Origin of the sequence: Glycomyces buryatensis, from assembly GCF_004912275.1 — a bacterium.
GTDB lineage: Bacteria > Actinomycetota > Actinomycetes > Mycobacteriales > Micromonosporaceae > Glycomyces > Glycomyces buryatensis.
In genome coordinates this window covers 1-56,954 of record NZ_STGY01000060.1, presented here as the reverse complement: position 1 = coordinate 56,954, position 56,954 = coordinate 1, and the positions used below count along the sequence as shown (strand labels likewise).

49 protein-coding genes, 1 tRNA gene and 1 pseudogene are annotated in these 56,954 nt (G+C 67.7%); 22 read left to right on the top strand and 29 right to left on the bottom strand.

Annotated elements, in window-relative coordinates:
* Positions 1–234: 234 nt before the first annotated feature.
* Positions 235–2,673, bottom strand: a complete 2,439-nt coding sequence (locus tag FAB82_RS16490) for a transglycosylase domain-containing protein (protein ID WP_136535632.1) — start codon at positions 2,671–2,673, stop codon at positions 235–237.
* 310 nt (positions 2,674–2,983) lie between these two features.
* Between FAB82_RS16490 and FAB82_RS28635 the strand changes: the two are divergent.
* Positions 2,984–3,283 (top strand): annotated as a pseudogene (locus FAB82_RS28635) (WhiB family transcriptional regulator); the annotation flags it as partial.
* Between the two features lie 169 nt (positions 3,284–3,452).
* Here FAB82_RS28635 and FAB82_RS16480 read toward each other — a convergent pair.
* Genes FAB82_RS16480 through FAB82_RS16470 form a run of 3 tightly spaced genes read right to left on the bottom strand, consistent with a single transcriptional unit; the run spans position 3,453 to position 6,167 of the window.
* Positions 3,453–4,586, bottom strand: a complete 1,134-nt coding sequence (locus FAB82_RS16480; RefSeq protein ID WP_211116640.1) for an ArsA family ATPase — start codon at positions 4,584–4,586, stop codon at positions 3,453–3,455.
* Positions 4,579–5,586 (bottom strand): ArsA-related P-loop ATPase, encoded by a 1,008-nt coding sequence (locus FAB82_RS16475; RefSeq protein WP_136535630.1) that lies wholly within the window; start codon positions 5,584–5,586, stop codon positions 4,579–4,581. The genes FAB82_RS16480 and FAB82_RS16475 overlap by 8 nt, the downstream gene beginning before the upstream one ends.
* Positions 5,587–5,600: 14 nt before the next feature.
* On the bottom strand, positions 5,601–6,167 hold the full coding sequence (locus FAB82_RS16470) for an Rv0361 family membrane protein (RefSeq protein ID WP_136535629.1): 567 nt from the start codon (positions 6,165–6,167) through the stop codon (positions 5,601–5,603).
* A 112-nt stretch (positions 6,168–6,279) separates the two neighbouring features.
* Here FAB82_RS16470 and sp36 point away from each other — a divergent pair, with 112 nt between their 5' ends.
* A complete protein-coding gene (gene sp36, locus FAB82_RS27180) occupies positions 6,280–6,438 on the top strand; it encodes a Sp36 family protein (protein WP_168801637.1) in 159 nt (52 codons plus the stop codon).
* Positions 6,439–6,954, top strand: coding sequence for a RidA family protein (locus FAB82_RS16465; protein ID WP_136535628.1), 516 nt, complete (start codon positions 6,439–6,441; stop codon positions 6,952–6,954).
* A gap of 112 nt (positions 6,955–7,066) precedes the next feature.
* Here the strand turns inward: FAB82_RS16465 and FAB82_RS16460 are convergent, their stop codons facing one another.
* Genes FAB82_RS16460 through FAB82_RS16445 form a run of 4 tightly spaced genes read right to left on the bottom strand, consistent with a single transcriptional unit; the run spans position 7,067 to position 10,090 of the window.
* Complete coding sequence (locus FAB82_RS16460) at positions 7,067–8,161, bottom strand: fumarylacetoacetate hydrolase family protein (RefSeq protein WP_136535627.1); 1,095 nt, start codon at positions 8,159–8,161, stop codon at positions 7,067–7,069.
* A 59-nt stretch (positions 8,162–8,220) separates the two neighbouring features.
* On the bottom strand, positions 8,221–9,060 hold the full coding sequence (locus tag FAB82_RS16455) for a tetratricopeptide repeat protein (protein ID WP_136535626.1): 840 nt from the start codon (positions 9,058–9,060) through the stop codon (positions 8,221–8,223).
* 21 nt (positions 9,061–9,081) lie between these two features.
* A complete protein-coding gene (gene ispF / locus FAB82_RS16450) occupies positions 9,082–9,546 on the bottom strand; it encodes a 2-C-methyl-D-erythritol 2,4-cyclodiphosphate synthase (RefSeq protein ID WP_136535637.1) in 465 nt (154 codons plus the stop codon).
* A gap of 46 nt (positions 9,547–9,592) precedes the next feature.
* Entirely contained in the window at positions 9,593–10,090 is a 498-nt protein-coding gene (locus FAB82_RS16445) for a CarD family transcriptional regulator (RefSeq protein WP_136535625.1), read from the bottom strand.
* Between the two features lie 410 nt (positions 10,091–10,500).
* Between FAB82_RS16445 and FAB82_RS16440 the strand changes: the two genes are divergently transcribed.
* Positions 10,501–11,271, top strand: coding sequence for a copper chaperone PCu(A)C (locus tag FAB82_RS16440; protein ID WP_136535624.1), 771 nt, complete (start codon positions 10,501–10,503; stop codon positions 11,269–11,271).
* Between the two features lie 53 nt (positions 11,272–11,324).
* On the opposite strand, the gene FAB82_RS16435 is transcribed toward FAB82_RS16440, so the two are convergent.
* Positions 11,325–12,020, bottom strand: a complete 696-nt coding sequence (locus tag FAB82_RS16435) for an exonuclease domain-containing protein (protein ID WP_136535623.1) — start codon at positions 12,018–12,020, stop codon at positions 11,325–11,327.
* A gap of 260 nt (positions 12,021–12,280) precedes the next feature.
* Between FAB82_RS16435 and FAB82_RS16430 the strand changes: the two genes are divergently transcribed.
* Both FAB82_RS16430 and recD2 read left to right on the top strand, forming a co-directional pair.
* The gene (locus FAB82_RS16430; protein WP_425461589.1) at positions 12,281–13,858 is read left to right on the top strand and encodes an alanine/glycine:cation symporter family protein; all 1,578 of its coding nucleotides are present in this window, start codon (positions 12,281–12,283) and stop codon (positions 13,856–13,858) included.
* Between the two features lie 34 nt (positions 13,859–13,892).
* A complete protein-coding gene (gene recD2, locus FAB82_RS16425; RefSeq protein WP_136535622.1) occupies positions 13,893–16,100 on the top strand; it encodes an SF1B family DNA helicase RecD2 in 2,208 nt (735 codons plus the stop codon).
* 2 nt (positions 16,101–16,102) lie between these two features.
* Here the strand turns inward: recD2 and FAB82_RS16420 are convergent, their stop codons facing one another.
* The 3 genes from FAB82_RS16420 to FAB82_RS16410 all read right to left on the bottom strand — a co-directional run bounded on the left by FAB82_RS16420 (position 16,103) and on the right by FAB82_RS16410 (position 17,612).
* Positions 16,103–16,486, bottom strand: a complete 384-nt coding sequence (locus tag FAB82_RS16420; RefSeq protein WP_136535621.1) for a ribosomal protein L7/L12 — start codon at positions 16,484–16,486, stop codon at positions 16,103–16,105.
* 6 nt (positions 16,487–16,492) lie between these two features.
* Positions 16,493–16,984, bottom strand: coding sequence for a YajQ family cyclic di-GMP-binding protein (locus FAB82_RS16415; protein ID WP_136535620.1), 492 nt, complete (start codon positions 16,982–16,984; stop codon positions 16,493–16,495).
* A gap of 76 nt (positions 16,985–17,060) precedes the next feature.
* Positions 17,061–17,612 carry an RNA-guided endonuclease TnpB family protein gene (locus FAB82_RS16410; protein ID WP_136535619.1) on the bottom strand — a complete coding sequence of 184 codons (552 nt, stop codon included), beginning with the start codon at positions 17,610–17,612 and terminating at the stop codon, positions 17,061–17,063.
* 352 nt (positions 17,613–17,964) lie between these two features.
* Here FAB82_RS16410 and FAB82_RS16405 point away from each other — a divergent pair.
* Positions 17,965–18,049 (top strand) — tRNA-Tyr (locus FAB82_RS16405).
* A gap of 146 nt (positions 18,050–18,195) precedes the next feature.
* Here the strand turns inward: FAB82_RS16405 and FAB82_RS16400 are convergent.
* Positions 18,196–19,377: a sensor histidine kinase gene (locus FAB82_RS16400; RefSeq protein WP_136535618.1), complete on the bottom strand. Its 1,182-nt coding sequence runs from the start codon at positions 19,375–19,377 to the stop codon at positions 18,196–18,198.
* Positions 19,378–19,471: 94 nt separating this feature from the next.
* Positions 19,472–20,659: a sensor histidine kinase gene (locus FAB82_RS16395; protein ID WP_168801636.1), complete on the bottom strand. Its 1,188-nt coding sequence runs from the start codon at positions 20,657–20,659 to the stop codon at positions 19,472–19,474.
* A gap of 231 nt (positions 20,660–20,890) precedes the next feature.
* On the opposite strand from FAB82_RS16395, the gene FAB82_RS16390 reads away from it, so the two are divergent.
* Positions 20,891–21,625 (top strand): ABC transporter ATP-binding protein, encoded by a 735-nt coding sequence (locus FAB82_RS16390; protein WP_246039676.1) that lies wholly within the window; start codon positions 20,891–20,893, stop codon positions 21,623–21,625.
* Positions 21,622–23,586 carry an FtsX-like permease family protein gene (locus FAB82_RS16385; protein ID WP_136535616.1) on the top strand — a complete coding sequence of 655 codons (1,965 nt, stop codon included), beginning with the start codon at positions 21,622–21,624 and terminating at the stop codon, positions 23,584–23,586. Before FAB82_RS16390 ends, FAB82_RS16385 begins: the two co-directional genes overlap by 4 nt.
* A gap of 61 nt (positions 23,587–23,647) precedes the next feature.
* Here FAB82_RS16385 and FAB82_RS16380 read toward each other — a convergent pair whose 3' ends face one another.
* Entirely contained in the window at positions 23,648–23,911 is a 264-nt protein-coding gene (locus FAB82_RS16380) for a DUF397 domain-containing protein (RefSeq protein WP_211116638.1), read from the bottom strand.
* A 32-nt stretch (positions 23,912–23,943) separates the two neighbouring features.
* Positions 23,944–24,792, bottom strand: a complete 849-nt coding sequence (locus tag FAB82_RS16375; RefSeq protein WP_211116637.1) for a helix-turn-helix domain-containing protein — start codon at positions 24,790–24,792, stop codon at positions 23,944–23,946.
* A 380-nt stretch (positions 24,793–25,172) separates the two neighbouring features.
* On the opposite strand from FAB82_RS16375, the gene FAB82_RS16370 reads away from it, so the two are divergent.
* The 3 genes from FAB82_RS16370 to FAB82_RS16360 all read left to right on the top strand — a co-directional run bounded on the left by FAB82_RS16370 (position 25,173) and on the right by FAB82_RS16360 (position 28,562).
* Positions 25,173–25,574 carry a hypothetical protein gene (locus FAB82_RS16370; protein WP_136535614.1) on the top strand — a complete coding sequence of 134 codons (402 nt, stop codon included), beginning with the start codon at positions 25,173–25,175 and terminating at the stop codon, positions 25,572–25,574.
* Positions 25,571–25,858: a hypothetical protein gene (locus tag FAB82_RS16365; protein WP_136535613.1), complete on the top strand. Its 288-nt coding sequence runs from the start codon at positions 25,571–25,573 to the stop codon at positions 25,856–25,858. The genes FAB82_RS16370 and FAB82_RS16365 overlap by 4 nt, the downstream gene beginning before the upstream one ends.
* 736 nt (positions 25,859–26,594) lie before the next feature.
* A complete protein-coding gene (locus FAB82_RS16360; protein ID WP_168801635.1) occupies positions 26,595–28,562 on the top strand; it encodes a tetratricopeptide repeat protein in 1,968 nt (655 codons plus the stop codon).
* Here FAB82_RS16360 and FAB82_RS16355 read toward each other — a convergent pair.
* The gene (locus tag FAB82_RS16355; protein WP_136535611.1) at positions 28,461–30,101 is read right to left on the bottom strand and encodes a UDP-N-acetyl glucosamine 2-epimerase; all 1,641 of its coding nucleotides are present in this window, start codon (positions 30,099–30,101) and stop codon (positions 28,461–28,463) included. The two genes, FAB82_RS16360 and FAB82_RS16355, sit on opposite strands and share 102 nt — an antisense overlap.
* A 266-nt stretch (positions 30,102–30,367) precedes the next feature.
* Here FAB82_RS16355 and FAB82_RS16350 point away from each other — a divergent pair, with 266 nt between their 5' ends.
* Complete coding sequence (locus tag FAB82_RS16350) at positions 30,368–32,506, top strand: tetratricopeptide repeat protein (RefSeq protein ID WP_168801634.1); 2,139 nt, start codon at positions 30,368–30,370, stop codon at positions 32,504–32,506.
* Here FAB82_RS16350 and FAB82_RS16345 read toward each other — a convergent pair.
* Complete coding sequence (locus FAB82_RS16345; protein ID WP_136535609.1) at positions 32,420–34,108, bottom strand: hypothetical protein; 1,689 nt, start codon at positions 34,106–34,108, stop codon at positions 32,420–32,422. The genes FAB82_RS16350 and FAB82_RS16345 overlap by 87 nt on opposite strands.
* Positions 34,109–34,228: 120 nt before the next feature.
* Between FAB82_RS16345 and FAB82_RS16340 the strand changes: the two genes are divergently transcribed.
* Positions 34,229–35,383 carry a low temperature requirement protein A gene (locus FAB82_RS16340; protein ID WP_136535608.1) on the top strand — a complete coding sequence of 385 codons (1,155 nt, stop codon included), beginning with the start codon at positions 34,229–34,231 and terminating at the stop codon, positions 35,381–35,383.
* Positions 35,380–35,691 (top strand): hypothetical protein, encoded by a 312-nt coding sequence (locus FAB82_RS16335; RefSeq protein ID WP_136535607.1) that lies wholly within the window; start codon positions 35,380–35,382, stop codon positions 35,689–35,691. The genes FAB82_RS16340 and FAB82_RS16335 overlap by 4 nt, the downstream gene beginning before the upstream one ends.
* Here the strand turns inward: FAB82_RS16335 and FAB82_RS16330 are convergent.
* Positions 35,648–36,118, bottom strand: coding sequence for a GNAT family N-acetyltransferase (locus FAB82_RS16330; protein WP_136535606.1), 471 nt, complete (start codon positions 36,116–36,118; stop codon positions 35,648–35,650). The genes FAB82_RS16335 and FAB82_RS16330 overlap by 44 nt on opposite strands.
* Before the next feature lie 163 nt (positions 36,119–36,281).
* Here FAB82_RS16330 and FAB82_RS16325 point away from each other — a divergent pair, with 163 nt between their 5' ends.
* The 3 genes from FAB82_RS16325 (at position 36,282) to FAB82_RS16315 (ending at position 40,429) form a co-directional block, all read left to right on the top strand.
* Positions 36,282–38,018, top strand: a complete 1,737-nt coding sequence (locus FAB82_RS16325) for a metallophosphoesterase (protein WP_136535605.1) — start codon at positions 36,282–36,284, stop codon at positions 38,016–38,018.
* A 246-nt stretch (positions 38,019–38,264) separates the two neighbouring features.
* The gene (locus FAB82_RS16320; protein ID WP_136535604.1) at positions 38,265–39,377 is read left to right on the top strand and encodes a pectinesterase family protein; all 1,113 of its coding nucleotides are present in this window, start codon (positions 38,265–38,267) and stop codon (positions 39,375–39,377) included.
* Between the two features lie 206 nt (positions 39,378–39,583).
* Entirely contained in the window at positions 39,584–40,429 is an 846-nt protein-coding gene (locus FAB82_RS16315; RefSeq protein ID WP_136535603.1) for a siderophore-interacting protein, read from the top strand.
* Between the two features lie 69 nt (positions 40,430–40,498).
* On the opposite strand, the gene FAB82_RS16310 is transcribed toward FAB82_RS16315, so the two are convergent.
* The 6 genes from FAB82_RS16310 to FAB82_RS16285 form a co-directional block, all read right to left on the bottom strand.
* Complete coding sequence (locus FAB82_RS16310) at positions 40,499–40,810, bottom strand: hypothetical protein (RefSeq protein WP_136535602.1); 312 nt, start codon at positions 40,808–40,810, stop codon at positions 40,499–40,501.
* Positions 40,807–41,028, bottom strand: a complete 222-nt coding sequence (locus tag FAB82_RS16305) for a hypothetical protein (protein WP_136535601.1) — start codon at positions 41,026–41,028, stop codon at positions 40,807–40,809. The genes FAB82_RS16310 and FAB82_RS16305 overlap by 4 nt, the downstream gene beginning before the upstream one ends.
* A 46-nt stretch (positions 41,029–41,074) precedes the next feature.
* A complete protein-coding gene (locus tag FAB82_RS16300; RefSeq protein WP_136535600.1) occupies positions 41,075–42,124 on the bottom strand; it encodes an LCP family protein in 1,050 nt (349 codons plus the stop codon).
* 105 nt (positions 42,125–42,229) lie between these two features.
* Complete coding sequence (locus FAB82_RS16295) at positions 42,230–43,381, bottom strand: LCP family protein (protein ID WP_136535599.1); 1,152 nt, start codon at positions 43,379–43,381, stop codon at positions 42,230–42,232.
* Positions 43,382–43,512: 131 nt separating this feature from the next.
* Positions 43,513–44,580 carry a TFIIB-type zinc ribbon-containing protein gene (locus FAB82_RS16290; protein ID WP_136535598.1) on the bottom strand — a complete coding sequence of 356 codons (1,068 nt, stop codon included), beginning with the start codon at positions 44,578–44,580 and terminating at the stop codon, positions 43,513–43,515.
* Between the two features lie 22 nt (positions 44,581–44,602).
* A complete protein-coding gene (locus FAB82_RS16285; RefSeq protein ID WP_136535597.1) occupies positions 44,603–45,718 on the bottom strand; it encodes an SPFH domain-containing protein in 1,116 nt (371 codons plus the stop codon).
* A gap of 116 nt (positions 45,719–45,834) precedes the next feature.
* On the opposite strand from FAB82_RS16285, the gene FAB82_RS16280 reads away from it, so the two are divergent.
* On the top strand, positions 45,835–47,385 hold the full coding sequence (locus tag FAB82_RS16280) for a GGDEF domain-containing protein (protein ID WP_168801633.1): 1,551 nt from the start codon (positions 45,835–45,837) through the stop codon (positions 47,383–47,385).
* 45 nt (positions 47,386–47,430) lie between these two features.
* Here the strand turns inward: FAB82_RS16280 and putP are convergent, their stop codons facing one another.
* Together putP and FAB82_RS28035 are read right to left on the bottom strand one after the other, a co-directional pair.
* Complete coding sequence (gene putP / locus FAB82_RS16275) at positions 47,431–48,936, bottom strand: sodium/proline symporter PutP (protein ID WP_136535595.1); 1,506 nt, start codon at positions 48,934–48,936, stop codon at positions 47,431–47,433.
* Between the two features lie 191 nt (positions 48,937–49,127).
* Entirely contained in the window at positions 49,128–50,882 is a 1,755-nt protein-coding gene (locus FAB82_RS28035) for a P1 family peptidase (protein WP_246039675.1), read from the bottom strand.
* Positions 50,883–51,214: 332 nt separating this feature from the next.
* Between FAB82_RS28035 and FAB82_RS16260 the strand changes: the two genes are divergently transcribed.
* On the top strand, positions 51,215–51,430 hold the full coding sequence (locus tag FAB82_RS16260) for a hypothetical protein (RefSeq protein ID WP_136535594.1): 216 nt from the start codon (positions 51,215–51,217) through the stop codon (positions 51,428–51,430).
* Positions 51,431–51,604: 174 nt separating this feature from the next.
* On the opposite strand, the gene FAB82_RS16255 is transcribed toward FAB82_RS16260, so the two are convergent.
* On the bottom strand, positions 51,605–52,879 hold the full coding sequence (locus FAB82_RS16255; protein WP_136535593.1) for a serine hydroxymethyltransferase: 1,275 nt from the start codon (positions 52,877–52,879) through the stop codon (positions 51,605–51,607).
* Positions 52,880–53,098: 219 nt separating this feature from the next.
* On the opposite strand from FAB82_RS16255, the gene FAB82_RS16250 reads away from it, so the two are divergent.
* On the top strand, positions 53,099–54,442 hold the full coding sequence (locus tag FAB82_RS16250) for a hypothetical protein (RefSeq protein WP_136535592.1): 1,344 nt from the start codon (positions 53,099–53,101) through the stop codon (positions 54,440–54,442).
* Positions 54,443–54,470: 28 nt separating this feature from the next.
* Here FAB82_RS16250 and FAB82_RS16245 read toward each other — a convergent pair whose 3' ends face one another.
* Positions 54,471–55,967: a glutamate-cysteine ligase family protein gene (locus tag FAB82_RS16245; protein WP_136535591.1), complete on the bottom strand. Its 1,497-nt coding sequence runs from the start codon at positions 55,965–55,967 to the stop codon at positions 54,471–54,473.
* A gap of 138 nt (positions 55,968–56,105) precedes the next feature.
* Between FAB82_RS16245 and FAB82_RS16240 the strand changes: the two genes are divergently transcribed.
* Positions 56,106–56,954, top strand: an 849-nt coding sequence (locus FAB82_RS16240; RefSeq protein ID WP_136535590.1) for an RNA-guided endonuclease InsQ/TnpB family protein, incomplete at its 3' end; no start/stop codon positions are given.

The following is a 56,954-nucleotide window of genomic DNA, read 5'->3' as shown; positions in this document are numbered from 1 at the left end:
ACTCACAACACCTGCCCTATCTGCCACTTTCATTGACAGCCCGGCCTGGCTAAATCAAACGGCGCCGCCCATGCGAATCGACGCAGCGGTACCCGGTCGCCCGAATCGAATCGAATCGAATCGGTCCGGGCTGCCGCAGCCGCAGCTGCGGCCGCGGGCGGGACGGTCCGGTCGGATCACCGGACCAGCCCCGCGCCATTGGGGCAGTGGCACTTGGCCAGTCGCCCTTGCGGCTCAGTCGCGGCCTGGTGAATTTCCGTCATCCGGTGGGTCGGTGCCCTCTTCTCCGTCTTCGTCTTTGTCGTCTTTGTAGTCCGAGCCGTTCGAAACCAGGATGTAGACCGGGGCGCCCTTCGGGGCCTGGCCGGTGATCGAGGTTGAGAAGGCCTCGCCTTCCTTGCATTCCGAGTCGAACGTGCCCGGGGCGATCGAGGCGTCGAAGCCGGCGCTGGACACCCTGGATCGGGCATCACCCGCGTCCATGCAGTCGATCGATGGGATCGACACCAGGTTCTCGCCGCTGGTCATCTTCGAGTTGGGCTTCGACCAGCCCTTCTCGTCGAGATCCTTCACCGCCGCGGTGAGGACGGCGACGCCGGTTTCCTTAACCTCGACCTTGAGGCTTTCAGTGGCGACGTTCGATCGGAATGTCGCGTCGGTGTCGCCGACGAATGTGGCGGTGGTGGCGTTCGGGGTCGAGCCGACGAACCAGTAGGAGCGGTCCGAGTCGGCCGTTCCGGTCTTGCCGAACATCGGCCGGTCGAAACCGCCGGTGTAGGCGGCGGCGGTGCCGTTGCCGTTGCACTGGGTGCCGCCGGCGTTCTGGTTGACGGTGCATCGCCCTGCGCTGACGGCCGCGTTCGCGACCTCTTCGGAGAAGGCCTGGTCGCAGGTGGGTTGGGCGGCCTCTTCCCATTCGGCGCCGTCGGCGTCGATGACCTTCATGACCGGCAGCGGGTCGCAGTGCTTCCCCTTGGCCGCCACGGTCGCGTACGCCTCGGCCATGTCCATCGGGGTGGTCGGATCCATGCCGAGGGTGAACGAGCCGTAGCTGTCCAAGCTGTCGTTCTCCGCCGCAAGGACAACGCCGCTCTTGGAGTAGAACTCCACGCCCGCCCGCTTGGCGGCGTCATAGGCCTTCGAGGTGCCGACCATTTCCTGGAGCGCCACGAAACCGGTGTTGGAGGAGCGGCCGAACATGCTCCACATGTTCAGCGGCGCAGACGAAGAGATGCCGTTGTTCGGGCACCAGACCTTCTTCCCGCCCGAGTCGCAGGTGACATCCGAATCGGAGCCATCGCCCGCCGGATAGTTCGAGATGTACTTCGCCGGGTTGGGAATGGTGGTCTTGAGCGGCCACCCCTCCTCAAGGGCGGCGAGCATCGTGAACATCTTGAACGTCGAACCCGCCGGATACCCCGCGACCTCGCTGTTGCCGCTGAGCAGTGGGATGGTCGTGTTCGGGTAGTTCGACGGCCCGTCCTTGTCGTCGGTGCGCGGCCCGTTCTCGGACTGGTCGAGGCTGTAGATCCGGTTGACGGCCATCGCTCGGACGTACCCGGTGCCGGGGGTGAGGATCACCGACCCGAGCGCCGCCGGATTGTCGACGTCCACATTGTCCTGGATGATCTCGGTCGCCTTGTCCTGCAACGCGGGGTCGAGCGACGTGACGATCTTGTACCCGCCGCGCTTGAGCAGGCTGATGCGCTCGCGCTCGGACTCGCCGAAGAGCTCCTGGTCGGCCCACCAGGCCCTGAAGTAGTCGCAGAAGAAGCCCCAGCTCGCGGTCGAGACGTCGGTGCATTCGCTGCGCTCCGGCCGCGGGTCCAGACCCAGCGGCTCCTCCTTGGCCGCGTCGGCCTCGGCCTGGGTGATACTGCCGAACGAGGCCATGCGGTCCAGGACCCAGTTGCGCCGGTCCAGGATCTGCGAGTCGTCGCCCTCGCCGTCGAGCAGGCCGTCGGCGTAGGAAGGGAATTTCGGGAGCGACGCGAGCGTCGCCGCTTCCTGCGGTTCCAGCTCGTTCGGCGGCTTGTTGAAGTACGTGTAGGAGCCCGCGTGGACGCCGTAGGCCTGGTTGCCCAGGTAGATCACGTTCAGGTAGCCCTCAAGGATTTCCTCTTTGGACAGTTCGTCCTCGATCGCCATGGCGTATCGAGCTTCGCGGAGTTTGCGGTCGTACGTATCTTCACTCGCATCGATGACCTCATCGATGGTTGAAGCGGAGTAGATCAGGGTATTGCGAACGAATTGCATGGTGAGCGTCGAAGCGCCTTGTTCGCCGCCGCCTTGGTTGGCGACGGCGGCGCGGGCGATACCGGCCCAGTCGACTCCATTGTGTTCGTAGAACTTGGAGTCCTCGGCGGCCAGGAGGGCGTCGATCATGAGGGGATCGACTTCATCGAGCGCGACCTCGCGTCGGTTCTCCTCGTAGAAGGAGGTGATGAGGGTTTCGCCATCTGCGGCGTAGACGTAACTGGTCTGCGGCAACGTCGGCTCGGTGAGTTCGGTCGGTAGTGCATTGAACGAATCAATGCCGTCCTCGGCCAGAAGGCCGGCGGCTCCCATAAGGGGGAAGGCCGCCGCCGCGGCCAGGACCCCAGCGAGGACACCGCTCACAAGCAGGGCAAGGGCGTCGCCCAGGGGACTTCGGTCGCGCTTCAACGTCTCCACCGCCTCAGATTAGATCGGGCACCTTAAGAGCGCAGGGTCGCTTTGTCGTCGGGTGCCCGGGTTTGATACGCCGGACCCTCTGAGGCGAGTTGCCTTCGTATCACAATCGTTATTATTGCGAACCGTCATCGCGATACGAACCGTAGGGGTGAGGCCATCCCGAAGAGTCCGATTTTCGTCTCGGAGAGTAGTCAAACCCTTACAAGAGGTGTAGGGTCCGTTCTTGACAGCGACGTTGAGTTATCGAGAGGTTACTCATACGGAGTTGTCGGGGGGTATGAAGGGGAAATCTCACGGGGAGGTCACGCCGATGGGACTGCTGATCGACTGGACAACCAAGGCACTCTGCCAGGAGGGCGACCCTGACGCACTATTCGTGCAAGGGGCCGAACAGAACAACGCGAAGAAAGTTTGCCGAGGCTGTCCTGTCCGGCTCGAATGTCTCGCCGACGCGCTCGACAATCGCATCGAGTTCGGCGTCTGGGGCGGCATGACCGAACGCGAGAGGCGTGCGCTGCTGCGAAAGCACGCGGACGTCCGCTCGTGGAGGGCAGTCTTCGAGGTAGCGCTCGAAGAAGAACAACGCAACGCCCGCAAGAGCAGCCGGAAACGGATCCCGGTGAATCTGAACTTCTTAGTCACCGGCGGCCGCGCAAGCGGCCGATACGAGACCGCGCCCGCGACGGCAAAACCGTCCGGGCGCGTTGTCATTTCCCCCGCAGGCCGCCGAACGCCAGTCGATCAGGCGCCGCACTCCGCCGAGGCGGCGGCCGGCCCGTTCAGGCCACCGGCGCCTTCGCCGCTCCGCCCGCCGCGGCCCCGAAAGCGCGCAGCCCCTCCAGATCGACCACCTCGGTCCCCAACGTCGGCAGCCACAACTGCGGAATCTCCGGGCACGCCGCCGCATACCGCGACGCCACCCGCTCCTCCGCGGCGCGCCGCCGAGCCAGGTCGGAATGAGTGCGCAGCACCGCCGCCACCGGATCGTCCGCGTCCGCCTCCTCCAACGCCGCCGCCGCGCCCAGGCTCCGCTCCGCCGACAAATCGACCTCCACCGGCGTCAACCGGTTCAAGATCATCCCGTCCAGCGGCATCCGCTCCTCGGTCAGCCGTCGTGAGAAGTACACCGCTTCGGTGATCGCCGCCGGCTCCGGCGCCGCCACCACCAGAAACGACGTCTGGTCGTCCTGCAGCGCACGGAAGGTCGCCTCCGCCCGCTGCCGGAATCCGCCGAACGTGTCCTCCAGACTCGCGGTGAACTCGGCGACATCGGTCAGCAGGTGCCCGCCCAAGACCTTGTTGAACACGCGCGTGAACACCGCCGCGCTGGCTCCCATCAGCGACAGCATCGACCGCCGCGCGCCCGGCGTCGACGCCGCCAGCATTCGGATCACCCGCCCGTCCAGGAACCGGGCCAGCCGCGCCGGCGCGTCCAGAAAGTCCAGCGCCGAACGAGACGGCGGAGTGTCCAGGACGATCAGGTCCCACTTGCCGCTGTCGCGCAGCTGCGAGAGCTTCTCCATCGCCATGTACTCCTGCGTCCCCGAGAACGTCGAGGAAACCGCCTGGTAAAACGGGTTCGCGAAGATCTCCGCGGCCCGCTCCTTCGTGGTGTGGGAGGCGACGACCTCGTCGAAGGTCCGCTTCATGTCGAGCATCATGGCGTCCAGCGGGACGCCCTCGGCGGCCGCGACCGGGCGCGGCGTATTGTCCAGCGCCTCCATCCCCAGCGACTGCGCCAGCCGCCGGGCCGGGTCGATGGTGAGCACGACGGTGCGCCGCCCGTGCTCCTCGGCCGCCCGCAGCGCCAGCGCCGCCGCGGTCGTGGTCTTGCCGACCCCGCCCGAGCCGCAGCAGGCGATGACGTGTTTGTCCTCATTGGCCAGGAGCGCGTCGACGTCGAGGTCAGTCACGGCCTCCCCCTTCAGGGTTGGACGGTGCGTCGGCGATCGAGCGCCGGGCCGGGCCGAGCCCCTTCCGGAGGACCCCGGCGAGTTGGTACAGCCCGGACAGGTCCACGCCCTCGGGCAGCAGCGCCAGTTCGTCGATGGGTCGGCGCAGCCGCTCCAGCCGGTCGCGGTAGGCGCCCGCGGCCTCGATCTCGGCCCGGTTGGCCTCGTATTCGGTCAGCAGGCCCGCGACCTGCGCTGCCGTGGACGGCAGGTTCGACCGTTCGAGACCTTCGCGCAGTTGGTCGGCGGTGATGTCGGCGGTCTTGGTGCCGGCCACCTTGTTGAGGACGACCCGGCCGACGGGGAGGTCGGCTTTGCGCAGTTCGGCGGCGGCGTCGACGGTCTCCTGCACCGGCATGGCGGCGGGGGTCGTCACCAGGTGCACGGCCGTGAGGGAGGAGTGGAGCAGTCGGGCGACCGATCGGGAGTGCTTGCCGATCGGCCCGGTCTTGGCGAGGCGGCCCGATTCGACGGTCACGTTGAGGAACTTGACGACCCGTCCGGTCGGCGGCGCGTCGAGCACCACCGCGTCGTAGGTCATCCGGTCGGATTCGGTGCGCGAGACCGCCTCTTTGAGCTTGCCGGTGAGCAGGATGTCCCGCAGTCCCGGTGCGATCGTCGTGGCGAAGTCGATCGCCCCGAACTTGCGCAGCACGCGTCCGGCCGAGCCGAGCCGGTAGAACATGGTCAGGTAGTCCAGGAGTGCTTCGTCGGCGTCGACGGCCTGCCCGAAGATCTCGCCGCCGTCCAGCCCGGCGGTCAGATGCCGTTCCTGGTAAGGCAGTGGCGGCGCGTCGAACAGCGGGGCGATGCCCTGCCGTCCTTCGACTTCGACCAGCAGCACGCGTCGTCCGTTTCCGGCCAGCGCGAGTGCGAGCGCGGCGGCCACGGTGGTCTTGCCGGTGCCGCCCTTCCCGGTGACGATATGCAGCCTGGGCACGGGAGGAGCGGTGGCACTCATTCATCGGAGTGTAGTCATGCGGGGTCGATATCGCACACCAGCCACTGCGGTTCGCCCTGCTCGGCCACCAGGCCGAACGTCCAGGTGGCGCGGTGGCCGCCGGAGTCGAGTTCGGCGGTGACGTTGGCCTGCCCGACGTCGCGACCCGTTTCGTTCACCTCGGACCAGGCGATGGTCTGTTCGGAGTCGGCCGCGCTGAGGGCTTCGATGACGCCGGTGAGGTCGCGGTCGGCTTTGTCGGAGCAGAGCCATTCGGCGGCGGCCGCGGGGTCGCGGTCGTCCAGGAGTGCGGTGAGGAACGCTTCGACGGTGCGTTCGGGTGTGTCTTCGACGGCGTCGGGGCCGGTCATGAGCTTGGTGGCGACGAAGGTGAGTGCGCCGACGAAGATCATGACGGCGGCGACGGTAATGTAGGTCCACATGCGACTTTGCCGCCGCGGTGTGTCGCGGTGGTGGCGCAGGTGGTCGGTGTCGGGCCGTCCGGGTGGGGCCGGGACCTGCGGCTGGGTTCGGCGCTGGGTCTCGGCACGGTGGTGGGCTGGGCCGCTTTCGGGCCGCTTCGCGGCGGTGTCCGGTGACACGGGTTCTCCCTGGGTTGTCTGATGCACCGTTGGAGGGTGCACTGGGGGGAGGCGACGCACTCTGAGCGTAGCGGTGCGGGGCGGGTCGATCAAGACGCCGTACTGTGGGCACATGGAGAAATGGGAGTACTTGACCGCGCCGCTGCTGATCCACAACACGAAGATGATCCTCGACAACTTCGGTGATGAGGGTTGGGAACTGGTGACGGTGCTGCCCGGCCAGAACCCGGAGCAGCTCGTGGCCTACTTCAAGCGGAAGAAGGAGCAGTAGGTGGCCGACGTCAGCGCTGCGCTCGAACGCCTGGGGTTGACGTTGCCGCAGGTGGTGCCGCCGGTGGCGGCCTATCAGCCGGCGGTGCGCACCGGCGATTACGTGTACGTGTCGGGTCAGCTGCCGATGGTGGCCGGCGCCTTGGCGGCGACCGGGAAGGTCGGCGCCGAGATCGATGTGGAGACCGCCTACGGCCTGGCGCGGATCTGCGCGCTCAACGCCCTGGCGGCGATCGCCTCGATTGCGGACCTCGACGAGGTGGTCAAGATCGTGAAGGTCGGCGGTTTCGTGGCCTCGGCGCCGGGCTTCACCGATCAGCCGAAGGTCGTCAATGGCGCCTCGGACCTGTTCGGTGAGGTGTTCGCAGAAGTCCGCGATGCGAACGGGAAACGCAGCGGCGAGGTAGGGAAGCATGCCCGTGCCGCCGTCGGCGTTTCCGAGCTGCCCTTGGGGGCGCCGGTGGAGGTCGAGCTCATCGCGCAGCTTGCTCCCTCTGTCAAGACGGTCCCGGTTTAGAGCGTCGGTTTCCGGCCTGCCCCACTGCTCACAGAGCGGCGGGGCAGGCCGCAGTCGTCCGCCCGACGGGTCCCGGTCAGGCCGCACTCGCCGCACCGGAGTCCTTGCGCCGCTAGCCGATCGAGGGGATGACGCGGCTTTCGACCTCGCCGAGGGCGATGGTGGTGCCGCGCGGTCCGGGCGCGGTCGCGGTCACCTTGACGACGTCGCCGTTCTGCAGCTGCCACTGCGGGGAGGCGGATTCGCCGGCGCCGAACAGGAGTCCCGAGCGCAGGAGCGCGCCGCCGGCGGTGAGCTGCGCGAGCTGCTGCGCCGGGGTCCAGTAGGACTCGCCGAAGTTGGCGGTGGACACGGCCACGCCGTTGACCTCGATGTTGAGCCTCAGGTCGAAGCCGTAGCGGTCGGATTCCTTCAGGTACGAGGCCATGTCGGGGTCGGGTTGGGGCGCGGCGGTGCGGGCGGCGTTCAGCGCTTCGAGCGGGGTCACCCACGCGCTCATGGAGGTCGCGAACGACTTCGAGTTGAACGGGCCGAGCGCGGCCGGTTCGAGCTCGGCGAAGTCGCGGGCGGTCCAGTCGTTGAGCAGGACCGCGCCGAACACGTGGTCCTCGAACGCGTCGGGCGCGACGGGGCGGCCGAATTCGGATTCGCCGCCGACGATGAAGCCGACCTCGGCTTCGATGTCGAGCGCGTTCGTGGGCGCGAAAACGGCTCCGTGGGCGCCTTCGCGGCGGTGCCCGGAGGGCCGCACCAGGTCCATCCCCGAGGGGATGATGGTGGAGGCGCGGCCGTTGGAGGCGCGCGGGTGCCACCTGAGCGCGTCGGGGGCGTTGGTGGTGAAGTCGACGAAGTCGGTCACCAGCAGCGGGGAGTGCATCTGGGCTTCGGTGACCGGCGTCAGCCACCGGGACGCGATGTCTTCGAGGCTCGGTTCGGTCAGAGCCTCCTGGACCTGGGACCGGACCTGCTTCCATGACTCCCTGCCGAGGGTCAGGAGGCGGTTGAGGGCCGGGTCGCGCAGGGCGACGCAGTTGGCGCAGGTCTGGCAGTCACCCGAGAGGACGGCCTTGTGCATGTCCAGGATCTGGTCGGCGATGCGCACCCCGATGCGGGGGAGCGGCTCGTCCGAGGTCGAAAAGATCCCGTAGGGAAGGTTGTGGATGTTGTAGAGGCTCTCTTCGGCCCCGGGTACCCAGCAGGTCGTCACGTCTCATCCTCCGTCGGTAAAAGGTTGCGGAGGGTCTAACGAGGCTTTGGGGCCTTTGGTCACTCGGAGCCGCGATGCCGGCGCAGAACCGTGACCCAGCACACGCAGGCGGCGATGGCGATGACGGCCATGAGCATCCGCGCGCCGAACTGGATATCGGTGCCGAGCAGGGCCGGGACGGCGAAGATGACCGCGATGCCGAGCAGGATCGACCGGCCGAGCGCGCCGCGGAAGAACCCGGGGCCGTAGATCTTCTCGCGCCACTTCGGGTCCTCGGGATCGGCGTCGACGTGGCGGACCGGGGCGCGGCGGGCCTCGGGCGGGAGCGTCTGCGTCGCGTTCGGCCCCGCGGTGATGCCGTCGCCTAGGTCGTCGAGGTCGGCGGCGGCCTGCCTGGATCGTTTGGCCAGGTCCTTCATGGCGAGACTCTCGGCCACCGCCGCAAGTGCCAGGTGGGTGCGGGGCTGGTCGGGAGCAAGCCGGACGGCGTTCCAGGCGGCGTCGAGCGCGGGCTGCGCGGCCCCGGCGCGGCGCGTGATGAGCGCGTAGTGGACGTGGTGGATCCACGAACCGTGGTCGACCTCGAGGAGGCTCGCGGCGGCCTGCATGGCCTCTTCACGCCGCTCGGCATCGGCCAGGGCGTAGCCGCGCACGATCAAGGCCCTGCGATGGACGGAATCGTGGGCGAGGGCGGCGCCGGCGAACACCAGCGCCTCGTCGGGATCGCTTTCGGCCAGGGCGATCGCGCCGGCCATCGCGTTGACATCGGGATCGAGGGGGTCGAGCCGCAAGGCGGCTTCGACCTCGGCGCGAGCGTCGGGCAGGGCATCGAGGTCGTACATGAGCTCGGCACGCTGCAGGTGGTCGGCGACGGTGCGCGGCGCGGGGTCAGAGTCCATCAAACTTCTCCCGAACGGGAATCAGGGCTGGTACAGCAACGCTACCGCGCTCGCGGCCAATCCTTCGCCTCGTCCGGTGAAGCCCAGGCCGTCAGTGGTGGTCGCGGACAGCCTGACCTGCGCTTCTATCGCTTTCGAGAGGGCGGTCTCGGCCTCGGCGCGACGCGGCCCGATCTTGGGCCGGTTGCCGATGACCTGGACGGAGACATTGCCGATGGCGTAGCCGGCCTCGCGCACGAGCCGGGCGGTCTCCGCAAGCAATGCCTGCCCGGAGGCGCCGGCCCATTCGGGGCGGGAGGTACCGAAGTTGGAGCCCAGGTCGCCGAGCCCGGCTGCCGAAAGCAGCGCGTCGCAGACCGCGTGAGCGGCCACGTCGCCGTCCGAGTGCCCGGCCAGGCCCGGGGTTCCGGGCCAGTCCAGGCACGCCAGACGACAAGGCTGTTCGGGATCGAAGCGATGGACATCGCTACCGTGCCCGACGACCATGGGCGGAAATTCAGAACTCACTTGTTGTGGTGATCCGCGCCAGAAGCTACTGGACCGGAGCCTCCGACAGCAGGACCTTGTCGAGGATGTTGTCAGCCTCGGTCTTCACGCAGTCCTCGGCGAGGGCGATCTCGCCGGTGAGGATTTCGCGGGCCTTGGAGAGCATTCGCTTTTCGCCTGCGGACAGTCCGCGTTCCCGGTCCCGACGCCACAGGTCACGAACGACCTCAGCTATTTTCAACGGGGACCCGGAGGCGAGTTTCTCGACATTGGCCTTGTAACGCCGCGACCAGTTGGTGGGTTCCTCGGTGTGCGGAGCGCGCAGCACGTCGAAGACCTCGCTGAGTCCTTCGGCGCCGACGACCTCGCGGACGCCGACCAGTTCGACGTTCTTGGCCGGAACCTTGACCGTGAGGTCACCCTGCTCGACTCGCAGTACGAGGTATTCCTGTTCGACACCGCCGATAACGCGAGTTTCCACAGCTTCAACAAGTGCGGCCCCGTGGTGGGGGTAGACAACGGTCTCGCCGACACTAAAACTCATAGGATCGAAACCCCTTTCGCTGTGTCTAGCCTAACACGTCGCCGGGGTAATCCCCGACAGCGGATCGACATGAATTCCCTGGTCAATTGGTGTGTGACTGACTACTCTACGGCACCTTGGGCATCCGGAGCGGATGGAGAGGCGACAAATGAGGTCTGCGTCGCTCCAGTTCGGTGGGCAGAAAACCCCCAATTGAGGTCTGCTCGCAGTGCCGGTGTCCTCAATTCCCAAGCCGGGTCCCCGAAAACCGCGCTGCCTCATGAGACTGCGTTGGTTGATGAGCCTGTTGGTTGATGAGCCTGTTGGTTGATGAGACTGAGGACTCGGCGGCGCGCGGGCCGCGGAACGGGCGAACATGAGTCGTCTAGGCTGTCGTCAGCATTCCTGTCGGAACTCAGGGAGGACCAGCAGTGGCCAGGGGAATCAGCACGGCGACTTTCGTACGCCGCGCCAGCGTGTTCGCGATCGCGGGTGCCGCAGCGACTGCGCTGTCGGCCTGCGGCGCGGGCCAGGTGAGCCAGACTGACACCAAGCAGTCGGCGATCGCCGGGGTGAACGTCGACGCCGGCGACCTCGCGCTGCGCGACCTCCAGGTCGAGTTCGAGTCCGTCGAGGGCTACGAGGCCGGCGCCGACGCGCCGCTTCGGGTCTGGATCGACAATGAGGGCGACGCCGAGGTGAGCCTGGTCGGTGTCACGACCGACGCCGCCGAGGCGGTCACGCTCGTCAGCGCCGACGCCCCCGAGGCCGAGCCGACCGAGGAGACCTCCGAGGAGACCTCCGAGGAGGCCGAGGACGAGCCCCCGGCTGAGGACGAGACCCCCGCCGAAGACGAGGAGGCGACCTCCGAGGAGCCCACGGACGGCACCGAGGAAGACGCGGACGGCCCTGAGGGGACGACCGAGGAAGCCGCCGAGGAGCCCGCCGAGGACGCCCCACTCGGAGAGACCTCCTTCAACATTCCGATCGCCCCGGCGCAGTTCGTCGCGTTCGACGTGAACGCCGAAGGCGACTACCTTCTGCTCGAAGGCCTCACCGAGCCGCTCGCCTCCGGCGACACCATCGAGATCGAATTCCACTTCGAAGGCGCCGAGTCGGTCACCGCGATCATCCCGGTAGGCCAGGCCGAAGACGCCGCCGACCGCGAGTACATCGAGAACCCCGGCGCCGGCGGACACTAGCGCCAGCAGCCTCCCGAGGCCCTTTCCCTTGCGGGAGAGGGCCTCGGCTCGTTCTACCGGGCCAGCGGCCAGCGCCGATCGACGGTCTCGTTGCGGCCCTTGCGCCGGAAGTACTCCTCCAGGCTCGCCGCGTCCTCGGCGAACCAGCCCACCTGCGCGGCGTGCAGCTCGGCCAAAGGCACGGCGCCGACCTCGGGGTAGGCGGCCCCGATCGCCCTCGCCAGCGCGACCGTGGCGATCGCGTCGCCGGCCGCGGAGTGCGCGTCGTCAAGGTCCACTCCGTAGTGCGCGCAGGTGACGCCGAGGGTGCGTTTGCCGCGGCGGTAGCGGTCGACGCGCTTGTCCAGGACCGACGGGTCGATGAGGGCGATGCGGTCCCAGTCGGGCTGGGCGACGCCGTGGCGGTCGAGTTCGTACGCCAGCATCGTGCAGTCGAAGCCGGCCCGGAAGGCCACCACCGGGATGCCTGCGTCGATCGCCTCGCGCAGCGCGTCGGCGAGTTCGCCGAGCGCCTTCGCCGGTGCCTCGCCGTCGGACTGCACCTGCGCGTCGGTGATGCCGTGGACGCGGGTGGCGCCGGCGGGGATCGGCACCCCGGGGTCGATCAGCCAGGTCCGGGCGGCCACGGGGCCGGTGCCGGTGGGGGCGTTCACCAGGGCCGCCTGGATTATCCGGTCCTGTTCGCACACCACGCCGGTCGTCTCCGTGTCGAATCCGAGTAGCGGTCCCGCATACCATTTGTCGCTCATGCCGCCACCGTACCGGTGCCCTGTGACACCTCACCTATATGCTCTTGTCGGCGTTAGGGGGTGTCGGGTGGCGCCGGCCGGCGCCACCCGACACCCCCAAAGATGCGCCACCCCTTTTCTGCCCATATGCGACTCTGCCGCTGTGATTCCCCGATCACCGCGAAATCAGCTCTGGAGGAGCGTTGCTCGATTTTCTAGATCCCGTCATTGACGCCATCGATTCCTGGGGTAAGAACCTTGACAGCGAGTACGGCACCGAGATCGGGTCGACCGTCGACGCCGTCTGGGGCATCCCGCTGATCGTGGCGCTGTTCACCGTCGGTCTCATGTTCACGATCCAGTTGGGCGGCATCCAGTTCCGCCACTTGTTCTACGCGCTGTGGCTCGGCCTGTTCAAACGCAAGGAGAACGGCCAGTCCGAAGGCGATGTCAGCCACTACCAGGCGCTGTCGATCGCGCTGGCCGCGACGGTCGGCGTCGGCAATATCGGCGGCGTCGGCGCGGCGATCGCCATCGGCGGTCCCGGTGCGCTGTTCTGGATGTGGGTGACCGGCCTGCTCGGCATGGCCACCAAGTACTCCGAGGCACTGCTCGGTGTCAAGTACCGCAAGACCAACAAGAAGGGCCAGCAGTCCGGCGGCCCGCAGCGCTACCTCTCGGACGGAATCGGCGGCCCCATCGGCAAGGTGCTGGCGTTCCTGTTCGCGTTCTTCGGCGTCGTCGCCAGCTTCGGCATCGGCAACGCCGTCCAGGCCGGCAATGTGAGCTCCGGTCTGCAGGGCCAGCTGGGCGAGGACTCCTGGTGGCAGCCCGAATACACCGGCCTGATCATCTTCGTCGCCCTGGGCATCACGATCCTCGGCGGCATCAAGTGGATCGGCAACGTCGCGGCGGCACTGGTCCCGCTCATGATCGTGCTGTACGTCAGCGGCGCGCTGGCGGTCCTGGCGATCAACTGGAACGTCCTCGGCACCGCTTTCGAGATGATCTTCACCGATGCGTTCACCGGCAGTGCGGCCGTGGGCGGCTTCGTCGGTTCCTCGATCCTGATCGCGATCCAGATCGGTTTCGCCCGCGGCATCTTCTCGAACGAGTCGGGCCTGGGCACCGGCGGGATCGCGGCCGCGGCGGCGAAGACCGACCAGCCGGTCCGGCAGGGCCTGGTCTCCATGACGCAGACCTTCATCGACACCATCGTGGTGGTGACCCTGACCGGCCTGGTCATCGTCGTCACCGGGGTGCTCGGTACGACCTTCGTCAACGATGACGGCAACGATGAATTGGTCTCGAACGCGGACCTGACACGCCTGGCCTTCGAGACCGGTCTGGGCGGGGCGGGGACGCTCGGCGGCACCATCGGCGGCTGGATCGTCGCGATCGGCCTGGCCACGTTCGCGTTCTCCACGATGATCGGCTGGTCCTACTACGGTGAGAAGTGCCTGGAGCGCTTCACCGGCCGCGTCTTCATCTTCCCGTACCGGATCGTGTTCGTCTTCGTCGCCTACCTCGGCTCGGTCACCAGCCTCAGCGTGATCTGGGGCCTCTCCGACATCGCGAACGCGCTCATGGCCGTGCCGAACCTCATTGGCCTGATCATGCTCACCCCGGTGGTGTACGCGGAGACGAAGAAGTTCTTCGCCCAGCCCGACTGGCGGCTGCTGCCGTCGGACGCGGTCGACGGGGCCGGGGAAGGCAAGTCGGAGCCGGCGGACGAGCCGGCCCTGGCCGACGCGACGGCCGTGCAGTCGTCCGAGGGCAAGTCCGCTTCGGGCGATGCGGGCTCCGCGCCCGCCTCGGATGCGAAGCCCGCCACCGATTCCGAGAAGAAGTCGGATTAACGCACTGTCACAGCCCGCCGATAGCATGTAGGACATGCCACAGACCCGACCTGGCGCGACGAATCTGGAGATCGTCCTCGAACGCGTCACGTACGCGAACGAGGAGACCGGGTACACCATTGCCCGCGCTTCCAGCGCCAGGTCGGGCGGCGAGCTGATCACGATCGTCGGTCCACTGCTCGGCGCGCAGATCGGGGAGAGCCTCGAGGCCGTCGGGCGGTGGACCAGCCACCCCAAGTACGGCCGCCAGTTCGAGGTCTGGTCGTACCGGACGGTCCTGCCGGCCACGATCCAGGGCATCGAGCGCTACCTCGGCTCGGGGCTCATCAAGGGGATCGGGCCGAAGACCGCCGAGAAGATCGTGGCCCACTTCGGCACCGACACCCTCGACGTCATCGACTCGGAGCCCGAGCGGCTCATCGAGGTCCCCAGCCTGGGTCCCAAGCGCACCAAGGCCATCGCCGCCGCCTGGGAGGAGCAGCGGGCGATCAAAGAGGTCATGGTGTTCCTCCAATCGGTCGACGTCTCCACCTCACTGGCCGTGCGGATCTTCAAGAAGTACGGCGACGCCTCGATCGGCGTGGTCAAGAACGAGCCGTACCGGTTGGCGAACGAGGTGTGGGGCATCGGGTTCAAGACCGCCGACTCGGTCGCCCGGGCCGTCGGCATCCCGCACGATTCGCCCGAGCGGATCAAAGCCGCCCTTCAGTACACGCTCTCGCAGGCCTCCGATGCCGGGCACTGCTTCCTGCCCGCCCCGAACCTGGTCGCCGACACCGTCGAACTGCTGGAGTTGGAGGCGGCCTTGGTGTCGGCCGCGCTCGGCGAGCTCGTCGCCGAGGGCGAACACGTCATGGCCGAGGACGTGCCCGTAGACGACGGGACGGTCCCGGCCCGGTATCTGGCGCCGTTCTTCCATGCTGAACGCGGCCTGGCCTCAGGGCTGGCGGGTCTGCTCCGCACTGGGGAGGACCGGCTGCCGGCGTTTCGAAAGGTCGACTGGGACAAGGCCTTCGCGTGGCTGCGGCGCCGCCGGGACGCCGAGCTCGCGCCCGAGCAGGCCGACGCGGTCCGCCTCGCCCTCAGCGAGAAGGTCGCGGTCCTGACCGGCGGACCCGGCTGCGGCAAGAGCTTCACCGTCTCATCCGTGGTCGACCTCGCCAGGGCCAAGGGCGCCAAGGTCATGCTCGCGGCTCCGACCGGCCGGGCCGCCAAGCGGCTGGCCGAACTGACCGGCTTCGAGGCGACCACCCTCCACCGCCTGCTCGAGCTGCGGCCCGGCGGCGACGCCGCGTACGACAGGGACAACCCGCTCGACGTGGACCTGCTCGTCGTCGACGAATCCTCCATGCTGGACACGATCCTGGCGAACAAGCTCGTCAAGGCGATTCCGCCGGGCGCGCACCTGCTGCTCGTCGGCGACGTCGACCAGCTGCCGAGCGTCGGCGCCGGGGAGGTCCTGCGCGACCTCCTCGCGGCCGAGCAGATCCCGAGGGTGCGTCTGACGCGGATCTTCCGGCAGGCCGCCGAGTCGGGCGTGGTCGCCAACGCCCACCGGGTCAACTCCGGCGACTTCCCCGCCCTGGAGGGCTACGACGATTTCTTCTACTTCGCCTGCGACGACAATGAACTCGTGGCCGATCACGTGGTCGACATCGTGGCGCGCCGCATCCCGTCCAAATTCGGGCTCCACCCGGTCCGCGACGTCCAGGTGCTCTCGCCGATGCACCGCGGCGGCCCCGGCGCGGGGAACCTGAACCTGAAACTTCAGGAGGCGCTGACGCCCCCGCGCGAAGGCCTGCCCGAGCGGCGATCCGGCGGGAGGGTGTACCGGGTGGGGGACAAGGTCATCCAGATCCGCAACAACTACGCCAAGGGCGTCGCCGGGGTCTTCAACGGCACCGTCGGGGTGGTGGAGGCGATCGACGAGGTCGGCCAGACGCTGACGGTGCGGACCGACGAGGACGAGGAGGTCGATTACGAGTTCTCGGAGCTCGACGAACTCGTCCACGCCTACGCCATCACCGTCCACCGCTCGCAGGGCAGCGAGTACCCCGCGGTCGTCGTACCGGTGACGACGAGCGCCTGGACCATGTTGCAGCGCAACCTGATCTACACGGCGATCACCCGCGCGAAGCGCCTGGTGGTCCTGGTCGGATCCAAGAAGGCGATCGCGGTCGCGGTCAGGACCGCCGGCACCGGCAAACGCCACACGGGACTGACCCACCGCCTCGCCTCGTAGCTTTAGGCCTGGGCCTCCGCCATTCGGGCCCCCGCGCCGGCGCGCGCGAGCTTCGATTGCGCGGCGGTCGCCGCGGAATGATCGACGCCCGCCAGGACGGTCGAGGGCAGTTCGTCGATCAGACTCCCGGCCGCCGCCGGGCCGAGGCCAGTGATCTCGCGGATCTGTTCGATGACGAGGACCGGCCGGGCACCGGGCTCGTAGAGGATGACCTCCCAGCCGCCGGGGCTGGACTCGCCGCCCTCGGCGCCCGGATAGACCACCCAATGCGGGGACTTCTCGTCCTGCTTGTAGGAGCGCTGCGTGACGGTCACCATCACCGCGACGACCCCGCACCCGACCACGAACAGGCCGAGCACGAGGGCGTTGATGAAGGCGGCGTCCACCGGTGGTTAGCGGTAGTTGGTGAACTGGAGCGCGACGTCGAGGTCCTTGCCCTTGAGGAGCGCGATGACGGCCTGGAGGTCGTCGCGCTTCTTGCCGGTGACGCGGAGCTTCTCGCCCTGGATCTGCGGCTTGACGCCCTTGGGGCCCTCGTCGCGGATGATCTTGCCGATCTTCTTCGCGTCCTCGGTGCCGATGCCCTGCTTGAAGGTGACGTCGATCTTCGACTCCTTGCCCGAGACGCGCGGGTCGCCGGCGTCGAGGGACTTCAGGGAGATGCCGCGCTTGATCAGCTTCTCCTTCAGCACGTCCAGGGCGGCCGTGACGCGGTCCTCGGTCTCGGCGGAGATCACCGCGGCCTCGTCGCCGCTGCGCTCGACATCGGCGCCGGTGCCGCGGAAGTCGAACCGGGTCGCAAGCTCGCGCTTGGCCTGGTTGATCGCATTGTCGAGCTCGGCGAGGTCGATCTCAGAGACGATGTCGAACGAGGCGTCAGCCATGGTCAGCCAATCCTTCCGGTTACGGGTGCGCGATCGTCAAGCTTAGTCCGGCCCCGCCGCCGCTTCCGCCTGGCTGTCAACTACCGCCGGTTGAGGCCGGTGGCTTGTCGCTCGTGCCCGCCGCTGGCCGCGGCGTATCGGCGACATTGGGCGTATTGACAAAAGCCCAAGTCGTGCGTGCGTGGTCACGAACGTTGACCGCGGCTACCTGGTCGGCGGCTCCAGCGAGTCCGCAGCCGACACAGGCGAAATCATCTCTGGCGGGCCGGTTGGCCTTGGCGGTGTGCCCGCACAGCGGGCACCGCCGCGAAGTGTGTCGAGCGTCGATGACGACCACCGGGACCCCGGCCCTCTTGGCCTTGTAGGTGATGAAGGCCTGGAGCTGGTGGAAAGACCACGAGTTGAGCTCGCCTCGCTGGGCGGCTGTGAGCCGTACCCGGTCGCGAATACCGGCAAGGTCTTCCATGCCGATACCGCGGCCGGTGCGTTCAGCCGACGTTACGAGCTGCTTTGCGGTCCGATGGTTCTGGTCTTTGACCGCCCGCGCCTCCCGGCGCGAGCGGGCCTTGAGTTTCCGCTTCGCCGACTTGGTCGCTTTGGCCTGCAGCTCGGCCCGGACCTTCGCCATCCGGCGACGGCAGCAGCTTCACCTGCACGACCTGGATACCCACGAGCTCAACGGTAACGACCGGATTCGATGCGAACACCCGTTCCCCACCCGAACGGGTGATATGAACGCCGTCACTCGCTGCTCGCAGTCCCGCGGCGCGGGACTGCGAGCAGGCAGTCGCCCCGAACTCCTCCAGGCGCTGAAGCACCTGGGTTCCTTCGGGAAACTAGCTGAACACCAGCAGGTGGGGCGGTCTCGCGCGTCTACCGCCTACGGTTTTACGGGCCGGAGTGAACACAGTCTCAAACAGGAGTAACCCGCTTGCGCACTACCGGGGCGGGGAAGTTATTCTTGCTCCGCTGTACAACACGGCAGGTTGCCCGAGCGGCCAAAGGGAGCTGACTGTAAATCAGCCGGCATTGCCTACGTAGGTTCGAATCCTACACCTGCCACCAGCGAGAGAAAGGCCCGTGACCAGGGGAAACCCGAGGTCACGGGTCTTTTTCTATCGCCCGATCGAAACTCGTGGGCCGATACCTGTCGGTCGATCGAAACGACCAAGTCGTTTCCGGTCGGTCGATAGAAATCTGCGGACGGGTTTCTATCGAGCGACCGGAATCGGTTCGTTCGGCAGCCAGGCGACCGTCTCCCAGCCGCCCATATCTCGCGGACCGGCCCGGAACTGCCCGCCGACCGTCTCCACCCGTTCGGTCAACCCCAGCAGACCGAGGCCGCCGCCGGATTCGGCGAGGCGGCCCCGTCCGGGACGGCCGTCGTCGCGCACCGATACCTCCAGGCCGGCGGTTCCGGCCGCCGCGACCACCACCCGGACATGCCCCGCACCCCTGGCGTGCTTGCGGGTGTTCGTCAGTGCCTCGCGAACGACCCGGTGGGCGGTCGCGGCGATCTCGGGGGCGACCCTCCCGGCCAGTTCAGGTGAGATGAAGCTGGTGGCGTCGGTGCCTTCGCTGCTGAAGCGCTGGACCAGGTCCTCGATTTGGGCGAGGTCGCCGAGCGGGTTCGTTCCGGCCCCCGAGTCGGGTTCGCGCAGCATCGTCACCATCCGCCGCATCGACGTCAGCGCCGCCAGCCCGGCCTCCTCGATGTCGGCGAAGGACTTCTGCGGGTTCGTGTCGGCCACCTGGGCGGCTTGAGCGAGGACGACGATGCCGGTGACGTGGTGGGCGACGAAGTCGTGCATCTCGCGGGCCAGTTCGAGGCGCTCCGAGCGCCGAACCTCGTCCTGTGTCTCGCGCCGGAGTTTGTCCATGCTGTACAGGTAGGCGCCGAAGCCGACAACCGATGTGGTCCCCAAGAAGATTCCCAGCTCCGCGGCGAACAACGTCGCGTTGTTCGTGGAGAACCAGCGAAACCCGTAGAACATGATCGCCGCGATCTGGGCGATCGCCACCCACCGACCGGGTGGGGCGTCCCAATGCCGCACCGCGAACAGCAGCAGGATCCACATTCCGAACAGCTCGCCGATCCCGGAGTCCAGCCGATCGTCGAAGGCCACGATCAATGTCGTCGCGATCGAGACGATTGCGGCGTAGGCGATCCAGCGCTTCCGGCCGGGCCGGTAGAACCAGAACACCCCGATGACGAACAGGCCCACCGCGGTCTCGAACCAGCCGAGCGGATGGTAGATCGGAGGCTTCTGGCCCTCGGGGTGGGAGACGGCCTCGAGGAACAGCGTCAGTCCGATCATCGATACGATGCCGATTTTGAGCGTGCGCGCCCCGATCCGGTTCAGGCGGGCACTCCAGGGCTGTCGGGAGGTCATGCCCCGAACGTAACCGGGAATTCGCGGCCCTCGGCCGAAAGGCCTACCCGGCCGCCCGATACCTATCGGCCGATCGAAACCCGTGGGCGGGTTCCTATCGCTCGATGGAAACCGGTTCGGTCGGCAGCCAGGCCACCGTCTCCCAGCCGCCCTGAGTTCTCGGTTGGGCCCGCAACTGTCCGCCGACGGCCTCGACGCGTTCGGTCAGGCCGACCAGTCCGACGCCCGCGCCGGTCCCCGACAGCCGACCGGGGGCGCGGCCGTCGTCGCGGACGGCCACCTCCAGGCCCTGACCGCCGGTGGCTGCGACGACCACTCGCACACGGTGCGCGCCCCGGGCGTGCTTGCGGACGTTCGTCAATGCCTCGCGCACGACCCGGTGGGCGGTCGCGGCGATCTCGGGGGCGACCCTCCCGGCCAGTTCGGGGGAGATGAAACACGTCGCGTCGGTGCCCTCGCGGCTGAAGCGCTCGACCAGGTCCTCGATCTGGGCGAGGTCGCCGAGCGGGTTCGTCCCGCCTCCGGAGTCGGGCTCGCGCAGCATCGTCACCATGCGACGCATTGAAGCGAGCGCCGCCAATCCGGCCTCTTCGATGTCCGCGAAGGACTTCTGCGGATTGGTGTCCGCCACCTGCGCCGCCTGGGCGAGGACGACGATGCCGGTGACGTGGTGGGCGACGAAGTCGTGCATCTCGCGCGCCAGCTCCAGCCGCTCGGCCTGCCGCACCTCCTCCTGCGTCTCGCGCCGCAGCCTGTCCAGACTCCGCAGGTAGGCGCCGAAACCGATGACGGTCGTCATCGCCATGGTGATCATGAGAATTCCGGCGACGATCGACCCCGGATAGGTGAAGTAGCGGAACCCGATCATCACGATCGCCAACCCGAGCACGACCGCCACCCAGCGGCCCGGCGACGCGTCCCACTGCCGGACCGCGTACAGCATCAGCAGCAGCATCGCGAAGCTCTCGGCGACCCCGATGCTGCGCGTCTGGGGATCGGTGTTCGTGATCATCGCCAGCACCGTCAGGGCGATCGAGGCGAAGGCGACGACGGCGATCCACCACTTGCGGCCGGGCCGGTACAGCGTGAACACGGCGATGGCGAGCAATGCGACCGGGAACTGCACCCACCCGATCGGCTCGCCCATCGGCATCGGACTGTCGTCGCTGCCCGAGAACGCCTCGGCGAGCAGCGTCAATACCAGCCCGCCGACCGTCGCGATCTTCAGCAGGCGCATGGCGACGCGGTTCATCCGGGCGCTTGGGGAAGGCTTGGCGCTCATGCCCTGAAACCTAACCGGGTAATCGCCGGCCTCGGCCGAAAGGCCTATCCCGCCGCCCCGAAACCGGTCATCGAGCCGAAGCGGGCCCGGCCCTCGCCGGGCGAGGCTTGGCGGCATGAACGGATTGATGATTCTGGCGACCGGACTCTGCACGGTCCTATGCGTGGCGTACCTGCTCGTCGGGACGTTCCTGCCCCTGTACCTCTCCACCGACCGCAAGGAAACCGACCGATGATGCCGTCCACGACCGCACCGGGGGCCCCGCCCATGCTCACCGCCCGCGCCCTCCACAAGCACTACGGTGCCGCCGTGGCCCTCGGCGGCGTCGACTTCGCCGTCGGCTCCGGCGAGTCGATCGCCGTGACCGGGCCCTCGGGCTCCGGCAAGTCGACGCTGCTGCACTGCCTGGCCGGGATCATCCGGCCCGACGCCGGCGAGGTCCGCCTCTATGACGAACGCATCGACGTCCTCTCCGAACGCGAACGCAGCCACCTGCGGCGCACCAGGTTCTCGTTCCTGTTCCAGTTCGGGCAGCTGCTGCCCGAACTGCCCGCCGACGAGAACGTCGCCCTGCCGCTCATGCTCGGCGGCATGCCGCGGCGCAACGCCCTCGGTCCGGCCCGCGAACGGCTCGCCCAGCTCGGCTTGGCGGGCAAGGAGGACCGGCGTCCCGGCGAGCTGTCCGGCGGCGAGGCCCAGCGCGTCGCGCTGGCACGGGCCCTGGTGGTCCGGCCCGCCGTCGTCTTCGCCGACGAACCCACCGGCGCGCTCGACCGCGCCACCGGCGACCAGGTCATGAGCGTGCTGCTGCAGACCGTCGCCGAGCTCGGCGCGGCCCTCGTCGTGGTCACGCACGACCCGGTCATCGCCGCCCGCTGCACTCGGACCATCGAACTCGTTGACGGGCGCATTCGGCGCGACGACGGCAGCCTGGCCGGTTCGGTCCGCGCGGGGGCGACCCGATGACCGCGCTGGCCTGGCGCCTGACCCGCCTCGGCGGACGCTCCGCCCTGTTCAGCACCGGCCTGACTGCGCTGGCCGTGGCGGTGGCGACCCTGCTGCTTCAGTTCGCCGTCGCCGGGAACTTCGCGTTCGCTGAACGCGCCGACCGCACCGATTGGCGCAATCCCGTTCCCGCCGAAGACGGTTCGGTGATCATCGCCACCGCCGTCGACTACTACGGCCCCAACTCCATCACCCGCATTGACCTCGCTCAGACCGCTTCCGACGGCCTGGCCCCGCCCGGCCTCGCAGACTTTCCCGAGCCGGGCGAGGTCTGGGTGTCCCCGGCGCTGGCCGACCTGCTCGAAGACGTCCCCGCCGAAGACTTTCTCGACCGCTACGAAGGCGCAGTGGCCGGGGAACTCGGCGACGACGCGCTCGCCCACGCGGACGAACTTGTCGCCGTGGTCGGCCGCGACTTGGGCAGCGCCGCCATGACCGGCGAGCGCGAAGGCGCCGACGTCGTGTCGCCGACCGCCGTCGCCGGTTTCGACAGCGGCACGCCCGATATCGCCTACGGCTTCTACCAGATTCTGATGGTGGTCGCAACGATCCTGATGGCCGTCCCGGTGGCCATCTTTGGTGCCGCTGCGGCCCGTCTCACCGTCGCCCGGCGCGACGAACGCCTCGCGACGCTCCGCCTGATCGGTGCCACCCCGGGCCAGATCGTCAGTCTGACTTTGATCGAGACCACGCTCGCGGCGATCTCGGGAGCCTTGGTCGGCACGGTCGCGTGGATGGCGGTCACGCCGCTGATCTCCCGCATCCCTATCGATGGCGGGCCTTGGTTCGTCGCCGACCTGTGGGCCGGTGCGCCGTGGATGATCGCGGTGGCCCTCGCCGTCCCGATCCTGGCGGCGATCTCGGCCCTGATCGGCCTGCGAAGCGTGGTCATCAGCCCGCTGGGGGTGGCCAGAAAGGTGAAAGCCAAGGGGCTGCGGGCGATCCGCGTGGTGGTCTTCGCGGTCTGCGTGATTGCCTTCCTGATCGGCTCCCAGATGGTCGGCGGCAGCGAAGTGCTCTTCGCGACGATCATGCTGGGCCTGCTCGCCGCATGCATCGCGGCGATGAACCTGATGGGGCCGTGGGTAGTTCAGATGATCGGCAGGATCTTCGCGCGCACCGCCCGGCACCCGGCTCGGATGCTGGCGGGCCGCCGCCTCGCCGAGGACCCGAAGGCCGCCTGGCGGGCGGTCGCCGGAGTCTCCCTGGCCGGGTTCATCGCCGGTTCGATCGCACTGGTGCCGATGGTGCAAACAGACACCACTCCAAAGGAAACCGAGACTGTGGCGGCCCTGGTCGACGCGGAGGACGCCGAGGACCTCGCGGCCCTGGCCAGCGCCGAACTCGACGGACTGGCCGACGTGGACCTGACCGACGGCGTCGGGGACGTTGCGGCCGGGGACGGCCAGCAGGTCCTGGTCGCGACGACCCCGGGCGAGGAGGTCGAGCACGTCAGGACCATCCTCACCACGGTCCTTCCCGGCGACCCGCCCGTGCGGGAGATCGATGCGACGATGCTGTCGAACCGGCTCGTCGGCAGCATTCGCGTCGGCGTCACCGTCGTCCTCGCGGTGGTGTTCGCGACCGCGGCGGTATCGGCAGCGATCAGCGCGATCGGCTCGGTCCTCGACCGCCGCCAGGCCTATCGGCTGCTCCACCTGGCCGGAACCCCGCAACGGGTCCTCGACCAGGCTAGGCGCCAAGAGACCTTGCTGCCCTTGGCGGTCCTGGGCGGCACCGCGACCCTGACCGGCCTGGTCATGACCGCCCCGATCATCGGAGGCATGGGCTTCGACGCCAGCGGGGTCCTGATTCTGGGAGCGACCGTCGCCATCGGAACCGCAGCGGTGGTGGCCGCAGGCTCGCTGTCCCGCCCCCTCCTGGCCTCGGTCATGCGAGACGTCAGCCCGCAGCCGGATTAGAACGCGAAGGCGCGCTTCCCCTTGCAGTGGGAAGCGCGCCGGGTCTTGCGGGCCGGGCGGGTTAGGCGATGTCGCCGGACTTGATCCCGGCGAGCAGGCCACCGAGGTCGGCGGTGCTCACGCGCAGGTGCGGGAAGTCGCCCTCGGTGGGCAGCTTCGAGTCTCGAATTGCGAACGAGGCCGCGACCGGGGCTACCTCGACACATTCACCACTGCCCACGCTGCGGCTGGACTTCCTCCACGAGGCGTCGTGGACGCAGGCCACCTCAACACAGTTGCCGTTCCCACCACTGCGGCTGGATTTGCGCCAATGAAGCGATTCCACGTCAAACACCTTCAAAGCAGTTCGGATGATCTTCACCCGATGCTACCTGTTAGTTTTCGGATCTTCTTCAGCGACTCCTCTGGGTTCAACGCTATGACCTGCAATTTCATATGGGCCTTCTGGTACTCGGTGAAGTGTTCGGGTTCCTCCAGAACCTGCCCTCGGGTGAAGTTGTCGAGATAGACGACCGGCTCATCCACTGCATCCGGAAACCCGAGCAGCACATACGGTCCTGTCATCGCTGGGTGGCCTCCTGCGGCGAACGGGAGGATTTGGATCTCGATGTTCGGAAGCTCGGCGAGCTCACCGAGATGTTCGAGTTGGGCTCGAAACTGCGGTGCGGAGCCGACCTGCCGCAGCAGGACTGCCTCGTTAAGGACGGCCGAGATTTCGACCGGGTCGTCCCGCCGCAGGATGTCCTGGCGGTGAAGCCGAGCCGCGACCTTCTGGTCGACATTCTCGTCGCCAGCGGTCAAGCGGAAAATGGCTCGCGCGTAGTCATCGGTTTGGAACAGTCCCGGCATGATCTCGGGTTCATATGTACTGAGCATGACCGCTTCTTCTTCCAGCCCCACATAGAAGCTGAACCAGTCGGGCATGATTTCGCTGTAGTTCTGCCACCAGCCGCGCTCGGTTGCGCCGCGTGCGAGTTCGATCAGCACCTCGGCGTCTTCGCCGGTCACTCCATAGAGGGCGAGGGCGGCGCGAACCACCACCGGGCGCGCAGTGATCTCGCGATTCTCAAGACGGCCCAGGTTTCCTGGGGTCATATCGAGCGCTTTGGCCGCCTGCGCTCGTGTCATGCCCGTCTTCTCTCGCAACCGGCGCAATTCCTGCGCGATGCGCCGACGCTTTACGGTTGGACTCCTCATCGCTGCCATGCGAAAATTATTACACGCCAAGGCGATCACATGTCATCACCCGATCGAGTGAATCGCATCCACGCAACTTGCGTGAGAGCGCAGTGGTATGTATGGTGACTATCACGGCCTTCGGGCTGAAAGCTTGGTTCCGGGTTCGGTTGAGCGACTTGCAGGGCGGGGTTCTGCGGTGGGGCGAAATTCCCGTCGGCTCTCCGGACCGGCCCGCCCGGCCCGACTTCAGTCACGCCATACACACGAGGTCGGGTCGGGCGGGCGTCTACAACCGCATCCATCAACTACATACGGCCGCACACAGACTGCGGCCCGCGCCGGGGCTCATTCTTTGGACGGACTGGACCCGGCGCGGGCCGCGCAACCTAGAGAAAGCGAGGCTTCTCATGGGTCTTCTCAGCGTACCCGTCGATCGCGTACCCGCCTGTTCCAAGATCGACCTCGAACTCCACCGGCCCTACCGCACCTGGCTCGGCTTCGGCCGCCAGCGCTGCGCCTGGTGCGGCGAGAAATGGGGCCGCCACGGCTGCCGCGCCCGCGAGTCAGCGGCCCGCCTGTTCGTCTACACCGCCACCGTGGCCCAGAAAGAGGCCGCTCTTGTCTCCGGCGACCTCACCTCTGCCGACCTCGAATTGCGCCGCCCACTCCACTTCCACCGTTCCACCGCCACCGGGTTCCACAACACCGAGGCTCCGGGCCGTCACCGCCGCAGACCACGACCCGACCCAAATGCGACTGTGTCGCTTCACCTCTCGAACCTTTCGAATCCCCCGGTGGTCGCCGCATGAGCGACACCGCGATCTCGGAAACCGGCGAGTGGACGCCGCTGGGCACCTTCACCCGCGACATCGGCATGGGCGACGCCATCCGCCTCGCCGTCGAACGATCCGCCACTAACCCCGCCCACCACCGCATCACCTGCGACGAAGGCAAGGGACCCCGCGCCATCTGCACCTTCCGGCAGCCCGGCACCGACAGCACCGGCTGGACCCGCGCCTGGCACGGCGACCCGCTCAGTCCCGGCATCCTCTCCCAGGCCCGTGAGATAGCCCGCCGCGCGAATGAAGGGTGAATGTCCGGGCGAACGAAGAACCGTTGGACGCCTTGGTATGTGAGCATGGCTCACAGTCGACTGTCGGGAGTCCCCGGTGGCATACTTGGGTCACGCGCTATGAGCGCGTCCACAAGGAACAAGTGAATATCATCGGCGGGCCGCCACAAAGTTTGGACGCTAGGAGGCGGCCCGCCACCGATGCCAGAGAGGTGAACCTCCCGTGGCCAGACTCAGCCTACGCCAAATCCAACCGGGCGCAACCGACCAAACCACTGCTCTCCTCACCTTGCACTCCAGGTTCGGCAACCATGGTTCGCCCACCGTGACTCTGACCGGTTCGCCGCCGGATCCACCTCGACCGACCTGCTTCCAGCCGGTCTGGTTCCGCCGTGCCGCGGGCCGGTCTGAAGGAACCAGTTCGATCGGAGTGGTGCGCACGAGGCCGGTGGGATTCGAATCGGTCATCGGTGTGCTCCTTAAATTGCACTTTCCAAGGGGGACAACGTTTTCAGTCCCTCCGCCGCCACAAGCAACAGTGACGAAGCTCATAGACACTGCGAGTCATGCGCATGTAATTTGTGTGGAGCGATCACATCCACCACTCGAACTCCCCACGATCAGTGTTGTGGACTACCGATTTCAACCTAGGCGGCAACCTGGGGTCGTCAACGATGACGAACCCCGTTTCGCTGTGCAATCCTGAAATCACGGAATGTGCTGTTCAGCCGCTGTCGCAGGAAGGAGACGAGACGCGTTGCCCGACGAGTCCTTCTTCAACAACACCTTCCACGGCGAGATAGGCAACCTCATCCAGGCCCACTTGGTTCAGATGGCGGTGCCCAAGCCCGCCAGGCCGATGGAGGTCCCGCGGCCTCCGCGGCCCTGGATCAACCGCGATGAACTGCTGGACGAGACCCGCCGCCACATCGACACGGAACCGGGTTCGCCGCTGGTGATCACCGGCCCCTCCGGGATCGGCAAGTCGGCGCTCGCCGCAATGGCCGCCGAAGAGCTGCGAGACCGATTCTCCGACGGCCAGCTCTATATCGACCTGGAGAACGAGGACATGTACTCGGCCGCGAGGGCGGTCCTGCTGCGGTTGGGTGAACCCAAGGACCAACTCGCCGACACCTTCGGAGGCCTGCTCTCCCACTACCGATCCGCAACCAGGGACAGATCTGTGCTGGTGATCGTGGACGGAGCAGAGAGCGCGACCGAGGGGCTGCACTTCGAGCCCTCGTCCGGCACTTCCCGATTGGTCGTGTTCGCGCTCGGCGCCCCTCCCGACCTGGCCGTCCGCAGACTCCGGATGAGCGAATTGAGTGCCCCTGCCGCAGTCGAGATGTTGCTCGCCGCGACCACTGGCGTCGAGGATTCGACCGCGTTGGCACTGGTGACCCACTACGACTCCTACCCGGGGACCATCCGCCGCATTGCCGGCCTGATCCGAGCGCGAAGCCACGGCGCCGACCAGGACGGCGACTCCGCGACCTCGCTCCTGGACTACCCCGCGACTGATCTCCTCGACGCCACCTACCACATCCTGAGCCCTTCCGCCGCATGGCTGTACCGGCTGCTCAGCGTGCTGCCGGGAGCGGAATTCGAGAAGTCCATCCTGAAGGTCTTCGAATCGCCGAGCGGCGCGAGTTCGGGCGCCTACGAGGAACTCGTCAACGCCCAGTTGGTGACCGAGACCCGAGACGGCTGGTGCCTGGTCGAACCGTCCGTAAGCCGCGATGCGTCCCGTCGGGCCGAGCTGGAGTCACTGCCGATCGAGCTGCTGGCGGCCATGCGAGCGAGCTTGCGCTGGTACGTCAAGCGCGCGCAGTTGGCAGACCGCGCGATCATGGGCGATCGTCTTCGCCGCGCGGCTGTCCCCGCCGACGTCGACTGCCCGCCGTTCCGCGATGGCCCCGAGGCCCTGGCCTGGTTTCAGGCCAACCACACCGCCCTGTACACCGCGATCCAGATGGCGGTGCTCCACGACTGGAACGAGGAGGCGTGGGCGCTGGCGGAAGCCATGTGGGCGTTCTTCAACAATGTCTCGTACCCGGAGGAGGCCGAGCGCTGCTATCAGATAGCAGTAGAGGCGACCACCCAGCCGGTGGACCGGGCGCGGATGCTGCTGTTCCTGGGGCGGGTCCGACTCGAGCTCGCCAAGTACCGGGACGCCGAGGCCGTCCTGCGTGAATCGCACTCACTCGCGGTGGAGGCCGATGATCTGGAACTGATCGAATCGTCGCTCGCGCTGCTGGGGCGAACCAACCAGTACCAGGGGCGATATCACGAGGCGATCGAGTTCTACACGGAGGCGCTTCGCAATGCCCAACAGGGCGAGCACAACAGAGCCGCCGCCCTCCAGTTGCTGTCCCTGGGCAGGACCCATCGCGACCTGGGCGACTTGGGAACGGCAGAACGCTACTTCGAGCGGGCGCTGGCGGCATTCACGAGGATCAAAGACGGGCGGCACGTGCTGCTCGTCGAGACCGACCTCGCGGTGTTGAAAGCGGAGCTCGGCGTGCCAGGCGCGGTCGAAAAGGCCGATCAGGTGATCGGATGGCTTCGCCAGGCGGGCTTGGCGAAGCAGGAGGCGGCCGCTCTGGAGCGGCTCGCGGCCGCACTAGAGGGAGAAGAACGTCGGAGGCGTCTCGAATTGGCGTTGGAAGTCTTCGAGCGAGTCGGCAGCGTCGAGGCCCGCAGGATCCGGCGCATGCTCCGTTAGCCACACATGCAGGTCGGCCGCGACGTCATCGATCAGCTCCAGGGCACAGCGGACACCGATGACCTGGCCTCGGCGGTTGCCCACGAGCAGGTGGCCACCGGTGGTCAGCACGCTCACCGTTCCGGCGTGCTCCCAGTCCTCCAAGTGGAAGTCGATCTCTTCTCGCGCGTCGGCGGGGCTGAGACGTTCATGGTGGTGCAGCAGCACATCGGCTCGCGCCTTGAGCGGACGATCGTCGCAGTCGGCGCGCACCACGACGGTGCCGGAAGCCTCCTCGACCGTTGAGACGGGCAGGCGCACCCGTTCGGCGTATCCGGTTCCGAAGCGGACCAGGAGTCTCCATGCCCGGGTCGGCCCGTGCTCATCGACCGTCTCCGGCGGGGGGAGCTGCGGAGGCTCCGGCGGCTTCCGAGGCGACAGGTCCAACATCTCGTAGACCTCTGCCGCGATGAGCTTCCCGGCGTTGTGGCGCCAGGACAGAACGCGGTCGAAATCGAATCGTCGTGCCCGCTCGATCGCGTCGAGGAGCTGCGGCGCGAACGGCTTGTCGTAGTTGATGAAGGGCGCCTCCCGACCGAGCTCGGTCAGCGGGTCCTCCGGGAACATCTGGTCGAACCCGAAGGCTCCCAGGAGCACCGGTTTGCCGATCGCGGTCGCGTACTGGGTCACCGATCCACTGTCGCCGATGACCAGGTCCGCGGCGATCACCATCGCGCGCCAGCCCTCGTGCAGCGGCGGCATGATGAGCCCGTTCCTCAGTTGAGGGAAGAGCTTGCCGCGCAGCGTGCCCCCGTCGCCGTTCTCGATATTGGGGTGAGGAGCGGCCCCGACGACGAACTCGTCCATCGGCAGCGAAGCGAGCAGACGCTCCGGCAAGTCGGCGTGGCCCTGTCCGACCAGCGACTGGTCGCCCCAGGTGGAACTGACCAGAATGAACTTCTGGTCGCGTGCGATGCCGAGTGCGCTGCGATACCGCCGCCATTCGGAGAGGCTGGAGAGCATCCGCTCAAGGCACAGGTCGCCGACGACCGTCGCGACTGAGAGCGCTTCGGGGCAGTCGCGCGCGAGCGCCTCGATGGACGCCTCACCCGCCAGCGGCAGCCACGTCGGCATCCGGCGCTTCAGCCACGGCAACAGTCTGCGCGGGCCGAGAAGCTGCTGCGGGGCGACCCCGTACACCTTGCCGCCGAAGTCGGCCCGGCGCCGGTGGTTCCCGGCACCGTGAGCCAGGACGATGAACGGGGCGCGGGTCCGGTGCAGTTTTCTGCTCGGGCTGGCGGAGATGATCAGGTCCGGTTTGAGAGCCCGCACCTCCTTCCAGGGGATCACCCTGAGGTCAAGGTTCCGGAGGAAGCGATGCGCAGCGTGCTCGAACCTGGATCCGGGTATCACGGTGAACCTGATGTGCAGACGATGGTCCGTAATGAACAGCGGGACGAGATCATAGAGGAGACGGGCGATTGCCTGCTGGTTCGCCGCAGCCAGTACCACGGTGCGGCGTTGCTCGGGAAAAGTCGGGTCGGCCGGGTCGATGCTCATGGATTGTCAGCACCACAGCTTCGTTAGATGGTGGAGTTCCTTGCCTGATAACAGGATACGTGGCGCACCGCCGCTAAGTCGTCAGGAACTCTCGCGTCTTCGTGTCGCGGTTCAAGAAGACGGGTCGCCAGGCCGTGCATTCCGACCGGCGAATGCACACCGCGCCGGGACCGAGGTGACTTGAAGGGCAGGTCCGCGTACCCCGCCGAGCCCGGCGAATCGCTAGCATCGGTGCGGACTCCCCTCAATGAAGGATGGACCGGTATATGGAAGAGCTCCTGATCGCCATCGCCACCGCGGCGACGGGCAAGGCCACCGAATTCGCGATGAAAGCGGGCGGCCGAAGACTCGGCAGGGCGGTCAGGGTGGTGAAGCAGCGCTTCAAACGCGGCAGCGACTTCAAGGAGACCAAACGCGGAGACATGCCGGTGGAGGAGTTCGCGGCCCGGATCTACCAGGAATGCGTTGATGACGACGCATTTCGCTCGGCACTGAGCGCCGCCGTCGACCGGGATATCGACGTCTCCCGACCCCAGTTCGATTTCCACGGCGACGTCAGGGGAAACGTCGTCCAAGCCGGTTCCATCGGCACTCTCATCGTCCAGGGGCCGAAGGTGCCCAAGCTTCAGGAGGTCGAGCGGGCGACCCCGGATTTCGTCAACCACGCGCAGGACGTGGAAACACTCGGTGCCGAGATCGAGGCGGGCGGCTGGGACGAGATCGCACTCGTCGGGCCCCCAGGAGTGGGGAAGACCTCGATGGCGGGACTGCTCGCCCACCGGTTCGACCAGCAATTCCACGACGGCCACATTTACGTCGACCTCGACGGCAGTGACGTCCGAACGGAGTTGCGCTCAGCGCTGCAACGCATGGGGATCGACAAGAGCGTCATCGTCGACGACCTCAAGGGGCTCCGCAGGCAGTTCGTCTCCATCACGAAGGACATGGCCGTGCTGGTCGTCGTAGATGGGGCGCCCACTAGGGAACACGCGCTGATGTTCAAGCCGGATTCTCCTGCGGCGCAACTACTCGTGCTCAGCCTCCAGTGGCCCGAAGGCCGCCGCTGCCTGGTGCATCCGATTCGCGACCTCGCCGCCGAGTACGCCGCCGAGTACCTGCGCAAGGAGTTCCCAGAGCTCGACGACGAGGAGATTCGGCAGCATGTCCGCGGTCGGGCCTGGCGTCCCTCCCATCTCGAACGTCTCGCCGGGCTGATCGCGAACCAACAGAGAACCGAGGGCCGACCTGTCTCCGCCGAGAGCGAGGCCGACCAGATGCTGGAGGCCGCCTATCTCAACCTGAGCGAGTCCGCCGCCGGTCGCTACCGACTCCTCCGCGCGTTGCCGGGAGCCGAGGCCGAACCGGACCTGCTGCGCTCGATCGGCGACCTCGAAACCGAGGAATTCCAGGAACTGGTCGACGCGAGGCTGGTGAGCAAGAAGGGGAACCGCTACCGCGTGCGGGTCCGAGACTCGGACGACGGCGCAGTCGGGGCAGACGTGCGCGCGGCCTTGAAGCCGGTGGTGCACTACTACTTGATGGGCGCCCAGTTGGCGGATCCGTTGATCCAAGGCGTGGACCGGTTGCGGATCGCTGAGCCACTGCGCTACGTCCAAGGTCCGGAGTTCCTCTCCCCCAGCGAAGCCCTCCAGTGGATGGACGGGCACCGGGACGACCTGCTTGAAGCGGTGCGCATCGCCCAGCAGTGTGGGTGGCGGCAGGAGCAGATGGCGCTGGCCGAGGCGATGTGGCCGCTGTTCAGCAACTGCCCTCTTCCGGAGACGGCCAAGCGGGTCTACGCGACCGCACTCGACGGCCTGACCGACCCGGAACACAAGGCGCGCATGCTCATTTGCCTCGGACGCACCCAGGTCGATCTGCTTGAGCATCGCGAATCGGAGTCGAACCTCAAGGAGGCGGTGCGGCTTGCGGGTGACAACGTCGACCTGGCCGCCGCTGCCATGGAGCAGCTCGGCTGGCTGTACTACCGGCAAGGTCGCCTGTCCGAGGCTGAGGAGACCTATCGCAGAGGCTTCAAAATCGCCGAGCGGAAACGCACGAAGGCACTGATGTTGAAGCTCCTCGGCATCGTCTACCGTGATCAGGAGCGGGACGAGGAGGCCCGCGATTGCTTCTCCAGAGCAGCGAAGCGATTCGGGAAGCTCGCAGACAAGCGCAATGTCGCGATCATGTGGCTTGAGATCGCCGCCCTCGACTTGAAGGCCGACCCAGAGCGGCACCTCGACGAGGTCGACGAGGCGGTCCTGAATCTGAACGAAGGCGGTTGGACCAAGCCGCTCATCGACGCGCTGAAGCGGCTAGGGGCGATCCTCGGCGGCGAGGAGGGCCAGGCCCGGATCGAAGCGGCGAAGGAGATCGAGCGCATGTACGGCATCGAGTCGTAGCGGACTCGAACCGTCAGGTGCGGTCGCCGCATAGAGCGCCGACGGCAGGAGGTCCATCCGGCGCGGGTCCGTCCTTACCCGCAGCGACATGCCATCGCGGATGACGACCGAAGCCTCGTCCGCGGCGGTGCGCGCGCTGGCGACGCGGCACACCGGCTGCTTGTCGAGAATGGAGCGCAGCGTTTCCACCGCCGCAGATGCCGGGACTGGATCACGGTGCAGCAGAAGCACGCTGGCCGAGTCGCGCAGCCGGGGGTCGCGGCAGGCGAGATCGGCGACCAGGTGCCCGGGCCCGGATGACGGAACCGACGCCGGATGTCGGCTCCATGTCGCGGCCTCGGGGTCGATCCGGCAGTGCCAGGCGCTGGTGGGCAGGCAGCGCGGGAGCAGATCCGGTGTGGGCAGGTGCTCTGGTCCGGTCGGCGCGGCGGGTTCGATACCCAGCAGTTCGCACGCCCGCTGCGTGATTCGAGCGGACGGCGGTGTGTCCGGCTCGGCTAGCGCGTCGGCGTAGTCGAAGTCGACCGGGCCGGATTCGATCGCGCGCCGGATCTGCGGCGCGGCTGGAGTGGAGCGGTCGAACCTGGGGGCGATCCTGCCGAATCGGGCGAGGGGGGATTCCCGGGGCATGTTCGCGAACCCGAAGGCCGCCAGCAGGACCGGCAGCCCGATGGTGGCACCCATGTACGTCACAGACCCGTGATCCCCAATCAGACAGTCGGCTGCCACAAGAGTTGCGCGCCAGCCCTCCTCGGGCGGGATCATGACCAGACCGTTCTCCAGGTACGGCCTGAGGAAACCGGTCGGACGGGGCGTATCGGCCACCTCGTCGTTGGGGTGCGGGATGAAGGCGAGTCGGTATTCGTCCATGGGGAGTTCCGCGAGCAGGCGTTCTGGCAGGGTGCGGTTGCTGCGGGTGAGCGCGTTCTGATCCCAAGTCGAGGAGAGGACGACGAGTCGCTGGTGCGGTTCGACGCCGAGGGCGCGGCGAAAGTCGTCGCGGCGAACGGCACTGGTGCGCAGACGCTCGAGGCACACGTCGCCGGTCACCGCCGCGTTGGAAACGGCTGTGGGGCAGTCGATGGCGAGGCGGCGCGCGGCGGCCGGGCCGGGCAGGGCCATGAAGTCGGGGACTTCGCCGTTCGGCCCTTGGATCTGTTCCGGTGATAGACCCGAGACGCCGCTGAGCTCGGGGCGCAGTCGGTTGTGGCCGGCACCGTGGGGGAGCGAAAGGACGGGTGCGTCGACTTCGTAGAGGCACGGGTCGGGGCTGGAGGTGATGACGAGCGCGGGTCGGAGCCGCCTGGAGGCGGTCCAGGGGAGCAAGTCGATGCCCGCACCCTCGGCGAACTCGTATGAGCCGGACTCGAATCGGGACCCCGGAATGAGTGCCCAAGCGACGCTGAGGCGGGGGTCGGCGGCGAGGAGCGGGGCGATGTCGAAGTAGAGGCGTGCTAGCGCCTGGGAGGTGCGCCCGGCGAACAGAATGAGCCGCGACCTAAGACCTGCTGGCTGCTGGCTGTTGGCTGTTGGCTGTTGGCTGTTGGCTGCTGGCTGCAGGCTGCAGGCTGCTGGCTGCTGGCTGCTGGCTGCTGCACTCATTCTACTGTGGATCGATCCTTCTTTGATGGAATGTGACAGTGTGTCGCGTTGGCGAGTCCAGGCTATTGTTCCAGAGCCCGAAACCTGTTGCGACCTCCTCCGCCGGGTTAGCATCGGGCCGTGAATGTCCTCCGTGCCGAGGGCCGATCCTCTGTCGGCCCCGTCGAATTGTTCTTCGACCTCGTCTATGTATTCGCGATCACCCAACTCTCGCACTTTCTTCTCAAGGACCTCGACCTCTCCGGGGCATTGCAGTTCGCGGTGCTGTTCGCGGCGGTGTGGTGGGGGTGGAATTACTCCGCCTGGGCCCTGAACTGGCTCGACCCGGGCAATCGGACCGTGCGGTTGTTCGCCGCCGTGTGGATGTTCGCGTCGCTTGGGATGGCCATCGCCATTCCGGACGCGTACCACGAGCGGGCCGGGCTGTTCGTGGCCTCCTACCTGGTGCTGCAGCTCTCGCGCAGCGCGTTCATGGTGTGGGCCTTCAGGGGACAGCGCATGAGCCGCAACTACGCCCAGCTCCTGGCCTGGTCCGGGATCGCCGGGGTGGTGTGGGTCGTCGGCGTCTTCGTGCCCGAGGAGGTGCGTGTCTGGGTCTGGCTGGCCGCCGTCGCCGTCGACTACCTGGCGCCGGTGGTGGGGTTCCGGCTTCCCGGCGTGGCGGCCACTCCGATCTCCACCTGGCCGGTAAGCGAAGACCATCTGGCCGAACGCAACCGGCTCGTCTTCATCGTCGCTCTCGGCGAGTCCATCGTGATCCTCGGGGCGACGCTCACCGAGCTGGAGATGACGCCCGCGATCGTTACGGCCGGGGTGATCGGCTTCGCCTCGATCGTCTCGTTGTGGTGGCTGTACTTCGACGCCGGGCGCGGCAATGACGAACACGAGCGCATCGAGGTCGAGCGCGCCGCCCACGCCTCGCGGGGCGGCTACGCCTACGCGCACGCGCTCATGGTGGCCGGGGCCGTCCTCAGTGCGGTCGGGGTCGAATTGGTGCTGGCCCATCCTGAGGAGACCGCGCATCTGGACGTCACCGCCACCGTCCTCGGTGGACCGGTCGTCTACCTGGTCGGCAATCTGATGTACAACCGGTTCGTCACCGGGAACATGCCCGTCTCCCGGTTCGTGGCGCTCGGTGCCCTGGTCGTCATCGCGCTCATCTCGACGTTCCTGCCGGTCCTGCTGCTGGCCGGGCTGGTGCTGGCGGTGCTGCTAGTGCTCGCCTTCGCCGAATCGGGCTGGTTCAGGCTGCCGCGACTGAGCGTGCAGGAGTGAACCGGTTGGGGCGCTGGTGGGGACGGATCGTGGCGCTGTTCGCCGCCGCGATGGTGGGGTGGGCGCTCCTGGCTCCCGCCTGGCTGTCCGGACCCGCTCCGTCCGACGCCGCCGACTCGCCCGCACCGGGACCGGCGAACCCCGTCCTGTCCGAGGCCGAGGCCGCCGCGCACTGGGCGTGGTGGGGGAGCGCGGCGGCGCCGATGCTGTTGGCGGCCTTGGGGTTCGGGGCGTTCTGGTGGATGCGGCGCCGGCTGCGGTCCGCTACCAGGTGTGCCGCCGCATCGCGGGCTCCTCGGAGACCGTGAATCCGAGCTGCCCGTAGAGTCCGGCGCCGGACTCGGTGGCCAGCAGCTCGATGGCCAGGACGCCGCGTTCGTCGTACCACCTCAGCAGGGCGTCCATGCAGGCCCGGCTGTAGCCGCGGCGGCGCCAGGCCGGGTCGGTGGAGACATTGAAGATCCAGCCGAAGCGGCCGGTGCGATTGCGCGGGGAGGGCAGGCGCTCCTCGATGATCCCGGTGGCGCAGGCCGCGAGGGAACCGGGGGATTCGGGGGCGTCGACGACCGTGGAGACCATGGACGGCTCGGCTTCCCCCAAGCGTCGCTTCAGGACGGCGGCGCTGTCGGCCATCCAGCCGTTGTCGGTGGTGTCGACCCAGGCCGACAGCATGATCGCGCGCAGTCGAGTGATCTCATCGGCGTCATCGGGACTGGCGAAACGAGCGAGAACCATGCCGGAATCCTAACCAGAGGGGAGCTTGCTTCGCATCCTGAAATGTCGTACCCCGCCGGTAGCCTTAAGTCAGGGGTCCCTCTTGAGGGCAGCGCTTTCGTGTGCCCTCCAAAGGGGGCTCTCGTGGGTTCCATTGGCGCGTAAAAGATGACAGTATGTACCCATGTCCCACCGTCCGAGTGATCTGAGCCCCGAAGAGCTTCGCTTCATACCCCAGCGCCCCGTGCGCTGGATGTCCCCCCGCACGCTTGCCGAGACCGCGGCCCGTCTCGGGCTCGCCCGCCTCCTCGGCGGCTACCTCGACAAGCGCGAGATCTTCGGCAGCCGTCCGCAGGAGGTGTTCGAGCACGACACCGCCGACGAGCTGTGGCTTGACTACGTCGCCGACATCGGCGACGGTTTCAACGCCACCTATTCGGTCGCCTACATGATGGCGCAGCACGAGGTCGAGGCCGCGGGCCTGAAGCTGCCGCGCGGGTCCGTCCTGGTCATGGGCGGCGACGAGGTCTACCCCGCCGGCGACTGGCGCGAGTACGAGCACCGCATGAAGGGCCCCTACGAGGCCGCCAACCCCGGGCCTCCCGAGGACCCCGAGAATCTCGCGAATGCCGTGTCGCTCTACGCGATCCCCGGCAACCACGACTGGTTCGACGGGCTCACAGCGTTCGGCCGCCAGTTTTTGGAGCGGCGCCGCATCGGCGGCTACCGCACCGCCCAGCAGCGCTCCTACTTCGCGCTCCGGCTGCCCCGCAACTGGTGGCTGTTCGCCGTCGACGCCCAGTTCGACGCCCACCTCGACCAGTCCCAGGTCGAGTACTTCAAGCAGGCCGCCCAGCAGATGCAGCCCGGCGACCAGGTCATTCTCTGCGTCCCCCAGCCGTCCTGGGTATGGACCGAGGACAACCCGCGCTCCTACGATCGCATCGACCACTTCATCCGCGACATCGTCGCCGACCGCCAGGCCGAGGTCCCGCTCATCCTCACCGGGGACCGCCACCATTACGCGCACTACACCGAGGTCGACGGCGCCCGCCACCTCGTCACCGCCGGCGGCGGCGGCGCCTACCTCTCCCCGACTCACAACCTCCCCGAGACCCTCACCGCGCCGAGGAAGTCGGTCTCGGAGCCCGACGCCGAGCAGCGCGAATTCCAGCTCACCAAGACATACCCGACCAAGCCCCGCTCCCTGGGCTACGCGCTGGGGATCTTCGGGCGGCTGCCACTGCTCAACCGCAGCTTCGTATTGCTCACCGCCGTCATCATGCTCATCACCACAGTCTCCATATTGGAGGGTTCGGGCACGTTCGCGGCCGTGGCGACCGTGATCATCGCGGGCGGCGTGGGCTTCGCTCACCCCGGCCAGGGGCGCCGGCGGGTGAAGCACTACCTGCTCGGCATCGTGCACGGCATAGCGCAACTGTCCCTGGCCTGGGCCGGGGCCCAGGCGCTCCGCGCACTGCCCTCGGTCGAGTTCTGGACGTACGTCGCCTACCTGCCCGTCGCCGGACTCGTGTCGACGTGGCTGGTCGGCCTCTACCTGGTGGTCGCGAACCGCTTCGGCGTCAACGCGAACGAGCTGTTCGCCGGCATGTCGATCCAGGACCAGAAGTGCTTCCTGCGCATTCACATCGGCCCCGAGGGCGCGACGGTGTACCCGATCGGCCTCGACCGCGTCGGCCGCGACTGGGAGGCCGATCCCGAAGGAGCGCCGGGAACCTCGTGGGTCAAGCCGTCCGAGCCGCTGCGGGCCAGGCTCATCGAGCCGGGCTTCAAGGTCCCTCACCCGATTCCCGACCGGGAGCAGGCGCCGATCCCGAAGCAGAGCCCGATGCGCCGCCTGATGGCGCAGGCCGGGGAGTGGTTCGACCGCGACGACGCGAACAGCCGGCCCCCGCAGTAGATATGGAAAATGAACTAACAAAACGGGGCGAACCCCTTGATCTCGCCTCGGTGTTCCCTTACGCTGCATGAGAAACAATCGATGCACCTCGATATTCGGCTGGCGGACGCAGGCCCCTGGCGGGCCGCACCCGGCATCGCTCCGCCGCCGGATCGTCCCCTCGCGCCCGCGCCGGGGAGGCGCTACCTGGACCGATCCGCAGGACGGGCCCAGGCGCCAGGCCGCGTCCCGACAAGTGGAGCAATAATGCGATCTGAGAAATCGGGCGCCCCGGCGCTCTCCCGGCGAGGGCGGGCGGCCGCAGTCGCCGCCGTCCTGGGAGCGGCCCTGGCCGCGGCGACGGCCTTCGCGGCCAACACGACCGCGAACGCCCAGGACGCGAACACCGCCGACACCGAAGTCGACATCTCCCAGGAGGCCGACCTCATCGTCGCCGCCGACGGCTCCGGCACCCACACCTCGGTCCAAGAAGCCGTCGACGCCGCCTCCCCAGGATTCACCATCCTGGTGCGGCCCGGCACCTACCAGGGCAATGTCACCGTCCCCTCCGACAAGACCGGCCTCACCCTCGTCGGCGAGAGCGGCAACGCCGAGGACGTCGTCATCACCGACAACCGCTGCGCCGCTTGCGACAACGGGGACGGCGGCACCTGGGGAACCACCGGCAGCGCCTCGGTCACGTTGAACGGCGGTGACTTCACCGCCCTCGACCTGACGTTCGAGAACGCCTACGACGAGGCCGCGAACGGCAACAGCCAGGCCGTGGCCGTCAAGGTCAACGGCGACAAGATGGTCTTCGAGAACGTCCGCTTCCTGGGCAACCAGGACACCCTCTACGCCAACTCCCCGAGCGAGACCGAGGCCGGGCGGCAGTACTACAAGGACTGCTACGTCGAGGGCGACGTCGACTTCATCTTCGGACGCGGCACCGCCGTGTTCGACGACTGCACCATTCACTCCCTCGACCGCGGCTCGGACTCCAACAACGGCTACATCACCGCAGCCAGCACCGACCTGAGCCAGGAGTACGGGTACCTGTTCACCGGCTGCACGCTCACCAGCGACGCCGCCGACGGCTCGGTCTACCTCGGCCGCCCCTGGCCGGCCGGCGGATCCGAGAGCGCCCGCGGGCAGGTCCTGTACCGCGACTGTGACCTCGGCGCCCACATCCGGGACGACCCGTGGACCGACATGTCGGGCCTGAGCTGGCGCGACGCGCGCCTGAGCGAGTACCAGAACACCGGTGAGGGCGCCGGCGTCAACGACGACCGTCCTCAGATGAGCGACGACCAGGCGGCGGGCTACCAGCCCGAGAACTACCTGTCCGGCGACGACGGATGGAACCCCATCACCGAGTAGGCACTTCCCGGGCCCGGTCCGTTGCGGCGCAACGGACCGGGCCTTCGCCTTGCCTCGCCGATGCGGCCACCCCGCTCCCGGCGGCCGGGCCGGGCCGCCGCTCCCCTCGGCCTGTGACGTTTCCCGCCCTCCGACCGTGTCCGGCGCGATCCGGGATGTGAGAGGGTGATAGTTAGGTAGACCTAACTCCTAGCTGGGGAGCTGACATGGCTGAGCGCCAGGGACGCAGAAACCGTCCGCCGACGACCGCCGAGGTGCTGCGGACCGAGCAGATCACCCCGCACATGATCCGCGTCGTGCTCGGCGGGACCGGCCTGGAGGGTTTCCCCGCCGGCGAATTCACCGACCACTACATCAAACTGCTCTTCGGCAAGGACGGCGTCGACTACGGCGAGCCCTTCGACCTTGACCGCATCCGCGAACAGTTCCCCCGCGAGGACTGGCCCGTCACCCGCACCTACACCGTGCGCCGCTGGGACCCGGCCGCCCGCGAACTGTGGGTGGACTTCGTCTACCACGGCGACGAGGGCCTGGCCGGACCCTGGGCGAAGAACGCCAAGCCCGGCGACGTGGTGCGCTTCGGCGGCCCCGGCGGCGGCTACGCCCCCGACCCCGGCGCCGACTGGCACCTGCTCGCGGGCGACGAGAGCGCCCTTCCCGCGATCGGCGCCGCCATCGAACGGCTGCCCGCCGGCGCGCGGGCCCACGCCTTCATCGAGGTCTCCGGGCCGGATGAGGAGCAGCAGTTCAAGTCCGCCGGCGACCTCACCGTCACCTGGCTCTACCGCGGCACCGCCGGTGTGGGGGAGCGGCTGGTCCGGGCCGTCACCGACTTCGACTTCCCCGCGGGCCGGGTCCACGCCTTCGTGCACGGCGAGGCCGGCCTGGTGAAGCAGCTGCGGCGCCTGCTGCGACTGGACCGCGAGGTCCCCAAGGAGCAGCTGTCGATCTCCGGCTACTGGCGCCTGGGACACAACGAGGACGGCTGGCAGGCCTCCAAGCGCGAATGGAACGCCGAAGTCGAAGCCGAGGAAGCTGCGAAGGCCCACTAGCTCGGAAGTACGGACGGGGACGCGAGCCGCTTGGCCCGCGCCCCGTTGCGGCTCGTCCGCCGCGCTGACTCAGCGATCCTGGAAGCGGGCTTCCATTCCGACTCGGGCAGCGTGTATGGGCCCGGCTTCGACGGCTCCGACGGGGCCGGTCAGAGCGCCGACCGGCACCGTCCAGTGCATGGTCCAGTTCACGTACCCCGGGCTCGGGGTCAGGCTGTGCACTATGGCCGACTCGGGCAGGTTCCCGACCTGATCGGTGAGGCTGTACAGACATACGGTCGCCCAGCCGGTGGTGCGGTTGCTCGCGGCATTGGAGAGGACGACAACGAGTGATTCGGGTCGTTCGATCCGGCGGTAGACCTGACCCGGTTCCGCTGTCACCGGTGCCCGCCTTCAGCCTGGTCGATGACCGCAGCGACATCGGCCATCCAGTCCTCGACCTCTTGTGGTGAGAGCGCGGCCGCGACTGCGGCGCCCGCCCGCTCGGCCTGCTGGACGTAGCTGTCCTTGACCGCTTGATCGATGAAGGCGGAGGCGTTCCCAGAGGCGGACGCGATTTCCCATGCCTGATCCGAGATATTGATATTGCGTCTGGTCATATACACGATCGTACACCTAATCGTGTGCGTATCGGTGATCGCCGGATCAGCCGGTCTCCTTGATCCACTCCTGATTCTCGGCGATCCACTCGTCCATGGTGTCGTCCTCCATCGCCTGCCACAAGGCGTCGGCGTCGGCCTGCTCCTCGCCCTCGCCGATCACCTCGACGGCGCCCACCTCGTTCTCCTCCGAGTGGGCGGGGGTCCGGATCGAGGTGATGGCCTCCGGGTCGAGGTCCTTCAGGCTCGCCACCAGGTCGATGACCTCCATGCCGGGGGGCAGCTGCAGCGTCACCTTGTCGCCGAAGCCCTCCAGTAGATCGGTGATCTTGCGCGGGTCCTTCAGGAATCCCTGCGCCCTCGCCTCCGTCAGCAGCGACTTGATCGCCTGCTGCTGAAAGGCCTGGCGCGCGTAGTCGCCGTACAGGCCCTTGTCGTAGTCGATCTGGTCGTAGAACTGGTAGCGCTGACGGACGAGGTCGAGCGCCGCCTCCTGGTCGTAGTAGTGGCAGCCCTCCTCGAAGACCCGCTCGGTGTGGTGGGACTGGAACGTCTTCCACGAACAGATCTCGATCTCGCCGACCAGCTCGACCATGTCGACGAAGCCGTTGAAGTCCGCGGTCGCACCGATGTGGAAGTCGAGGTCGGTCAGGTCGTGGATCGTCTCGACGACGTTGGCGCGCGTGACCTCCCAGTCGTCGCTGATCGAGGCCGCGTGGTTCAGCTTGGTGGTGCACGGGTTATTGCTGTAACCCGGCCCGCAGTCGGGGATGTCGACATACAGGTCCCGCGGCAGCGACACCATCGCCGCCTCGGACAGGTCCTTGTTGATGTGCACCAGGATCATGGTGTCGGACCTGGTCGCCCCGCCCTGCTTGTCGACCCCGAGCACCAGGATGTTCAGCGGGCCCTCGATGTTCTCGACGTCCATTTCGGCCTGGAAGTCGCCGAGGATCTCTTCCTGCTCGAGGGTGTTGTTGGTGGTGTACACGCCGTACTGGGCGACCGCGGCCGTGCCGCCCGCGGCGACCATCGTCAATCCACCGGCGTACAGCATGACGTGCGCCCACCAGGGGGCACCTCCGGGCTTCGCCATCACGACTCCAAGGGTTCAGGTCAGCGTCATCCGCTAGGTATAACGCCGCGAACGACCCCGGAGGTTGCAAACCGAATGCAGCGGGGTGCATTGGCCGGTCAGGTCCTATTCCGTGGTGGACTCGCCGCCGTCTTCGGCCTCGGCGTCCTCGCTCGCGCCGTCGCCCGTCCCGTCGCCGGTGTCGACGCCCGAGCAGTCGGGCTCCTCGTCGCCGCTCGTCCACTCGGGATACTGGCAGGCCCACTCGATCAGGGTGTCGTCGTTGATCGCCTGGTACAGGGAGTCGGCCGCCTCTTGCTCCTCGCCCTCGTGCGTGACCACATAGGACGTTCCATTGATGTCCTCCGCGGAAGAGGGCACCCCGATCGAGATGATCTCGCTCGGTTCGACGTTCGCCATCTGCGTGATCATCTCGGTGAGGCTGTAGCCGCCCAGGTCGATCGTGAGGGCCTCGCCGAAGCTGTTGAGCAGCTCCACGGCCTTGATCGGATTCTTGTGGTAGTCCTGCGCCTTGGCCTCTTCGAGGACCTTCATGATCGACTGCTGCTGCATCTTCTGGCGCCCGAAGTCGCCCCAGGTGCCGTTCGCGTAGTCCTCGTCCCAGTCCCACACATAGCGCTGGCGCACGATGTCGAGCGCCTCGTCCTTGTCGTAGTCCGCGCAGCCCTCGGGATAGGTGACATCGGTGTGGATCGAGGTGATCTCGTGCCACGGGCACAGCTCGATCGTGCCCAGCTCGTCGACCAGGTCCAGGAAGCCCTCGAAGTTCGCGATCGCGCCGCCGTTGAACGACACGTCCGTCAATGCCGTGATGGTCTCGGCGGTGTTCCCGAAGGAGTCGCCCCAGTCCTCGGAGAACGCGAACGCCTCGGTCAGCTTCGTCTGGTCCGCCGGGATGCCTGAGGGAATGTCCACCAGCAGGTCGCGCGGCAGCGAAACCATGGTGATCTGCGTGAGGTCCTCATTGATGTGGACGATGATGTCCGCGTCGGTGCGGGCCAGACCGCCCGCGCCCACCCGCTCGTCGGTGCCCAGCACCAGGAAGTTCAGCGGGCCCTCGATCTCCTCGCCGGCCTCGACTCGCTGGTCGCCGAGCAGGTCGTCGGAGTTCAGCGAGCTGTTGAGCATGTTCGTGCCGACCTGGGCCGCGATCGCGCCACCGCCGGCGATGACCATGACCATCGATCCCGTGATGACCATCGTCTTCGCCCACCAGGGCGCCGAGGCCCGGGCAGCATGCTTGGTCGGCTCGCTCACTACTAACTCCCAGGGGTGGCTCGTTCTTGTTGGGGTACACGCGCAGGTCGCCGATGGGGTTGCGTTCCAAGCACCTTAAAGCATGTCCGCACAGTAGCGGCCAACTCCCCCGATCGTGCTAGGTCATATGCCTATGAATCGGATATAAGGAGGTAATACCCTAGGGCGCCGATCACAATCACCGCGGCGAGGACCGCGAACGTGATCTTCCAGGCGCTCCACGGCCGCTCCCCGGTCACCCGGCCCGACTGGCCGCTGACCAGCACCTGCCAGGTCTTCCCCGCGAAGAGGTAGGCCAGCAGCCACACCGGCAGCAGCAGGAGCTTGTACTTGACCTTCGCGTACTTCGTGTCGATCGAGTGGACCCGCTGCTGGTCGCCGCCGATATCGCGGCGCACGTCCTTCTCGATCACGTGCGCCATCTTCTGCTTGGCATGCGCCAGGCCCTGCTCGGGCTCGACGTCGTAGCGCTGCGAGAAGTGCCCGGCCAGGAACTCGGACTGGTAGGCCAGCGCCTGCTTCGTCTTCCAGTCGCCGGACAGGTCCTCCAGCTGCTCGTGGCTGACGTGCGTGGTCGCCGGGACGACCACGTCGTCGAACGAGCGCGTCACGGTCCCGCGTGCCGCGCGCCATCGGGTGCGCCGCTGCCGGTTGCCGTCCTTGTCGGTGACGTAGTAGTGGTCGCCCCGCTGGCCGGTGTACTTCGAGCGGGTGTCGGCGTCCCAGGTCCAGTGCGGCAGGTAGGTGCTCGTGAGCGACTCGGCGTCGTCGACGTGCTTGAACTTGTTCGGGGCGAACCAGCGGCTCTTGACCCAGTCGCGCAGGGCCTGGCGGGCGTCGGCCCGGTCGACTTTGAACGGCACCACGCCTTCCGGCGCGACCAGATCCGGGTCGAACTCGTCGCGCGTCAGCGGCGAGTCGCAGAACTGGCAGACCGTCGCCAGGGCGTCGGACTCGGTGTGGGCGCCGCATCCGGTGCACACGAACAGGTTCGGGGGCACGTCGGCGCGGGCGCGGCGGGGCTTGGAGGCCAGGGCGGCCCAGTCGCGGTCGACGACGCGCTGCTTCTTGAGCTGGATGTGCTGCTCGGTGCCGCAGTACGTGCAGGTCAGCGCCGTGGTGCCGGGTGCGAAGGCCAATTGGGCGCCGCAGGTCTGGCACGGGTAGGTCTGGTGTTCGGCCGGGGCGGGGTTCGTCATGGTCGCTCCTGGATTTTCCGGGCTATTGCGGGGGCAGCGGCGGGGGGACGGCGCCGAAGAGGTTCGCGAGGTCGGGGATCTGGCCGGCGGGGGTCCAGGCGGCCTGGCCCTGCTTCCACGCCAGGGTCTCTCGGGTGAGTTCGCCGGAGGCGATCTTGCCCTGGAGGGCCGCGGTGTCGAGCGGTCCGACCTGCTGTCCGCCCAGGCCGAGGTACCACTCGGCGGTGACCGGCAGCGGCGGCGGACCGGCGGGTGCGGCCTGCTGTTGCTGCGGTGCCTGCTGCGAGGCGGCCATGTTCGCGGCCATCTGCTGGCCCATGGCCATGCCGGCGCCCATGCCGAGCGCGTCCGAGGCGCCGCCGCCGTGCTTCGCGGATTCCTCCAGCGCATTTGCGGCCTGGAACTGCGTGTACGAGCCCAGGTCGCCGACGACGCCCATCGAGGTGCGCTTGTCGATCGCCTCCTCGACCTCCTTGGGCATGGAGATGTTCGAGATGGTGAACGAGGGGACGTCCAGGCCGAGCGGTGCGAGCTGGCCGGCCACCGCGCCGCGCAGGCGTTCGCCGATCGAGTCCTGGTGGATCGCCATGTCCAACACGGGAATCCCGGCGGAGGCGATGGCCGGGGCGAAGGCCGCGACGACCTTTTCGCGCATCCAGCCCTCGATCTCGTCGGTGCGGAAGCGCGCGTCGGTGCCGGCGGATTCGCGCAGGAGCTTCGCCGGGTCGGTGACGCGCACCGAGTAGGCGCCGAACGCTCTGATGCGCACCGCCCCGAACTCGCTGTCGCGCACCAGGACCGGGTTCTTCGTGCCCCACTTGAAGTCGGTGAACTGGCGGGTGTTCACGAAGTACACCTCGGCCTTGAACGGCGAGTCGAAGCCGTGGCGCCAGTTCTTCAGGGTCGTCAGCATCGGCAGGTTCTGCGTCTCGAGCGTGTAGGTGCCGGGGCCGAACACGTCGGCCAGCTGCCCTTCGTTGACGAACACCGCCGACTGCGACTCGCGCACGATGAGCCGCGCGCCCATCTTGATCTCGTTGTCGTGCCGGGGGAACCGCCACACGAACGTGTCTCGCGAGTTGTCGGTCCACTCGATGATGTCGACGAACTCGCCCCGCAGGCCGTCGAACAGTCCCATGCGCGCTCCTCTGGATGAGGGCCTCTTACGGCCCTTTGCTTATGGGTAAGAGTAGTCGGGCGGGTCCAGCACCAGCAGTACTGGATATATTCGCCTCCCGGTGGCAGGATAGTGGCGTGACGCCACGGAGGGAGACCACGTCTGCGCGTGATTATGCCGATCAGTACCGGCTGTTGCGCGCCATGATGGGCTCCGGAATGGTGGCCGAGGCCGTCAGCGAGGCCACCACCATCGCCTATAACGCCGAGACCGCCCAGCAGCGGGCGCAGGCGTGGCTGTTCATCCTCCAGGGCCAGATCAATCAGCGCTCGATCGAGCAGATCCCGGGGACGCTCGACCAGTCCGGTTCGGCAGTGCGCCGCTGTCGCGACTACCGCCTGACGGGGAAGTTCCACGCGCTGGCCGCCTGGTACCACCACCATCACGTCAAGTCCCTGCACTTCACCGCCCAGCACCTGGTGCTCGCCTCCCGGGCGCTGCGGTCGATGAACGAGACGAGCCAGGCCGCCGTCGACGCCTGGTACGACCTGGCCGTCATCATGAGCAACTGCGGCTATCAGCTCCAGTCCGGCGAGGCGCTCGACCAGTGCCACATGCTCGCCGAGCGCGCCGGCATCTCGCGTTCCTCGGTCGAGGGCGTCGAGATCCGCGTCCGGGAGGCGCTGCTGGCGTACTACACCGGCGACTCGCGGGCGTGCATCGGCTTGCTGCGCAAGGAACTGCGCCGCGTCAAGCCCGGCCTGCACGGGCTGGACACGCGCGAGCTCGAATGGATTCACTACGCGCTGGCCCGGTTGAACCTGCTGGGCTTCTCGGAGCAGTGGTCGGTCGAGCAGCTGCTGCCGGCCACGACCTCCTCTGCGGAGGCGCTGGATCTGCGGGCGCTGTCCCGGGCGTCGCGATTGATCTCGCAGGGGCGGGGGATCGAGGCGCTCGAGGTGTTGCAGGAGCGGGAGATCGGCGACGAGACGCTGGGGGTCATGGAGCCCGAGCATCTGCGCTCGCTCGCGTTGGTGGCCAAGGGGGACCATGCGGCGTCGATCCTGGCGGCGCATGCGACGACGTATGCGCTGTACAAGCAGATCAACGAGTTCCACACGATCTACCTGGACTCGGCGGCGGCGCTGGTCGACCACGACCAGCTGCGGCGGGCCGCGGCGGGCTGGGCCGACCGGGCGAACACCGACGAGTTGACGGGGTTGCCGAACCGGCGCCGCCTGGACGCGTTCCTCTCCGAAGTGGACGGTGACGGGATGATCGCGGTGCTGGACCTGGACGGGTTCAAGGCCGTCAACGACACCCACGGCCATCAGGCCGGGGATGCGATCCTGCAGCGGGTCGCGGCGCTGCTGTCGAGCGTGGTGCGGGCGGGGGACCTGTTGGCGCGTACCGGAGGCGACGAGTTCATCCTGGTGCTGCCGGGGGCGACGGAGTTCGACGCGGACGCGGTCTCGGACCGCATCCGCATCGCCGTGGCGGCCGAGAACTGGGAGTTCTCGGTGCCGGGCACGCCGGTCGACGTGTCGATCGGGTGGGCGCGCCTGGTGCCGGGCGGCAACCCGGTGCAGACGCTGTGGGCGGCCGACCAGGCGATGTACCAGATGAAGCGGGCCCGCAAGTCCTACTTAACGCTGTGGCTCACCGCGGTCTCGTGTCGCGGCGTCTGAGCTCTCGGCGTCAAGTGCGGCATTGCGGGCCCTGACTTGCTGTTATCAGACGGCCTGCGGCTCTTCCTCGGCCTCGGCGTAGGAGCCGGACCATTCGCGCTCCGGCCTGCGCCCGAGGTTCCCGAAGATGAGCGCGGCGACGAGCGCGGCTCCGAAGGCCGGGAGCATCGAGTACACGCCGCCGGGGGAGCCGAGCTGCTCCCACACGACCACGACGGTGGCGCCGACGACCATACCCGCGAGCGCCCCGGCCCAGGTCATGCGCTTCCAGTACAGCGAAAGCAGGATGATCGGGCCGAAGGCCGAGCCGAAGCCCGCCCAGGCGTAGGCGACGATGTCGAGGACCGTGCCGCCCCGCAGCGCCAGGAAGTAGGCGATGACGGCGACCACGACGACCGCGCCGCGGCCGATCCAGACCAGTTCGTGGTCAGCGGCCTGGCGCTTGATGTAGCGGTGGTAGAAGTCCTCGGTGACGGCCGTGGAGGCGACCAGCAGCTGGGAGTCGGCGGTCGACATGACCGCCGCCAGGACGGCGGAGAGCAGGATGCCGGCGATCCACGGGTTGAAGATGTCGGTCGTCAGCGCCAGGAACACCGTCTCGGGGTTTTCCAGCGGCTCGGGGAGGAAGGCGATCCCGGCCAGGCCGATGAAGACCGCGGCGGCGAGGGTGACCAGCACCCAGGTCACACCGATGCGGCGGGCGACCGGGATGTCCTTGACGGACCGGATGCCCATGAAGCGGGCGAGGATGTGCGGCTGCCCGAAGTAGCCCAGGCCCCAGGCGAGCAGACCGGCGATGGCGACGAAGCTCAGCGACCCGCCGGGCCCCCAGGCGCCGTCGGCGAAGCTGGCCTCGTCGACCCAGTTGAGCAGGTTGGGACTGGCCGATTCGACGCCGTCGAACATGACCCCGAAACCGCCGATCTCGGCGATCGCCCAGAGCGGGACGGCGACCAGGGCCAGGAACATCAGGATGCCCTGGACGAAGTCGGTGAAGGAGACGGCCAGGAAGCCGCCCAGGAAGGTGTAGACGACGATGACGACCACTGCCACGGTGATGGCCACGGTCGGCTCGATGCCGAAGATGGTCTCGAACAGCAGGCCGCCCGCCACGAGCCCGGAGGCGACGTAGAGGGTGAAGAACACACCGATGATGAGCGCCGAGACGACCCGCAGCGTGTGGGTGCGGTCCTCGAAACGGGACTCGAAGTAGGCCGAGAGGCTGATCGAGTTGTGGGCGCGCTCGGTGTAGGTGCGCAGTCGCGGGGCGACCAGGAGCCAGTTGAGGTAGGTGCCGGCGGCCAGGCCGACGGCGATCCAGGCCTCGCCGATGCCGAAGGCGTAGACCGCACCGGGCAGACCCATGAGCAGCCAGCCGGACATGTCGGAGGCCTGGGCGGAGAGGGCGGCGGTCGGCGCGTTGAGGCTGCGGCCGCCGAGGGCGAAGTCGGACAGTGTCTTGGTGCGCCTGTACACCCAGACACCGATCAGGATCATGACAGTCAGGTAGGCAATGAAGGTCGTAATGATCGGACCAGAGAGCTCGACCATGGGAACACCTCGCAATCGAAGGTTTTCGGGCAATGATGCTGATCATACAGTGGTGCAGATCGCAAGAAAACCATCGTTTATGTCCGTCGTGTTTCTGCGACAGGTATTTGTGCCCATCAATGACACCTTAGGCGTTATCGCGGGTGGTCCGATAGGTTAGCGGCAAATCAAATCGGGCCCGACGTCCGATTTCAACGCTGTGTGGCCGGAGAGGCACTTTGTGCCGTGCAGGGCTCGTCGATGCGGTCGAGATCGACTCCGGTCACGTAGCCGTAGAAGCCCTCTTCTCCGTAGCGCTCGCAGGCGGTCTCGATATTCGCCGCCTCGCGCGCGTAGTCCACCGCCAGCACCGTCGTGCCCGCCGCACTGATCGCGCGGACGTGCTCCAGGTTCTCCTCGCACCAGTCCTCGTCGCACGGTACATCCTGGTCCAGGAAGAACAGATCCTCGACGCCGATGCCGTCGATCGCCTCCAGGTAGCCCGGATATTCGCGCAGCTCGGGCGCGTTCTGCGGAAACACCGCGAGATCCGCCCCCGCCGCCTCGGCGTATTCGTCGACGGCCACGATGAGGTCGACCATCTTGCGCGCCAAGGACTCCCGGTCCTCACCCGGCACCAGTGACAGGTCGATCTCCTCGTAGGCGTTCGGCACGTCGAGGTAGACGCCGTCGAATCCCGCCGCGATCGCCTGGTCCAGGCGCGGGCGCACCACCAGGTCCCACCACCGCTCGTCCCAGTAGGCCGTGAAGTACTCGTCGGGCCACTCGTCCCAGTGATTGAGCACCAGGTCGGTCTCGGCGACCGCCGGGTATTCGGGCCGGTAGGTCTCGATCGATCCGATGGTGAAGTAGGCGTAGACGGTCTTGCCAGCCTCGTGCAGCGCGCCGATCTCGTCGGCGGTGAAGTAGTCGTCGCCGCCGTCGCGGGCCAGGTCGATGACCGCCGTCTCCTGCTCGGCCGCGGCCAGGGCGCCGAGACCGTCATCCGTGTAACCGGAGAGCTGGTAGACCCAGCTGTCGGCGGGTGAGGGGGCGTCGGGCCGATCCCGGGCCCATCCGTGCATGCGGCGCCCAGCAGGAGCACGGCGGCGGCGGACGCGAGGGGGCGGTGCATGCATGAAGCCTAAGGCCGCTTCGCCGATCGCCTCGGCGACGGCCTCGACGGCCAAGGCGCGCACCACATCCGGGGCGGCGGTGACCTTGCCGGTCGCGGCCGCCACGAACGCGTCGCCGTCCATCGAGGTGTGGGCCGGGCTGATCGCCCTGGCCAGTCCGTCGTGGGCGCCCTGGGCGACGCGGCAGCACTCGACCTTGTCGAGGCGCGCGTTCGTGGCGACCAGGCCGATGGTCGTATTGCGCCCGAAGGCGATCGGGAAGCCCTCCGGTTTGAGCAGATCCCGGTCGAGCCTTCCCGGTTCGCCGAAGGCGTTGACGGCGGCCACGACGCACACGATGAGGTCGCCGCTGCGCAGCGTCGCCGTGGCCAGTCCCGACGGCAGCGTCACGCCCCTCCACTGCCCGACCGTCGCGCCCCGGCCCGCGCCGATCGGCCCGTCCAGGGCCGGTTCGAACGGTGCCTGGGCGGCATCGCAGGCCTCATATCCTTGGGCGGCACCGGGAACCGATCCGGTCCCGTCCAGGTCGTAGAGCCCGAGCGTGGGCACGATCGGCACCACGCCGCCGGGCGTGACGACGCCCCTGCCCCGTTCGGCCAGCCACCGCATCACCCCGTCGGCGGCCGCGAGCCCGAAGGCCGATCCGCCCGTCAAGAGCACCGCGTCGATCCCGGCATTGGACCGCATGGGGTCGAGCAGTTCGATCTCCCGGCTGGCCGGCGCCCCGCCCCGCACCTCGCCCGAGGCCAGTACCGCCTCATCGAAGAGCAGCACCGTGCAGCCGGTGTGTTCGCCGGTCCAGTGCCCGACGCGAATGCCCAAGTCCCGCATCAAGACAGACTACCGTCACCCGGGCGTAACCCGAAGGGCGTTTTTGATAACCGAACGGTAACTCAGCTCTTTGTGGACAGTGGCGCGCGATACATGTGACCCACGCAAAATCCCTGGATTTCGCTTGCCTGGACGTCATACCATGGATACAGAAGCCGGGAGGCGAGCGAAGAAGCGGTCATCCCGAGCAATCGCTCAGGCTTGGTGAAGCTTGCGAACCAAGCTCTGAATAGAGCTCCCGGACTTTCCCGCCGTCGACAATGGCGTCATCGACGAGCGGCAATCCCCCAAGAAATCCACTATCCGGCACACCATGCCGGGAAGGAATCATCATGCACGAGCTCGTAGGTGCTTACCTCGCAGTCGACGCCGCCAACACCACGGCCACCTCGGCCCTGCCGAACGCTCCGGTCGTCGACGACGGCCGCGCGAACAAGCCGTACGTCGCCGGTGCCACCGCGCAGGACAAGGTCCGTTTCTCGGCCGCTCGCGTCCTCCACCGGATGGCGAACCGCGTCGAGCGTGGCGCTTACACCCGCGCCGCCTAAGAAGGCCAAGGCTACAAGCGCACCCACAAGGTGTCAGCCACGACTGCAAAACCCTAGAGAGCGCGCTGAGCCCAGCCGGGCCAGCGCGTTTCGCTTTGCCCAAGCATTCCGGCAAACGGAATGGGGACCGGCCGCAGGCCGGTCCCCATCTTTATATTGTTGTGGCGCTTTCGGTTACGCGTGCCAGCCCGGGATCGGATAGGACTTGCAGAACTCGCGGATCTCGCCCGCGATGACCTCGTACTCCGACTCCTTGTCGGCCTTGGCCGCGCTGATCGCGCGGTCCATCCAGCCGGCGATGAGCTCCATGTCGCCCTCGGTCATGCCGCGGGTCGTCACGGCGGCCGTGCCGATGCGCAGGCCCGACGGGTCGAACGGCTTGCGGGTGTCGAACGGGACCGTGTTGAAGTTCAGCTCGATGCCGGCCTTGTCCAACGCCTTGGCCGCCGGCTTGCCGCCGATGTCCTTGGGGGTCAGGTCTACCAGGTTCAGGTGGTTGTCGGAGCCGCCCGAGACCAGGTCGTAGCCGCGGTCGGCGAGCGCCGCAGCCAGGGCCTGCGAGTTCTTCACGATCTGCTGCGCGTAGGTCTTGAACGACTCGTGCGCCGCCTCGCGCAGGGCCACCGCGATCGCGGCGGTGGTGTGGTTGTGCGGGCCGCCCTGGAGGCCGGGGAAGACCGCCTTGTCGATGGCCTTCGCGTGGTCGGCGTCGGTCATGATCATGGCGCCGCGCGGTCCGCGCAGCGTCTTGTGGGTCGTGGTCGTGATGACCGGAGCGTGGCCCACCGGGCTCGGGTGCGCCCCGCCGGCCACCAGGCCCGCGATGTGGGCGATGTCGGCCATGAGCAGCGCGTCGACCTCGGCGGCGATCTTCGCGAAGCCCTCGAAGTCGACGGTGCGGGGGATCGCGGTCCCGCCGCAGATGATCAGCTTCGGGCGCTCCTTGCGGGCGATCTCGGCGACCTCGTCCAGGTCGATGCGGCCGGTGTCGCGGCGGACCCCGTAGTGGACCGGGTTGAACCACTTGCCCGTCGCCGACACCTTCGACCCGTGGGTCAGGTGCCCGCCCATCGGCAGCTCCATGCCCATGACGGTGTCCCCGGGCTTGAGGAACGCCAGGTACACGGCGAGGTTGGCGGGGGAGCCGGAGTACGGCTGCACGTTGGCGTGCTCGACCCCGAAGAGCTCCTTGGCGCGGGCGATCGCGGTCTCTTCGACCTCGTCGATGACCTGCTGGCCCTCGTAGTAGCGCTTGCGCGCGTAGCCCTCGGAGTACTTGTTGGTGAGGATGGACCCGGTGGCCTGCATAACGGCCTCGGAGACGTAGTTCTCGGAGGCGATGAGCCGGATCTTCTCCGACTCGCGGCGACCCTCGGCCTCGATCATCCGCTCGATCTCGGGGTCGGCGGAGGCGAGGCTGGCGGTGAGCGCCTGATAGGCGTCGGTCATGCGAATGCTCCTTGTCGAACGGCATGAACAGCACGGCGACCGGGCAGGTGGCCTTGGCCCCCCGAGCATAACCGGGACGGCGGTGGCCCCACCCCCGCGTTTCCGGGCTGTGAGACCGTCCCCGGCGGTCCTACCAATCGGGACGAAAGGCGGGCGAAGGGGTCGTGACTGAATCGGGTGTTCGACGCTCCGTTGTGTACAGGCAGTAGCGTGCGATGCATGTCACCTACATCTGCGACGCGCACGATCGGGGTGGGGTTCGCGGTCGCCGCGACCGCCGCGCTGGCCCAGCTCGGGCTGGCCTACGGCTTCGGTCTGCTGTCCTGGGCCGACGCGGCCCCCGGCTCGCTCGAACCCGTGCTCGACGACCGATTCAACGCCAACCTCGCCTGGGTCTCCTGGTTCGCCGCCGCCTCCTGCGTGGTCGGCGGGCTCGCCTCCGGCGTCATCGGTTCCCGCGGCGAGGCCGCGAACGGGACCGCCGTGCGCGTCACCGCCGTGGCCGCCAGCGCGATCGGCGCGTTCGCCGTCGGACCCCTCGTCGCGCTGTCCGCCGAGCGGGGCGCGATCTTCACTGAATTCCAGACCGAGCCGCTGCTGGCCGCCGGCATGGGTGCGGTGGTCGGCTTCGTGCTGACGCTCATCGGGCTCGGTTCGCGGGCGGTCGCGGTCAATGTGGGCGCCTCGGTCGCCCTGATCTGGCTGCTCGCGGTCCTGGCCACGTTCACCGAGGTCGGTGAGCAAGCCATGCAGGTCACCGAGCTGGCGGTGTGGGGTTCGTGGGCGGGGCCGGAGTCGGTGCTGGGACGGCGCGGCTTCTCGATCGCGGTTCCCTTCGTGCTCGGCTCGGCGCTCATCGGCGCGGTCGTCGCGGCCTATGCCCGGAGGGGCCCGATTTCCCACTCGGGCTACCGGATCGCGGCGGCCTCGGGGATCGCCGGGCCCTTGATCGTGACGGTCGCGCACCTGAGCCCGTCGCGTCTGGACAGCCCGGAGTCGATGGCGGTGCTGCTGGTCGGTCCCTATGCGGCCATTGCGGGGCTGCTCGGTTCGCTCGTCATCTCGGCGCTGCCGCGCTCGGGCGGTCAACTCGACGACCGCCTGGAGGCGGCCGAGGCCGAGACTTCCGTGTGGCAGAGCGGTGCCGAGACCACCCAGCTCAGGGAGGCCAAGGTGCCCCAGCAGCCCAAGGCGCCCAAGGAGACGAAGGAACCCAAGGAACGCAAGAGCCGCTGGGGCCGCAAGGAGAGCAAGTCGGACCCGTCGCTGGTCGAGACCGCGCCGGGCTGGACCGTTCCGGCCGCCCCCGATTCGGCCTTCGACGCACCGGGGGACACGAAGGAACTGACCGCCAAGGAGGCGGACGTGGACCCCGATGTCGACTGGGTGCAGGAGCTCAAGCCCGTCGACGGCGAGAAGGACTCGCTCGACCCCGAGGTCGGGACGGAGGCCGGGGAGAAGCCGAAGCCGAAGCGCCGTGGCAGGAAGGCCGCGAAGCCGACCCGCCGCAAGCTGACCGGTTCGGATGCCGGCTCCGACAATGGAGCCGACTCCGACCACTAGTGCTGATCAGGCTAGTCGGCCGCCCGGTTCAGACCTCCCAGTCGTGAACCGGGCGGCCGTCGGCCGATTGGGCCGCGTAGTCCAGGACCATCGCCCGCAGTGCGTCGAACCGCTCCAGCCGGTCGCGATGCTCACCGACCTGCACCCGGGCCACCTGCCAGGAGGCGCCGTTGACGCCGCGCCGGCACCGCTGCTCGATTACGTCGAGGTAGCGGTCGGTGTCGGGCCGGGCCACTCCCATGGACGCCAGGCCTTCGGCGGCGAGCGGCAGCAGTTCCTCCATCACCAGTTTGCGGGCGGAGACGAGTCCCCTTCCGGGCCAGTGCTGGTCGGCCTGGATGCCGTGCCTGGCGGCGGCCTGGAAGTTCGCCGTGGCCTGCGCGAAGTCGAGCCGTTCGCTGAGCGGTTCTCCGACCCGCCCGAAGTGGGCCATGAGTCCGTAGAACAGCGCCATGTTCGCGCAGATGTCCACGGGGGTCGGACCGGCGGGCAGGACCCGGTTCTCTACGCGCAGATGCGGACGCCCGCCCTGGACGTCGTAGACCGGCCGGTTCCAGCGGTAGATGGTCCCGTTGTGGATGCGCAGCTCCCGCAGTTCGGGCACCCCGCCGGACGCGGCCACCGCGAGCGGGTCCTCGTCGTCGCAAAGAGGTAAAAGCGGTGCGAAGTGCTTGTAGTTCTCATCGAACAGGTCCAGTACGCAGTCGATCCAGCGGTTTCCGAACCAGGCGCGCGGCAGCCGCCCGTTCGCCCGCTGGGTGGCGTCGCGGGTGTCGGTGCCCTGCTCGAACAGGACGACGCGGGTCTCGGCCCACAGCTGCCGCCCGAACAGATAGGGGGAGTTGGCACCCATGGCGACCTGGATGCCCGCCAGGGCCTGTGCCGTGTTCCAGTAGCGCGCGAACATCTCCGGGGAGACCTGGAGGTGGAACTGCACGGAGGTGTTCGCCGATTCCGGCGCGATGCTCGCGCAGGAGAAGCGGATCGATTCGGCCCCTTGGATGTCGATGTGGACGTCTTCGCCCCGGGAGGCCATGATCTGCTCGTTGAGCACCCGGTAGCGGCGCGCGCCCGAGAGTGCCTCGATGCCGACCCGCTCGGTGAAGAACGTCGGCATCGTCCCGATCGGGCACGCCCGCACTCCGGCCTTGTCGGCCGCCTCCCGCACTTCGGCGAGGATCGCGGCCAGGTCGCTCTCGTACCAGGAGAGCCCGGCGCCGTCGAGCAGTCTCGGCGGCAGGTTCAGTTCGATATTGAAGGCGCCCAATTCATGCTGAGCGCTGTACAGCGCGTCGTCGTCTCCCGTGGTATGCAGGTATTGCAGGACCGTGTCGTTCGCGAACGCCGGTTCACCTTTGGGTTCAAGGAGATCGAGTTCCAGTTCGACGCCGGTGAGGGGCCGCTCCGCGTCGAGACGGTGCTCGTCGAGGAGCCTCGCGAGGGCCGTTCGTCCTGCTTGGAGCTTTGCTCGATACGCGGGATAATCCCAATGCGCCAAGGCAGAACCGCTCACCTCGTCGCCCATATGTTCCTCCCCGGGAATCGATGTCAATCAACCTTAAGACTCTTGGTCATCTCTCGGCTACCAAGGGAGCAGCTATTTCGTCCCAATTGGCGTGGATCACGCACATATTAGGGTTCGACTACGTTCGGTGTTGTCGGGATGTTGACACAATCTGGTCCAGGGCTGCAACGGTGGGTGCGCTACCAGGCTTCTGGAGAGGGCTCGGTCATCGAGGGCGGCAGTGAATCTTGGTGGTTTTCTGCTCACGATCCCGCGGATTGGCACTGCTCGAACTCAAGGTTCGGGAAAAGTGTCGTACCCCTTGTCTACAGTCGTGTGGTGCAGTTGAGGTACCGCTACCGGATCTACCCGCCGGCCCCGCAGCGGCGGAAGCTGGCGAGGGTGTTCGGGTGTGTGCGCACTGTCTGGAACGATGCGGTGGCCGTGCGTAAGCGCGCGCATGCTGAGGACTTGCCGTACCCGAGAACAACAGACTTGGACAAGGCATTGATCACGGCAGCGAAGCGAACCTCTGAGCGGGCTTGGCTGTCTGAGGTGTCGCCGGTGCCGTTGCAGCAGGCGTTGCGCGATTGCCATGCGGCCTATAGGGCTTTCTTTGATTCGTTGTCGGGGAAGCGGGCCGGGGCGCGCGTAGGCCCGCCCCGGTTCAAGAAACGCACCGGGATGCAGTCTGCGAGGTATACCCGGAACGCACGGTTCGCCTTCACATCGAATGGGCGTCTGCGCCTTCCGAAGGTCGGCGAGTTGAAAGTCGCCTGGTCCCGGGACCTACCGGCCGAGCCGTCCTCTGTGACGGTGATCAAAACCCCGACTGGCAAGTACTACGCCAGTTTCGTCGTCTCGATCGATGGCGACGCCGAGCGGTTGGAGCCGATGGCGGATCCGGAAGCGGAGACCGGGATCGACTTGGGGCTGAAGGATTTCGCGGTGCTGCGCGGGGGCAAGCGGATCGAGAATCCGAAGTTCTTCGCCCGGCTGGAACGAAAA

Coding starts and splice junctions, on each gene's coding strand:
- FAB82_RS16410 (WP_136535619.1), bottom strand. CDS start 17,612: ATGGCGAAGGTCCGGGCCGAGCTGCAGGCCAAAGCGACCAAGTCGGCG.
- FAB82_RS16395 (WP_168801636.1), bottom strand. CDS start 20,659: ATGAGCGCCAAGCCTTCCCCAAGCGCCCGGATGAACCGCGTCGCCATG.
- FAB82_RS16300 (WP_136535600.1), bottom strand. CDS start 42,124: ATGGCGAAGCCCGGAGGTGCCCCCTGGTGGGCGCACGTCATGCTGTAC.
- FAB82_RS16345 (WP_136535609.1), bottom strand. CDS start 34,108: ATGAGTGCAGCAGCCAGCAGCCAGCAGCCAGCAGCCTGCAGCCTGCAG.
- FAB82_RS16375 (WP_211116637.1), bottom strand. CDS start 24,792: ATGGCAGCGATGAGGAGTCCAACCGTAAAGCGTCGGCGCATCGCGCAG.
- FAB82_RS16320 (WP_136535604.1), top strand. CDS start 38,265: ATGCGATCTGAGAAATCGGGCGCCCCGGCGCTCTCCCGGCGAGGGCGG.
- FAB82_RS16385 (WP_136535616.1), top strand. CDS start 21,622: ATGACCGCGCTGGCCTGGCGCCTGACCCGCCTCGGCGGACGCTCCGCC.
- FAB82_RS16390 (WP_246039676.1), top strand. CDS start 20,891: ATGATGCCGTCCACGACCGCACCGGGGGCCCCGCCCATGCTCACCGCC.
- FAB82_RS16330 (WP_136535606.1), bottom strand. CDS start 36,118: ATGGTTCTCGCTCGTTTCGCCAGTCCCGATGACGCCGATGAGATCACT.
- FAB82_RS16325 (WP_136535605.1), top strand. CDS start 36,282: ATGTCCCACCGTCCGAGTGATCTGAGCCCCGAAGAGCTTCGCTTCATA.
- FAB82_RS16365 (WP_136535613.1), top strand. CDS start 25,571: ATGAGCGACACCGCGATCTCGGAAACCGGCGAGTGGACGCCGCTGGGC.
- FAB82_RS16255 (WP_136535593.1), bottom strand. CDS start 52,879: ATGACCGACGCCTATCAGGCGCTCACCGCCAGCCTCGCCTCCGCCGAC.
- sp36 (WP_168801637.1), top strand. CDS start 6,280: ATGGAGAAATGGGAGTACTTGACCGCGCCGCTGCTGATCCACAACACG.
- FAB82_RS16475 (WP_136535630.1), bottom strand. CDS start 5,586: ATGAGTGCCACCGCTCCTCCCGTGCCCAGGCTGCATATCGTCACCGGG.
- FAB82_RS28035 (WP_246039675.1), bottom strand. CDS start 50,882: ATGCGGGACTTGGGCATTCGCGTCGGGCACTGGACCGGCGAACACACC.
- FAB82_RS16285 (WP_136535597.1), bottom strand. CDS start 45,718: ATGGGACTGTTCGACGGCCTGCGGGGCGAGTTCGTCGACATCATCGAG.
- FAB82_RS16305 (WP_136535601.1), bottom strand. CDS start 41,028: ATGACCAGACGCAATATCAATATCTCGGATCAGGCATGGGAAATCGCG.
- ispF (WP_136535637.1), bottom strand. CDS start 9,546: ATGGTCGTCGGGCACGGTAGCGATGTCCATCGCTTCGATCCCGAACAG.
- FAB82_RS16315 (WP_136535603.1), top strand. CDS start 39,584: ATGGCTGAGCGCCAGGGACGCAGAAACCGTCCGCCGACGACCGCCGAG.
- FAB82_RS16245 (WP_136535591.1), bottom strand. CDS start 55,967: ATGGGCGACGAGGTGAGCGGTTCTGCCTTGGCGCATTGGGATTATCCC.
- FAB82_RS16250 (WP_136535592.1), top strand. CDS start 53,099: ATGTCACCTACATCTGCGACGCGCACGATCGGGGTGGGGTTCGCGGTC.
- recD2 (WP_136535622.1), top strand. CDS start 13,893: ATGCCACAGACCCGACCTGGCGCGACGAATCTGGAGATCGTCCTCGAA.
- FAB82_RS16260 (WP_136535594.1), top strand. CDS start 51,215: ATGCACGAGCTCGTAGGTGCTTACCTCGCAGTCGACGCCGCCAACACC.
- FAB82_RS16290 (WP_136535598.1), bottom strand. CDS start 44,580: ATGACGAACCCCGCCCCGGCCGAACACCAGACCTACCCGTGCCAGACC.
- FAB82_RS16455 (WP_136535626.1), bottom strand. CDS start 9,060: ATGGACTCTGACCCCGCGCCGCGCACCGTCGCCGACCACCTGCAGCGT.
- FAB82_RS16350 (WP_168801634.1), top strand. CDS start 30,368: ATGGAAGAGCTCCTGATCGCCATCGCCACCGCGGCGACGGGCAAGGCC.
- FAB82_RS16400 (WP_136535618.1), bottom strand. CDS start 19,377: ATGACCTCCCGACAGCCCTGGAGTGCCCGCCTGAACCGGATCGGGGCG.
- FAB82_RS16435 (WP_136535623.1), bottom strand. CDS start 12,020: ATGAGCGACAAATGGTATGCGGGACCGCTACTCGGATTCGACACGGAG.
- FAB82_RS16415 (WP_136535620.1), bottom strand. CDS start 16,984: ATGGCTGACGCCTCGTTCGACATCGTCTCTGAGATCGACCTCGCCGAG.
- putP (WP_136535595.1), bottom strand. CDS start 48,936: ATGGTCGAGCTCTCTGGTCCGATCATTACGACCTTCATTGCCTACCTG.
- FAB82_RS16445 (WP_136535625.1), bottom strand. CDS start 10,090: ATGAGTTTTAGTGTCGGCGAGACCGTTGTCTACCCCCACCACGGGGCC.
- FAB82_RS16355 (WP_136535611.1), bottom strand. CDS start 30,101: ATGAGCATCGACCCGGCCGACCCGACTTTTCCCGAGCAACGCCGCACC.
- FAB82_RS16370 (WP_136535614.1), top strand. CDS start 25,173: ATGGGTCTTCTCAGCGTACCCGTCGATCGCGTACCCGCCTGTTCCAAG.